Source organism: Krasilnikoviella flava (assembly GCF_900167525.1).
Taxonomy (GTDB): Bacteria; Actinomycetota; Actinomycetes; order Actinomycetales; family Cellulomonadaceae; genus Isoptericola; species Isoptericola flavus.
Genome location: NZ_FUZQ01000001.1, coordinates 744,907 through 800,257, shown reverse-complemented (window position 1 = coordinate 800,257; position 55,351 = coordinate 744,907). Strand labels below are relative to the sequence as shown.

Here is a 55,351-nt window from a genome sequence, read left to right as displayed (position 1 = left end):
ACCCGTGCACGCGCTGCCCGACGACGCGGCCGCGGTCGCGCGTCCCGCCGCCCGCCCGGCGTCGCGGCCCGCGTCGCGCATGTCCGACCTCGTGCGGCGCATCCGGCGCTGACGTGGTCTCGACAGAGTCGACCGCCAGGAACGAGAACGGAGCAGGATGGCCCTCGTCTACTTCGACGCCAGCGCGCTGGTGAAGCTGTGCGTGCACGAGCCCGGGTCCGGGCTCGCGAGCGCGTTGTGGAACCGCGCCGACGTCGCGGTCACGTCGCGCATCTCCGACGCCGAGGTGCGGGCGGCGCTCGCGGCCGGCGAGCGGGCCGGGGTGCTCGACCCGCTCGCGCGACGCCGCGGTACGGCGCTGTGGGAGGAGCTGAGCGCCGGGCTGCACACCCTCGAGGTGTCGCCCGACGTCTCCGAGCGCGCGGCCGAGCTGCTGGCGTCCTGCCCCGTGCCGCTGCGCGGCGCGGACGCCCTGCACGTGGCGAGCGCGCTCGCCGTCGCGCACGAGGACACGGTGGTCGCCGCCTGGGACGAGCACGTCGCCGGCGCCGCGCGCTCCCGCCGCATGCGCGTGCTCCCGTAGGCTCGGGCGAGTGATCTCCGCCGCCTTCGGGTCCCTCCAGTACTACCTGCTCGTCGCGCTCGCGGTCGTGGTGTTCGTGGTGCAGCTCGTCGCGTTCCTCGACGCCGTGCGCCGCCCCGCCCGCGCCTACGTGTCCGAGGGGAAGCTGAAGAAGAACATCTGGCTGCTGATCCTCGGCATCGCCGCGCTGATCGGGTTGTTCGGGCTGCCGCCGATGCTCATGACGGCGGGATCGTTCTTCAACGTCATCGCCGTGACGCCAGCGATCATCTACTGGGTGGACGTGCGGCCCCGGATCCAGCCGTACGGTACGGGCGGAGGGCGCCGCCCGCAGGGCCCGACGGGCGGCTGGTGACGTGGCGGGCGAGGTGACGGCGCAGGGCGCACGCGTGCCCGTCGCGCCCGTGGCGCAGGGCGCGGTGCCGTTGGCCGAGGTGGTGCGCGGGGATCTCGTCGAGTCGGTGCACCTGGGGCACCTGGTGGTGCTCGGTCCCGACGGCGACGTGCAGCTCGCCCTGGGCGACCCGGCGACGACGATCTGGCCGCGCTCCTCGGTGAAGCCGCTGCAGGCCCTCGCGATGCTGCGCTCGGGCCTCGACCTGCCGGCCCCGTTGCTCGCGCTCGCCGCCGCCAGCCACAGCGGTGCTCCCGAGCACCTGGCCGGGGTGCGTGAGATCCTCGCCGGTGCCGGGCTCGACGAGTCCGCGCTGCGCAACACGCCCGACCTGCCGCTCGGCCGGGCCGAGGCGCGCACCTGGCAGGAGGCCGGGCACGGGCCCGCACGGATCGCGCAGAACTGCTCCGGCAAGCACGCCGCGATGCTCGCCACCTGCGTCGCGGCCGGGTGGGACACGGCCACCTACCTCGACCCCGCGCACCCGCTGCAGGGGGCGGTGCGGGCCGCCGTCGTCGCGCTGACGGGCGACGACGACCCGCACATGACCGTGGACGGTTGCGGCGCGCCGCTGTTCTCCACGTCGGTGCTCGGCCTGGCACGGTCGTTCGGCCGGCTCGCCGGCGCGGGTTCGCGCTCGACGCCGGGTGCGGACGCCGACGCCGCACGCGTGGCGCGCGCGATGGCCGCCCACCCCGAGATGGTCGCCGGCCGTGGGCGGGAGGACACGCTGGTCATGACCGCGGTGCCGGGCGCGATCGCGAAGATCGGGGCTGACGGCGTGTGCGCGGCGGGCCTGCCCGACGGGTCGGCGGTGGCGTTCAAGATCCTCGACGGCGGCGACCGGCCGCGGCCGGCCATCCTCGCGGCGGCCCTGCGCGCGGCGGGGGCGGCGGAGGTCGCCGGGGCGGACCTCGCGGCCCTCGACGCCGTCGGCGTCACCTCCGTGCTGGGCGGCGGGGTGCCGGTGGGCGCGGTGCGCCCGGCGTTCCCGGTGGCCGCCGCGTGAGGGCGGTCGTGCAGCGGGTCACCCGCGCCAGCGTCACGGTGGACGGCGAGGTGGTCGGTGCGATCGACCGGCCCGGCCTGGTCGCGCTCGTCGGGGTGACGCACGACGACGGCCCGGCCGACGTGGCGACCGTCGCGCGCAAGATCGCGGAGCTGCGCATCCTGCGCGACGAGCGGTCGGCGGCGGACGAGGGCGCCCCGGTGCTGGTGGTCAGCCAGTTCACGCTGTACGGCGACGCGCGCAAGGGGCGCCGCCCCACTTGGAACGCGGCCGCGCCCGGCCCGGTGGCGGAGCCGTTGGTGGACGCGGTCGTGGCCGACCTGCGCGGGCGCGGGCTCGAGGTCGCGACCGGGAGGTTCGGGGCGGACATGGCCGTCGAGCTGGTGAACGACGGCCCGGTGACCATCGTGGTGGAGACCTGACGCGTCGCCGACCTGCGCAATCGCGCTCGATCGTGCTCAGTGCTCAGTGCTCAGTGCTCAGTGCTCAGTGCTCAGTGCTCAGTGCTCAGTGGTCGGTGCGGCGGCGTCGCGCGACGGTGACGGCGACACTGCCCGCGGCCACCAGTGCGGCGGACGCGGCGACGAGCCCGGCGACGCCCGCACCCGTCTGCGGCAGGAAGCCCGCCGCGGGCGTGGCGGGCGGGGCGCCGTCCGCGGGCGGCGCGCCGTCGGCGGGCGCCGCGGCGGGGACGGTCGTGCCGGGGGTCGGGTCGCCCTCCTCGGGCGGGGTCGTCCCGGGAGGATCCGTCGCGCAGCCCGGGGAGGACGGCGGGTAGGCGGCGGTCATGGTGAGCTCGGGGTTCACCTCGAGCTTCACGTCCACGGACGGGCGCACCCAGTCGAACTCGTCGCCCTCCACCCACACCCCGCCCTCGAGGCGCCAGCCGGGCCAGTCGAGCGGGGCGCCCGACGCGTCCACGACGGCCCCGGGCCACAGCACCCGGCCGCTCATCGGCAGTCCGGCCTGGACGACGTCGTCGCCCGAGGGGTTGATCCACGTGATCGTCACCGTGGTGTTCTCGGTGCCCGTGGCGATGACGGCGTAGCGCAGGTAGGGCACGTCGCCGTCGCACTCGGGCTGGAAGATCTGCGCGGTGAGCGTCGGCTCCTCGGGCGGCGGGTAGTCCGTGGTGCTCGGGCTGCTGCTCGGGTTCGGGCCGACGCTCGGGTCGGTGCCCGCGGTCGCGGGCATGGCGGCCGCGAGCACGGCGGCGCCGCTCAGGAGCAGACCGGCGGCGACGCCGGCGGCGGTGCGTGCGTGGGCCATCTCGACTCCTCGGGGCGGTGCTCGCGGGGCGACCTCGGGCGCTCACGCTATCGGCGCGCAGGCCGCCGCGGCCCCGTCTCACCCGGGTGAAACCGCAGGCGGAGCGCGCATTCACCCGCACACGGGCGCCTCGACGTCGAGCAGCCCGCCGGCCGTCGTCGTCGGCGTCGACCAGACCTCGAGCCGGCCGGACGGCGTCCCGCCGGCCCCCGGCCCCGAGCCCGGGCCGGCCGGGACGGTGAGCCGCAGCGTGGTGTCCTCGCCGGGGCGGAGCACCACCGTGACCGACTGCGTGGCGCGCCCGTGCGTGGTGCGGGCCTCGCCGCCCACCGCCGTCCCGTCCCGCTCGACGCGCGGTGTCGCGCCGTCGCGCGGACCGGACACGGTGACGCCGAGCCGGAGCGTGCCGGGCGGGCTCGCGCCCCCGGGCACCCCCGCGACGTACGACGGGAGCGCGGTCGCCGCGTCGGCGGGCGCCGTGGAGGCCAGGGTCAGCTCCAGCGTGGCCACCCGGCCGGCGTCGGTGCACTCCGTGCCGACGACGCGCAGCGACGAGTCCAGGTAGGCCGACATCTTTCCCGCCACGTGGTCGGTGAGGAACACGCCGAGCGCGTCCGCGGCACGCGGCGCGGCGAACGACCCGGCGATCAGCGTGCCGGTCAGCCGCGCCTGCTCCGCCGGGTCGGCCGACCAGACGCGCACCCGATGCTCCCCGGCCCCGTGCTGCAACCCGGCGAGCAGCACGGCCGGCGAGACGTCGTCGGCCGTGGCCCGGGCGAGGACGGCGGCGGCGGCCTCGGCGAAGAACACGTCGGCGGTGTCGGGGTCGAGGACGTCGTAGACGCGCCGCAGCAGCACGTCGACGGCGTTCTCGGCCGTCAGCTCCACCGTGTCGCGACCGAGGGCGCGCGCGACCTGCGGCGACACGGGCACCTGCACCGGGCCGGTCGCGGCGAGGAGGCCGCCGAGCGCGACGGGGTCGGTGGCCAGGACGCCGTCGACCTCCTCGCCCTGGGCGCGCGCCCACATCGCGGCGGCCAGCGCCGCCGACGTCGGGAAGTCCGGGGTGGCGGTGACGTCCTGCACGAACATGCCGAGCCGGCCCGTGTACGCGGCCTCGTCGTCGGCGGACAGGGGGAGCACGGGGGCGCGGAACGGCCCGACCTCGGACGCCGCGACCTGGCGCACCACCTCGACGCGGCCGCCGTCGACGCGCAGCAGGATGATGGCGCCCGGGATGCCGCCGCCCTGGCGCAGCTCCGCCGTGCTCATGCTCAGCATCAGGTAGGTGCGCGGCCCGTCCGCGCCGAGCATCGCGGGCCCGAGGGCGGCCGCGCGGTCGCCGGTCGCGACGGCGCCGGCGAGCTCGTCGACCCGGTCGCGCAGCGTCGCCACGGGCTGTGCCAGCTGGGGCACGAGGGCGTCCGGGTCGACGGCGTCGAGCCGGGCCCGCGAGGCGGTGATCGACTGCTGCGCCGCGGCCATGCCCGGTGCGGCCGCGCGCAGGGGGGCGAGGTCGAGGCCGCCGTCCGGCGCGCGGCTCGTGGCGGCCACGGCGTCGGCGAGGTCGGCGAGGGCGGGCAGCACGTCGTCGGTCACGTCGTCGAGCACGACGGCGACGTCGGCCGCAGCGCCCGCCGAGGGACCGATGACAGGGGTGCGCGCGGCGAGCCACCACAGCGGCCCGTCGGTCGACTCGCGGGCGATCGTGGTCTGGAGGCGCAGCTCGGCCAGGGCGGGAGACGCGGCCAGGCGCGCCGGTGCCGACCCGTCGGCCTCGGGCCGGACGCCGGCGCGCAGCTCCTCCGACACGGCGGGGACCTGCGCAGCGGCCCGGGTCAGCGCGGTGCGCGCGGCGAGCGCGTCGCGGACGAGCAGCACGCCGCAGACGGCGGCGACCAGCACCACCCCGAGCACGCCGAGCAGCACCCACCGCGAGGCGCGCCGCCGGCGGACCGTCGGCGTGGTGGGGTCCGTCCCGGGGGGCGCCGTGCCCGTGTCGACGGTCATCCCCGCACCGTAGGTCCGCCCGTCGACGGCGGAGGGATGAATCTGCGGGTGATCTCGGCGCGCGCGGGTGCAAGTCCCCGGGGTACGGCGACACAGTCGCGTCGAAGGGTGGCGCGCGTGCCCGCGCGCCCAGGACCGCAGGAGGCCCGGTGGACCCGGACGTGACCGTCCCCGACGACGTCGACGACGCGACGTGGTTCGACGAGCTCTTCGCCGCGCACGCCGTGGCGGTGCACCGCTACCTCGTGCGCCGGCTCCCGGCGGGGGGCGCGGACGCGGAGGACCTCGCCGCCGACGTGCTGGCCACCGCGTGGCGTCGGCGCGCGGACGTGCCGCGTGGGGCCGAGCTGCCGTGGCTCTACCGGACGGCGGGCTTCGTCCTGGCCAACCACCGGCGCAAGGCCCGGCCGACGCCCGTCGCCGTGGTGCCCGAGGTGCCCGACGACGTCGACCCGGCCGGGCTCGCCGTCGACGACGACCAGGTGCGCGCCGTCCTCGCCCGGCTCACGCCGCGGGACCGGCGCATCCTCCTGCTCGTCGCATGGGAGGGGCTGGGTGGCGCCGAGCTGGCGCAGGTGCTCGGCGTCTCGCGCGGGGGAGCCGACGCCGCGCTGTCCCGCGCGAGGGCACGGCTGCGCTCGGCGTGGGACGCCCACGACGCGCAAGTCGACGCGGGCTGAGCACACAGACGAGGACGAGGGCGCCCGCCGCGACGGCGGGGCCGCAGGGCCGGGGAGGCGCGATGAACGACGACGAGCGAGCAGGCGACGGGGCGGCGCCGGACGACGAGCCGCTGGCGCGCCTGCGTGCGGCGGACCCGGCGGCCGGGGTCGGGTCGTCGCCGGGCGTGCTGCGGGCGAAGGTCGACGCGCGCCTGGCGGAGGACGGCGACCCGCTCGTCGCGCAGGTCGAGACCGCTCCGGACGGCGACGAGCTGGCCGCTCGCCGACGCCGTCGGACACCGTGGCTGGCGGTCGCGGGGGTCGCCGCGCTCGCCGTCGTCGGCGGGGGCGGGTACCTGCTGGGCGGGGCGTCGGCGCAAGGAGCCGGGAGCGCCGACGCCGCCGGGGGTGCCGCCGCGCCGATCGTGCTGAACGGTGGCCCGCAGGGCGACCGCGCGGCCGCCGGGGCGGAGGGCTCCGCAGCCGCGGGGGCGGCGGAGGACCGCGCCGCAGGGGGCGACGACGCCGCCGCGTCGACGGCGGCGGGCGACGCGACCCTGCCGAGCTGGTACTCGTCGGGGCGCGCGCTGTTCCACGCGGACGGACTGTCCACGGAAGGCGGCACGGCCGCGGCTTATGCCTTCGACGCGACCGACGCCGCCACCCGCGAGGGCGCAGCCCGGGTCGCGAAGGCGCTCGACGTCGACGGCGAGCCGCGCTGGGACTACGGCTGGTCCGTGGGTCCGCGGGACGGCGACGGCCCGACGCTCTGGCTGTCCGCCGACGGCAGCGCGACGTTCGGCTACAGCGACCCCGGCGCCGACCCGTGGCGGTGCGAGGGCGCCGTCGCCCGCGACGCCGAGGAGGGGGCCGAGCCCGACTGCGAGCAGCCGGCCACCTCCACGGTCGGCGACCGGGAGGCGCGCGACGCGCTCGCCGACGCCATGCGGAGCCTCGGCGTCGACCCCGACGGCTTCGAGATCGAGGTGGGTGAGAAGGCCGAGGGCGAGCCAGGCCGCTGGGTCACCGCCTACCAGGTGGTGGACGGCACCCGCACCGGTGCGCAGTGGAGCGCGACGGTGGGGGAGAAGGGCGTCGCCTGGCTGGACGGCTTCCTCGCCGCGACCGTCGATCTCGGGGAGTACCCGGTGATCAGCCCGGCCGAAGCCGTCGAGCGGCTCGGCGACCCGCGGTTCTCCGGCTCCGCCTGGCCGGTCGCGTACGCCGACGAGGAGGGGATGTGGGCGGAGGCCGAGACCGAGGGCGGGCTGGACGAGCCGTCCCCCGCGCCCGCCCCGCCCGCGGCCGGCGACCCGGTCGACTGGCCGGTCTCCGACGTCGAGATCACCGACGCCCGGCTCGGCCTGGCGCAGCAGACGCAGGACGACGGCTCGGTGGTCCTCGTTCCCGCCTACGAGCTGTCCGACGCCGACGGCAACGCCTGGTCCGTCGTCGCCGTCGCCGACGACGGCATGGACTTCTCGGCGCCCCGGTGAGCCGGGCGGTGGGCGGGCCCGTCGCTGCCGTCCTGCTGGCGGCGACGCTCGCCGCGTGCGCGTCGCCGACCGACGTCGCGTCGCCCGGTGGCGTGGTGATCGCCATGGCGGAGGAGAGCTTTCCGAGCACGACGGCCGCGGACTGGGTGACGTACGCCGACCATGTGGTCGTCGTGACGGCCGTGGACGAGGACGAGGTGCTGATGGCACGGGAGGACGACGACGGGAACCCGCCGGGCGAGCGCTCGTTCCGGCGTGACATGACCCTGCAGGTCGACGACCTGGTCTGGTCGGCCCCCGAGCCACGGCACCGGGCTCCCTCCGGGAGCTTCGTGACGGGGGCGCCGTGGACGACGGTCCGGGCCGGGGTCCGCACGCGCGTCGCGATCGAGGACACGCCGCGGATCGAGGTGGGGCACACGTATGTGGTGGCGCTGGTCTGGCGTCCCGCCGTCGAGGACCCGACCGCGCCCAGCGCCGCGCACTGGGCCTGGCTCGGCATGGACGCCCTGCTGCCGTACGACGACGCGATCGGCGTCGGCGAGCTCGAGGGCACGGTGCGCACGGAACCGTTGCGCGTGGCCGAGGACGACCCCCAGTACTCGTTCGAGGACGCCATGGCCGGCCGGTCGGTGGCCGACCTCGTCGCCGTGCTCACGGGGACGAACCCGGTGGAGCGCGAGGAGTACGGGTGACACCGCCGCCCGCCGCCCGGACGTGACCGCCACCACCTGGAAGGTCGCTGTCGCCCGGTGCGGGTGCGGGTTACGGTCGTCGTGACCTGTCCCGGAGCACGAAGGAGAACTCCCTATGTCCACCCGTACCGCACGCACCGCCTGGAACGGCGACATCCAGAGCGGCGCCGGCAAGGTCGAGCTCGCCAGCTCCGGCGTCGGGGCGTTCGACGTCTCGTTCCCCCGCCGCACGGCGGACGCCGCGGAGGGCGTCACCAGCCCGGAGGAGCTCATCGCGGCCGCGCACTCGTCGTGCTACGCGATGGCGTTCTCGCTCGAGGTCGCGAACGCGGGCGGCACGCCCGGCGCGACGGACGTGACCGCCGACGTCACGCTGACCCCGGCGGCCGGCGGTGGCCTCGAGATCTCGAAGATCCACCTCACCGTGGTGGGCTCGGCGTCCGGCATCGACGCGGACGCCTACCGCACCGCCGCCGAGGCCGCGAAGGCCGGCTGCCCGGTCTCGAAGGCGCTCGCGGGCGTCGGCGAGATCACGCTCGACGTCACCTTCAACGGCTGAGCGCGAGGTAGTTCGCAACTCGCCGAGGTAGTTCAGAGCCCCGCGAGGTAGTTCGCGCAGCGGCGAGGTAGTCCGTACGACGGCGAGGTAGTCCGTGTGCGGACTACCTCGCCGTCCGTCTGAACTACCTCGGCGAGGTCAGCGGGCCGCGAGGGCCCTGCCGGCGGCGACGGCGTCCTCCTCGGCCTGCTTGGCCATGACGGCGGCGGCGTCGGCGAACTGGTCCAGGGCGGGGTTCACGCCCACCAGGGTGAACTCGCGCTCGACGACGGTGAGGTCGGCCCGCCACAGGTCCTCGAGGATGCGCCGCAGGTAGTCGGTGTTGTGGTCCCAGCCGGCGCGCGGGCTGCCCTCGCCGTACGAGCCGCCGCGCGTGGTGACGAGCACGGTGGGCTTGCCCTCCAGCACGGGGACTCCGGTGCCCGCCCCGGTGGTGACGAGGTCGATCCAGGCCTTGGCGTGCTGCGAGACGCCGTAGTTGTACAGCGGCAGGGCGAGGACGAGGGCGTCCGCGGCCCGGACCTCGTCGGTCAGGACGGCGGCGAGGTCGAGGGCGGCACGCTGCTCGGGGGTGCGCTCCTCCTCCGCGACGAACCCGGCCATGGTCGCCTGCGCCCAGGCGTCGGCGGGCAGCGGGTCCCGGCCCAGGTGCCGGATGACGACGGTCGTGCCCGGGCGGGCGGCCGTGGCCTCGGCGACGACGGTGTCCGCGAGGGCGGAGCTCGCGGACAGGTCGCCCTGGATGCTGGCGTCGAGACGAAGAAGCGTCATGGGTGGTCCTCCGGTGCGGGGAGTCGAGGTCCTGGTGCGGACGCGCGATCTTGAATGTTCAAGACGGACCGTACCCACAGCCGTGTTGATCGTTCAAGTCGCTTTAGGATGAGGTATGCCGTCCGCATCGACCGACGCCCCGGCGCGGCTCAGCGAGGACCAGCAGCGGAGCTGGTCGTCGGTGGCCACGCTCCTCATGACCCTGCCCGCCACGCTCGACGCGCAGCTGCGCACCGACGCCGGGCTCAACCTGTTCGAGTACCACGTGCTGGTCGCCCTCGGCGAGGCCCCCGACCGCACCCTCGGCATGTCCGACCTGGCCGCGCTGTCCCGCGGGTCCCTGTCGCGCCTGTCGCACGCCGTCGGGCGGCTCGAGCGCGCGGGGCTGGTCGAGCGCAGCGCGTGCTCGAGCGGCCGGCGGCGCATGGAGGCCCGGCTCACCGGCGCGGGCTGGGACAAGCTCGTCGCGACCGCCCCGGGGCACGTCCGGGAGGTGCGGCGGCTGGTGGTGGACGCGCTCGACGACCGCCAGCTCGAGGCGCTCGGCGTCGCGGCCGACGTCGTGGTCCGGGCGATCGACCCGGCGCTCGCGTGCGGTGAGCGCGTCAGCGGCTGCGGACCGCTGGCCGCGTCGGGGGCGTCGGGCGCGGTGGAGTCAGCCCAGCAGGGGCGGTGAGCCGGCGCCGGTGCCGGCGATGACGCCCTCCACGGTCTCGCGCAGCACGTCGCGCGGGTCGTGGGTGGGCGCCCAGTGCAGCAGCTCGCGGGCGCGCGAGGCGTCGAGGACGACGTCGGCGCGCGCCATGTCGAACCAGCCCACGTCGATCGGGGCGAGCCGCAGCCGGGAGGCGACCGACAGGCCGGTCCGCGCGAGGCCGGGGGAGGCGGCGACGGCGCGGCCCCCGGAGAGCACGTCGGCGAGGTCGGCCGAGGTCAGCCAGCCCTCGGGGGCGAGGTTGAACGCCCCGGGGTGGCGGCCGACGACGACGGCGCGGTAGGCGTCGGCGGCGTCGTCGGTGTGCATCACCTGCAGGCGGAGCCCGTCGAGCGCGGGCACGGCGGGCAGCAGCGCGCCCTCCGGGGCGCGTCTGGCGGCGAGCCGCAGCGCGCGGGTGCCGAGCGGCCCGAGGAAGTAGCGTCCGAGCTCGGCGCCCGCCTCCCGCTGCAGCATGAGCGCGGGGCGCACCCGCGTCACGACGAGCCGCGGGTGGGTCTCGGCCACCTCGTCGAGCATCCGCTCGACGGCGGCCTTCTGTACCGAGTAGGACGAGGTGCGCACGCCGCGGCGCGGCCAGTCCTCCCGCACGAGCCCGCCGTCCAAAGGGCCGGGGGAGTACACGCCCGAGGTGGAGCCGAGCACCAGGTGGCGCACGCCGTTGCGCACGACGGCGTCGGCGACGGCGCGCGAGCCGTCGAGGTTGAGGCGGCGTGCCCGCCCGGAGTCGCGGGCCGAGGGCGCCGCCCAGGCGAGGTGGACGACGGCGTCGGCGCCGAGGAAGGCCTCGTCGAGACCGCGCACCACGGCGTCCGCGGTGTCGGTGAGGTCGACGCGGACCCACTCCGCGGCGGAGTGGGGGAATGCCACGGTGCTGCTGCCGTCGGCGCGCGGCACCCTCCGGGCGACCCCGACGATCGAGGTCACCGCGGGCTCGCGGGCCAGTGCTCGCAGCACGGCCGTCCCGACGTTCCCGCTGGCTCCCACGACGACGACGCGCACGGTCCGACCGTATCCGGGGCTGCGCCGTGGCGCGCGTGCAGCGCGGGCGTGTATCCGAGACACGGTGTGTATAGCCAACACGACGTGTATGCCGTACGCTCGTGTATGCCATACACAGACCGACCAGAGGGGAACGGCCATGAACGACCCGATGATCGCGGTACGGGGGCTGCGCAAGTCCTACGGACGCACCGCCGTGCTGCGCGGCGTCGACCTCACCGTCCGACGCGGCGAGATCTTCGCGCTGCTCGGGCCGAACGGTGCGGGCAAGACCACCACCGTCAACATCCTCACCACGCTCGTCCGGCCGGACGGCGGGACGGCGACCATCGCCGGCGCGGACGTCGTCAGGCAGTCCGCGGCCGTGCGCCGCAGCATCGCGCTGACCGGCCAGTACGCGAGCGTCGACGAGTTCCAGACCGGCGAGGAGAACCTCGTCATGATGGCCGACCTCGCGCACCTGCCGAAGCGGGCCGTGCGCCGCCGCGCGCACGAGCTCCTCGAGCGCTTCGGTCTCACCGAGGCCGCGGGCCGCAAGGTGGCCACCTACTCGGGCGGCATGCGCCGCCGCCTCGACCTCGCCATCAGCCTCGTCGCCGACCCGGCCGTGCTGGTGCTCGACGAGCCCACCACCGGCCTCGACCCGGCGTCGCGCTCCCAGCTGTGGGAGGTCGTGCGCGGGCTCGCGGCCGACGGCACCACGATCCTGCTCACGACGCAGTACCTCGAGGAGGCGGACCGGCTCGCTGACACGATCGCCGTCCTCGCCGAGGGCGCCATCGCCGCCCGCGGCACCGCCGAGGAGCTCAAGGCCCTCGTCTCGGGCGACCACGTGCGTGTCACCTTCGACGACGCCGCGAGCCTCGCCACCGCGCGCGAGCTCGGCGTCGCCGGCCTCGACGCCGCGGAGGAGGACCTGAAGGCCCTCGCCCTGACCTTCCCGAGCGCGGAGCCCGTGCGCGCGATCCGCGACGTGCTGGACCGGGCGGAGTCGAGCGGTCTCGCCGTCGCGGGCGTCAGCGTGGTCAAGCCGACCCTCGGCGACGTCTTCCTGGCGCTCACCGGCAGCCCGGCCGCCGACCGCGCGACCTCCATCACCGACAGCCCCGCCCCCGAGGAGGCCCTGCGATGACCACCACCCTGGCCCCGGCCGCGCGCACCGCGTCCGGACCGGTCCGCTCGGCGGCCGTGCGCGCGCCGCTGCGCGACATCGCCACCATGACCCGGCGCGAGGCCCGCCGCTCCATGCGCTCGATCGACGGGCTCATCACCGCGTTCGCGCTGCCCGTCCTCATCATGTCGGCGTTCGTGATCGTCTTCGGCGGGGCCATCTCCGGTGGCACCGGGGGCGACTACATCGACTACGTCGTGCCCGGCGTGCTCGTCATGTGCCTGGGCATGAACTCGGCCACGGCCGCCACGGGCGTCGCCCAGGACATGACCACGGGCACGATCGACCGGTTCAAGACGCTGCCGATCTTCTCCTCGTCGGCGCTGTGGGGCCACGTCATCGCGAGCGTCGTCCGCAACCTGGCGTCGGTGGTCGTGGTGATGCTCGTGTCGGTCGCGTACGGGTTCCGGCCCGACGCGGACCTCGGCCAGTGGCTGGGCTTCGTGGGGTTCGCGGTGCTCGCCGTCGTGACGTTCACCTGGCTCTGCGTCGTGTTCGGGCTGGTGATGAGCGTCGAGGCGTCGATGTCCGTGAGCATGATCTTCCTCTTCGTCCCGTACCTCAGCTCCGGCTTCGTGCCGGTCGACACCATGCCGGACTGGCTGCACGGCTTCGCCGAGAACCAGCCGTTCACCCCGATCATCGAGACGGTGCGCGGCCTGCTGGCCGGCACGCCCGACGCCGGCACGATCGTCACGGCGTGCGTCTGGCTGGTGGGCTTCCTTGCGGCGAGCGTCGTCGTCGGGAGCGTCCTGTACCGCCGTCGGACGGCACGCTGAGCGGCGCACCGTCGGTCGAGCCCGTCGAGACCCCCGGTGGTCGAGCCTGTCGAGACCCCGGCATGGTCTCGACAGGCTCGACCCGCGGGAGGTTCGGGGATGATGAACCCATGACGGACACGCCGGAGACGGACCTGCCGGAGACCGACCTGCCCGGGACGGACGTGCCCGACCTCCCGCCGCGCCTGGCGCTCGCGTGGGGCGTGGCCGAGCGGCCGGAACGGGTGCCGCGCCGCGAGCTCAGCATCGAGCGCATCGTCGAGGCCGCCGTCGAGATCGCCGATGCGGAGGGGCTCGCGGGCGTCTCCATGGCGCGCGTGGCCAAGAGCCTCGGCTTCACGACGATGTCGCTGTACCGGTACGTCACCAGCAAGGACGACCTGCTGCTGCTCATGCAGGAGGTCGTGCTCGACCTGGAGTTCCCGCCCCTGCACGACCCGGCGGACTGGCGCGCCGAGCTGCGCGAGTGGGCGCTGTTCACCTTCGAGCTGTTCCGCCGCCACTCGTGGGTGCTCGACGTCCCCGTCACGGGCGCCCCGGTCACCCCTGCGAGCCTGCGCGCCCTCGACGCCGGGCTGCGCGCCCTGCGCTCCACCGCGCTCGACGACGGCGAGAAGATCGCGACGATCCTGCTGCTCAACGGCTATACGCGGAACGCCGCGATCCTCGACCGCGACCTGGAGCGGGCCAACACCGCCGGCACCGACACGGCCGCGTCGGTCGGCCCCGGGCTCGCGGACACGCTCCGCGTCCTCGTCGACGAGGTCCGTTTCCCGTACCTGCGGCCCATCGTGGAGCGCGGCACGTATGCCGCGTACGGGACGAGCACCTTCGACGACGAGGAGGACGTCGGGTGGGGGCTCGAGCGCACGCTCGACGGCGTGGCCGTCTACGTCGCCGCGCGCGAGCAGGCGCGCGACGCCGAGCCCGAGGAGCAGCCCGGGAGCGTGCCGGAGGACGCGGGCGTGGCCGAGGCGCTCGCCCTCGCGCAGCGCTACACCTCCGACCCGAAGGTCAAGAAGGCCGCCGCCAGGCGCAAGGACGTCGAGCGGCGGCTGCGCGAGGAGCAGAAGAAGGTCCGTGAGCGCGGGAAGGCGCTGCGTGAGGCACGCAAGGCCGAGGCAGAGGCCGTGCGGGCGGCGCAGGAGAAGGCCGAGCGCAGCTGACCCGGTGGTCGACCCTGTCAACCACCGGGGGTTTTCGCCCCGGTGGCGTGGACGCGTCGGCGTCCCGCGGGCACCGATGGCAGAATCGGCGCGTGCCAGCCGAGACCCCGACGACCCCGACCCCGGACGGCGGCGCGGAGGTCGCGCCCACCCGTGACGAGGTGGAGAGCGCGGCCCGACGGGCGGCCGACGATGCCCGCGAGGCCGTCGTCTCCGCGCTGCGGACCGTCATCGCCGGCGACGTCGACGCCGGCTCCCGGCGGCGGGCCGAGTACTCCACGGACGCGTCGAACTACCGCGTGGTTCCCGACGTCGTCGCCTTCCCGCGCAGCTCGCGCGACGTGGTGCGCGGCCTCGAGGTGCTGCGGGAGCTCTCCATCCCGGTGACGGCGCGCGGCGCGGGCACCTCGGTGGCCGGCAACGCCGTCGGCACGGGCGCGGTGCTCGACTTCTCCCGGCACCTGGACCAGGTGGTCTCCGTGGACCCGGAGGCGGGCACGGCCGTCGTCGAGCCGGGCACGGTGATGTCGACCCTGCAGCGTGCCGGCGCCGCCCACGGCCTGCGGTTCGGCCCGGACCCGTCCACGCAGAACCGCGCGACCCTCGGCGGGATGATCGGCAACAACGCGTGCGGCCCGCACGCCGTGGCCTACGGCCGCACGGCCGACAACGTGGTGGAGCTCGACGTCGTCGACGGGCGCGGGCGGCGCTTCACCGCGGGGCGGGGCGACGCGACGTTCGCCCAGGTGCCGGGGCTGGCGGAGCTGGTGCGCGAGAACCTCGCGCTCATCCGCACGCAGTTCGGCCGGTTCGGCAGGCAGGTCTCGGGGTACTCCCTGGAGCACCTGCTGCCGGAGAACGGCTCCGACCTCGCCAAGGCGCTGGTGGGCACCGAGGGCACGCTGGTCACGGTGCTCGGCGCCACGCTGCGGATGGTGCCCGTGCCGACCGCGCCTACGCTCGTCGTGCTCGGCTATCCCGACATGCCGTCGGCCGCGGACGACGTGCCGCACCTGCTGGGCCACAAGCCGCTGGCGATCGAAGGGCTCGACGCGCGGCTGGTCGACGTCGTGCGACGGGCCAAGGGCGAGGCGTCCGTGCCGGCCCTGCCCGAGGGCGCGGGCTGGCTGATGATCGAGGTCGGCGGCGCGAGCCAGGAGGACGCCAGCGCCCGGGCCGCGGCCGTCGTGACGTCGTCGTCCGCCCTGTCGTCCCTGGTGCTGCCCGCCGGCCCCGACGCCACCAAGATGTGGCAGATCCGCGCCGACGGCGCCGGCCTCGCGGGCCGCACGCCCGCGGGCGAGCAGGCGTGGCCGGGCTGGGAGGACTCCGCCGTCCCGCCCGAGCGCCTGGGGGCCTACCTGCGCGACCTCGAGGCGCTCATGGAGCGGTACGGCGTCGACGGGCTGCCGTACGGGCACTTCGGCGACGGCTGCGTGCACCTGCGCATCGACATCCCGATGGAGAAGTCCGGCTCGGTGCTGCGCACGTTCATGACCGACGCCGCGCGGCTCGTCGCCTACCACGGGGGCTCGCTGTCCGGTGAGCACGGCGACGGCCGCGCTCGTTCCGAGCTGCTGCCGCTGATGTACTCGACCGACGCGATCCGGCTCATGGAGCGGTTCAAGGCGTTGTTCGACCCGGACGACCTGCTCAACCCGGGCGTCGTCGTGCGTCCCGCCGCGGTCGACGCCGACCTGCGCCGCCCGGCGGCGAAGCCGGTGCTCTCGACGGTGCCCGTGGGGGAGCGGGGCCTCGCCGGCTCGGGACCGCTGCACGGCATCGCGAAGAAGACCGGGCACATCGGCTTCTCCTTCGCGCACGACCACCACGACCTCACGACGGCGGTGCACCGCTGCGTCGGCGTGGGCAAGTGCCGGGCCGACAACCACGCCTCCGGCGGGTTCATGTGCCCCAGCTACCAGGCGACCAAGGACGAGAAGGACGTCACCCGCGGGCGGGCGCGGGTGCTGCAGGAGGCGGTCAACGGCACGCTCGTGGGCGGGCTGACCGCGCCGGAGGTGCGCGAGTCGCTCGACCTGTGCCTGAGCTGCAAGGCCTGCTCGTCGGACTGCCCCGCGGGCGTCGACATGGCGCAGTACAAGTCCGAGGTGCTGCACCGGACGTACAAGGGGAAGCTGCGCCCCGTGGACCACTACGCGCTCGGCTGGCTGCCGCGCTGGGCGCGGCTCGCCGGCGGGATGCCGCGGTTCGTCAACGCGGTGCTCGGCGTCCCGTGGATCGCCAAGGCCGTGCTCTGGGCGGGCGGTATGGACACGCGGCGCCAGGTGCCGCAGTTCGCCGAGATCCCGTTCCGCACCTGGTGGAAGCGGGGCTGGGCGTCGCACGGCGTGCCGGGCCTGGGCGCCGGCCAGACGCCGCACGACCGGCCCGCCGGGGCGCGGCCCAAGGTGGTGCTCTGGGCGGACTCGTTCAGCGACGCCCTCGCGCCGTCCGTGCCGCAGGCCGCGGTGAAGGTGCTCACCGAGGCGGGGTACGACGTCGTCGTGCCCGACCAGCAGGCGTGCTGCGGCCTCACGTGGATCTCGACGGGCCAGCTGGACGGCGCCCGGCGCCGGCTCTCGCAGCTGCTGTCCGTGCTCGGCCCGTACGCCGTCAACGGCATCCCCATCCTCGGGCTGGAGCCGTCGTGCACCGCGGTGCTGCGCTCCGACCTGCTGGACCTGTTCCCGGACGACCCGCGCGCCCAGGCCGTCGCGGACGCCACCCGCACCCTCGCGGAGCTGCTCACCTCGCCGGAGACCGCTCCGCCCGCCGGGTCGGGCTGGGAGATGCCTGACCTGTCCGACCTCACCGCGGTCGTGCAGCCGCACTGCCACCAGCACTCGGTGATGGGCTTCGACGCCGACGAGGCGCTGCTGCGCGCCGCGGGCGCCGAGATCACCGTGCTGGCCGGCTGCTGCGGCCTGGCCGGCAACTTCGGCATGCAGAAGGGCCACTACGACGTGTCCGTCGCGGTCGCCGAGAACGCGCTGCTGCCGGCCCTGCGCGACGCCGCGCCGGGGACCGAGTACGTGGCCGACGGGTTCTCCTGCCGCACCCAGGCCGTCCAGCTCGAGGGCACGCAGGGCAAGGCCCTGGTGGAAGTCATCGCCGAGCGGCTCTGACGCCGTCCGCTGGTTGAGCCTGTTGACGACCGGGACCGGGTTTCGACAGGGTCAACCAGCGGTGGGGGTGCTGCGCACGATGGCGAGGACGCCGGAGCGCGCGGGCTCGGGAAGCTCCGGGACGAGGACGACGAGGGACTGGAGCAGCAGGCGCTCGAGCTCGTCGCGCGTGATGCCGCTGCCGCCCAGCCAGGCGGCGGTGACGTTCTCGACCAGCGCGACCCACCCCTGCGCGAGGAGCTGCAGCCGCCCGCTGGGCGTGAAGCCGATGACGCCCGCCGTCGTCGTCATGCGTGCGACGAGCGCCGTCCGCACGCGCTGCAGCGCGTCCTCGGTGACGTCGTCGCCGGACAGCGCGCCGCGCCAGATGTCCTCCCAGACGCGCCGGTGCGCCGTGACGGAGCCGAGGAACAGCGTCATCGCGTGCGCCGGGCGGTCGGCGAGGGGACGATCGTCGGGTGCCAGCAGCGTCTGCTCCAGGTCGGACACCGCCTCGAGCGCGACCGCGCGCCGCAACCCCGCCGTCGACCCGAAGTAGTGGAACACCAGCGCCTTCGACGCCCCCGCGCGGGAGCCGACCGTCGCCGGGGTCAGGGCGTCCAGGCCGTCGTCCGCGGCCGTCGCGGTGGCCGCGGCGAGCAGCTGACGACGGCGGTCCGAGGGCTCGTGGCGCGTCCGGGCGCGCGGGGCGGCGGGGGTCATGGCCACAGTTGTACGACGTTATTGACCTCCAGTCAACACCGGCCGTACAGTTGTTGATCGCAAGTCAACAGTGGGTCGGGGGACGGGGAGCAGGGTGCAGATCACGCTGAGCGGGGTGCGGGTCGAAGGGCGTCGCGAGCCGATGCTGGAGGCCACGGACCTCGACTGGTCGACGGGGGAGTGCCTGCTCGTCGCCGGCGAGCCGGGGCACGGGCACACCGCCCTCGCCCTCGTCGCGACCGGGCGGTTCGTCCCGTCGTCCGGCACCGTGCGCCTCGACGGCGCCGCCGTCTCCCCGTCCGCGCTGCGCGCCCGCACCGCCGTGGTCGACGTGCCGGGCATCAGCGAGCCCGACGACGCGCTGTCCCTGGCCGACGTCGTCGCCGAGGGCCTCGCCCTCGCGGGGCGCCGGTCCCTGCCGCGGGACGTGTCGCGGTGGCTCGACGAGCGCGCGCTCACCGAGGAGCGGGGGCGCCGGGTGGACCAGCTGCCCGGCGTCGTGCGGACCGCCGTGCTCGCGGCGCTGGCCGCCGAGAACCCGGACGTGCGGTTCGTCGTGCTGACGCTGCCCGACCGGCACGGCGGTGAGCCGTCCGGCTGGTGGGAGACGGCGCGCACGCTCGCCGCGTCCGGCCTCGGCGTGCTCGTGCAGTGCACGAGGTCGTCCGCCCGCGACCTGGGCGTCGACCTGCCGCCCGCGCGCGGCGCGACGCTGCACGAGCCGCCGCAGGTCGTGCTGCGCGAGACGCCGGTCCTCCCGGTCGAGCCTGTCCCGTCGGTCGAGCCTGCCCAGGCGACGGACGAGGTTTCGACAGGCTCAACCGGCGACGTCGAGCCTCCGGAGCCCGAGGAACCGTCCGACGAGCTGGAGCCGTCCGCCGATCCGGACCCGCGCGCGGAGGAGGAGATCGACGACCCGCTCGACACCCCGATCCACGACACCTTGGTCGCAGCGCCGGCCGACGACACGCAGGAGGAGGTCCGATGACCGCGGTCCGGCTCGCCCTGTCCGAGCTGCGCCGGCTCGCCGCCGGGCGCCTCCCGAAGCTGGCCATCGTCGCGATGGCGCTGATCCCCACGCTGTACGCGGGGCTGTACCTGTTCGCCAACCACGACCCGTACGGGCAGCTCGAGCAGGTGCCGGCGGCCGTCGTCGTGCAGGACGAAGGCACGACGACCACGGACGCGGAGACGGGGGAGGAGACCGAGCGCGACTTCGGTCGCGACGTCGCCGACCAGCTGCTCGACGACGGCGGGTTCGGCTGGGTCGAGACGTCCCAGGCGGACGCGGAGGCGGGCGTGCGCTCCGGCCGCTACGACGCCGCGCTGATCATCGGCCCGACGTTCTCCGCCGACCTCGCGTCGGCGGGCGAGTTCGAGCCGCAGCAGGCCAGCCTGACGCTGATCACGAACGACGCGAACAACTACCTCGCGGGCACGATCTCCGACACGATCGTCGGGAAGGTGCGCGACTCCATCGCGGAGGAGGTCGGCACGGAGGCGGCCGACACGTTCCTGCGCGGGTTCGCGTCGATCCACACGAACCTGGCGGACGCGGTGGACGGCGCGAACCAGCTGTTGAAGGGGGCGACGAGCCTGGACGACGGTCTCGCCGACGCGGACGAGGGTGCGCACACGCTCGCCGACGGCGCGGCGCAGGCGGCTGACGGCGCCGCGACCCTGGACGGCAAGGTCGGCACGCTCGCGTCGGCGGTCGGTCAGCTCGACGACGGTGCGGGGCAGCTCGCGTCCGGGCTCGGGGAGCTGCGGTCGAAGACGGCGGACCTGCCCGCCCAGACGAAGCAGCTCGCCGACGGCGCGGCCCAGGTGGCCGACGGCAACGCGCAGGTGGCGCAGTACGGCCGGGAGGCCGCGGACGCGGCGGGGCAGGTGCTGCCGACGCTCGACGGCGCGCGCTCCGACGCAGCGGACGCCCTCGACCAGGGCCGGTCGGACCTCGACCAACAGCTCTCCGACCTCTGCGCGCAGGTGCCGGACGACGCCACCGACCTCGCGGCGCAGTGCGAAGACCTGCGGGCCCAGGCGCTCGACCGGCTCGACACGACGCGCGCCGACGTCGACGGTGCCCTCGACGCCCAGCGCACCGACGTGCAGCAGGCCGTGACGACCGTCGAGGGTGCGTCGACGAAGCTCGACCAGCTCGCCGACGGGTCCCGCCAGGTGGCCGACGGCGCGTCCACGCTGGCCGGCGCGACGCCGCAGCTCACCGCCGGCATCGCGTCCGCGGCGGACGGCGCGGACCGGCTGGCCGACGGCACCGGGCAGCTCGCCGATGCCACGCCCGCGCTCGTCGACGGCGTGCACCGGCTGGCCGACGGCACCGGCCAGGTGTCCGACGGGGCCGCCGAGCTCGCCGCCGGCACCACGAAGCTCGCGGACGGGTCCGGGGAGCTGAAGAGCGGCACCCAGGACCTGCGCGACGGGCTGGCCGAGGGGCTGGGCCAGATCCCCGACCTCGACGACCAGACGCGTGAGGACACGGCGTCGACCATCGGCAACCCGCTGGAGGTGCGCAACGACTCCCTGTCGTCGGCGGGCACGTACGGCGCCGGCCTCGCCCCGTTCTTCCTGTCGCTCGCCACGTGGATCGGCGCGTACGTGTTGTTCCTGCTGGTGCGGCCGCTGTCGACGCGGGCGCTCGCGGCGGGCCGGTCGGCGCTCGCCACCGCGCTGGGCGGCTGGGCCACCCCGGCCGCGATCGGCGTCGTGCAGGTGGCGGCGATGTTCGCGGTGACGAAGTTCGCGCTCGACATCCAGCCGTCCTACGGGCTGCTCACGGCGCTGTTCCTGGTGCTCGTCTCGGGCACGTTCGTCGCGGTGCTGCAGGCGCTCAACGTGTGGCTCGGCGCGGCCGGGCAGTTCCTGGGGCTGGTGCTCATGCTGGTGCAGCTCGTCACCGCGGGCGGCACGTTCCCGTGGCAGACCATCCCGCAGCCGCTCAAGGCGATGCACCAGTTCATGCCCATGACGTACGCCGTCGAGGGCCTGCGCCAGCTGCTGTACGGCGGCAACCTCGCGACCGTCACGCGCGACGTCGTCGTGCTGCTCGGCGTGCTCGTCGTCGCGCTGGGGCTGACGACGCTCGCCGCCCGCCGCCAGCGCGTGTGGACGGTGACCAAGCTGCAGCCCGAGCTCGTGCTCTGACCGCCCCGGAGCCCGGTTCCCACATCGAGCGTGCTGAATTGATCCTCAAACGGCCACTTTGAGGATCAATCCAGCACGCACGATGCCGAGCACGGCGGCGGCGGGCGGCAGGATGGGCGCGTGGAGTTCCAGGACGTGGTGCGCAGACGGCGGATGGTGCGGCGGTTCACGGACGAGCCCGTGACGCCCGAGACGGTGGACCGGCTGGTGCACAACGCGGTACGCGCGCCCAGCGCGGGGTTCTCGCAGGGCTGGTCGTTCCTCGTGCTCACCGAGCCGGAGGACCGCGAGCGGTTCTGGACGGCGGCGACGCCCGGCTCGTCGCAGCGCGACATGTCCGCGTGGCTGGCGGGCATGCGCACCGCCCCGGTGCTCGTCGTCGCGCTGTGCTCGAAGGACGCGTACCTCGGCCGGTACGCCGAGGCCGACAAGGGCTGGACCGACCGCGACGAGGCGCGCTGGCCGGTGCCGTACTGGCACGTGGACGCCGGGATGGCGTCGCTGCTCATGCTGCAGACGGCGGTCGACGAGGGCCTCGGGGCGTGCTTCTTCGGCATCGGCGCGGGCGAGATGCCGGCGTTCCGGGAGGCGTTCGGCGTCCCCGACGCGTGGGTCCAGACCGGCGTCGTCGCGGTCGGCCACCCCGCCGACGGCGGTGCGAAGGGCTCGCCCGCGCGGCGCCGGCGCAAACCGCTGGAGGATGTCGTGCACCGCGGGCGGTGGTGACTCAGATCCCGACGGACCGCAGGGTCGCGGCGAGCCCTGCCACGGCCTCGCCCACGCGCGCGTCGGCGAGGTTGCCGTACCCGACGACGAGCGCCTCGTCGGGTGTACCGGGGAGGGGCGCCGCGGCGACGCGGTAGCGCCGCAGGTCGGCGACGGCGACGTCGCGCGCGGCGGCCGCGCGGACGACGGCGGCGGCCGCGACGCCGTCGGGCAGGCCGAGCACGACGTGCAGGCCCGCCGCCAGACCGGTCACCGGCAGGCCGGGCAGGGTGGCCGCGAGAGCGTCGAGCAGCCCGGCGCGGCGCCGGCGGAACCGGCCGCGCGCGGCCCGCAGGTGCCGCTCGTAGCCCCCGTCGGTGAGGAACCGGGCGAGCGCGAGCTGGTCGAGCGTCGACGGCGCCGGCCCGCCCGCCTGTGGTCCGAGGCGCTCCCGCCAGCGCGGGGGCAGCACGAGCCAGCCGAGCCCGAAGGCGGGGGAGACCGTCTTGCTGAGCGACCCGAGCAGCGCCACGCGGCCGGGGTCGTGCCCCTGCAGCGCCGCGACCGGTCGTCGGTCGTAGCGGAACTCGGCGTCGTAGTCGTCCTCGATCACCAGGCCGTCGGAGGCGCGCGCCCACGACACGAGCGCGTCCCGGCGCTCGGGCGCGAGGGCCACGCCGGTGGGGAACTGGTGCGCGGGCGCGACCAGCGCGGCCCGGGCCCCGGTGCGCGCGGCGGCCGCGACGAGGGCGTCCACGTCGACCCCGCGGGCGTCGACGGGCACGGGCACGGGGACCAGGCCGGCGTCCCGTGCGACGTCGCGCAGCCGCGCCCAGCTCGGGTCCTCGACCAGGAGGGCCCGGTGCCCGGCCGACCGCAGCGCGCGGGAGAGCCGCGCCATCCCGTCGGTGGCGCCGTGCGTCACCAGCAGGTCGTCGGGGCTCGCGCAGGTCGAGCGGGCGCGCGCCAGGTACTCGACGACGGCGGCGCGCGCCGCCAGGTGCCCGGCCGGGTCGGGGGCGCCCAGGTCGGCGTCGGGGGCATCGGCCAGGGCGTCGCGCAGCGCCCGCAGCCACGCCGCCCGCGGCACGTGCCGCAGGTCCGGCACGCCGGGGGCCAGGTCGAGCCGCGCACGGCCCGCGGGGCCGGGGGACGTCGACGTCGCGCGCTTCGGCGCGGCGTGCGCGGCGGCGCCCGCCGCGATCCGCGTGCCCGAGCCGATGCGCGCCTCGCAGAACCCCTCCGCGACGAGCTGTCCGTAGACCTCCGTCACGACCCACCGCGACACGCCCAGCGTCTCCGCGAGCGCGCGTGACGGCGGCAGCGCCGCCCCGGCGGGAACGCGGCCGGCGTGCACGGCGTCGCGCACGGCGCGCTCGAGGCGCGCGACCAGGGGCGCGTCGTCGGTCCCGAGGTCGAGCACCGTGTCCCACGCGAGCCGCGGATCGGCCGGGCGGACGGAATTGGTCTGGCTGAGGGCCATGGGATTGGACGGTACACCCGGGCCGATCTGCTCCTAGCGTCGGGGGTATCGGCCGGCGGGCTGTCCGCCGGCCCCACGGACAGGAGCACCCATGCGCTACCGCACGATCGGCGACGGCACCACCTCCTTCGACGTCAGCACCCTGTGCCTCGGCACCATGTGGTTCGGCACCCGGACCGACGAGGAGACGTCCTTCGCGATCCTCGACCGCTTCGTCGAGGCGGGCGGCACGTTCCTCGACACCGCGAACAACTACAACGGGTGGGGTGGCGGGCACGGCCGCGACAGCGAGGACGTCCTCGGCCGCTGGCTGGCCGACCGGGGCCTGCGCGACCAGCTGCGCATCGCCACCAAGGTGGGCGCCGCCAAGAAGGACCCGAACCTGCCGTTGCAGCAGGTGCCGCCCACGAACTACCAGGGCCTCGGCGCCGAGACCGTCGCCTGGGAGGCGCGCGAGAGCCTGCGGCACCTCGGCATCGACCACATCGACGCGTACTACGGGCACGTCGACGACTACGACACCCCGCTCGCCGAGACCATCGGCGCGTTCGGCAAGCTCCAGGCCGAGGGGCTCGTCGGGATCGGCGGCATCTCCAACGTCGCGCTGCACCGCGTGGTCGAGGCACGGGAGGAGGCCCGCCGCCAGGGCGTCGCGCCCTACGGCCTGGTGCAGCAGCAGCTCACCTACCCCTACCCGCGGCCCGACGTCGGCCGCCACAACTGGGCGTCGTACGAGCTGCTCGACTACGCCCGCGCGTCGTCCGAGGCGGGCAGCCCGCTCGCCGTCGTCGCGTACTCCCCGCTCATGCAGGGTGCACTGGTGCGCGACGACAAGCCGCTGTGGGACAGCTTCGACCACCCGACGACGCACGAGCGGCTGCGCGTGCTGCGCGAGGTGGCCGCCGAGATCGGAGCCACGCCGAACCAGGTGGTGCTCGCCTGGCTCCTGGGCGGCGACGTGCCGGTCGTGCCGGTCATCGGGGCGAGCAGCGTCGCGCAGCTCGACGAGCTGCTCGGTGCCGCCGAGCTCGACCTCGACCCCGGGCTGCGGGCGCGCCTCGACACGGTCTGAGCAGGTGTGAGCCGGCCTACTCCAGCCACTCCGTGACGAACCGGTCGTTGGCGTGCACGTGCAGCGCCTCGTAGACCTCGGGGCCGATCACGGTGAACTTGTGCGGCGTCCCGGCGGGGGCGACGAGGATCTGGCCTCCCACGGCGACCACCTCGTCGTCCCCCACCCGGAACAGCGCCCGCCCCGAGCGGAGGACGAACGTCTCCGTGTAGGGGTGGCGGTGCAGGCGGGGTCCGACGCCGTCGCGGTCGAACCGCTCGAACATCACCGACACGGTGGACCCGTGCAGGTAACCCTCGAAGTCCGCGCCCGGCAGCGTGTCCTGCTCGATCAGCTCGATGCTCGACTCGGTGCTCATGCCGGGATGGACCGAGGCCGGGCGCGGAACTGAGCGGTGCGGGCGGCGCCGCCGAGACCGCCGCCCTCGACCCTGACACCGACGTCAGGTCCGACGACGTCCCGGGCGCGACGCCGCTTCCACCGTGATCGCCGGGAGCCCGAACCCTCACGGGAGGGGGAGGTCGAGCCCGTGCCGCAGCCGGTCGCGGACGGCGCGGGGCAGCTCGCCCCAGTCGTCCACGGTGTCGAGGTCGACGGCGGTGCCCGGGCGGCGCACGACGACGGGCCGGAGCCCGGCGCGCTCGGCCTCGGCGACGTGCGCCGCCCGCGACCCCTCGCCGAAGCGGAAGGCGAAAGGTGCGTCCCCGGGCGGGCGGGTCGGCAGCACGAGCAGGTTCGTGCCCGCGAGGTGCCGGTCGGTGGCGACGACGACCGGCGCCGGAGCGTCGCCCGCCGCCCCCGCGGCGAGCAGTGCCACGACGTCGTCGGGCGCGAGCAGCGGCAGGTCGGCGTGGGCGACGAGCAGGCGCGCGGCCCCGCGCTCGAGCGCGGCCTCCCGTCCGACGTCGAGCGCCGCGTTCAGGCCCGGCCGGTCCGGCGGCTGCTGGACCACCTCGACGCGCGCACTGCCGCCTCGAGCGCGCAGACCGAGGGTGTCGACGGCGAAGGGCACGTCGGCCGTGACGACGAGCACGCCGTCGACGCCGTCCGAGGCCAGCAGGACGGCGACGACGTGCCGCGCCAGCGCCGCGACGAGCCGCCGCCGGGCGGCCGGGTCGAGCGCGGCCGCGAGCCTCGACTTGCCCGAGACGCCGCCGCGCAGGGGCACCACCGCGACGGTGCCTGGCCCGTCGCCGGGGGGCGGTGCGCTCATCCCAGGGCGAGCAGGTCGCGGGCCAGGCGCTCGCGGCCGGCGGGGCCGCCCATGATCGTGTCCGTGACGACGACGTCGAACCCGAGGTCCCGGATGGGTCCGGCGAGGGCGGCGTCGGCGTCGTCCACGACCATGACGTCCACGAGGTCCGCGTACAGCCGGGCCACGCCCAGCGCCGACACCTCGTGCCCCAGCGTCTCCAGGATCTGCGCCGCGGGGCCCTTGATCGCCTGCCCGCCCACGATCGGGCTCACCGCCACGCGCCGCGCCGGCGACGCGAGCACGGCGTCGCGCACACCGGGCACCGCCAGCACGGGCTCCACCGACAGGAACGGGTTGGACGGCGCGACGACGAGCAGGTCCGCGCCCGAGACGGCGTCGAGCACGCCGGGAGCCGGTCGGGCGGCGTCGGCACCGTCGAGCTCGATGCCGAGCACCGCGTCGGCGTGCTGCCGGTGCACGAAGTACTCCTGGAACGCGACCCGGCCGGACGGCGTGTCGACGAGCGTGCGCAGCCGGTCGTCCGTGACCGGCAGCAGCCGTGCCCGCACGCCCAGCGCCTCCGTGAGCCGCGCCGTCACCGCGTGGAGCGGGCGCCCCTCGCGCAGGGCCGCGGTCCGCACGACGTGCGTCGCGAGGTCCCGGTCGCCCAGCGTGAACCACGTGTCCTCGCCGAGGCGGGCCAGCTGGTCGAGGGTCGTGTACGTCTCGTCGGTCAGCCCCCAGCCCCGGGTCTCGTCGTTCAGCCCGGCGAGCGTGTACATGACGGTGTCGAGGTCGGGGGAGACCAGCAGCCCGTGCCGCTCGGTGTCGTCGCCGACGTTGACGACGACGGTCAGGCCGCCGTCCGGCGTCGGGGCGCCGCCGTCGGGCAGGGCGAGGGTCAGGCCGTGCGCCAGGCGGGCGCCGCCGACCCCGCCGGCGAGAAGGGTGACGCGTGTGCTCACCCGACGAGCCTACGGTTTCTCCTCCGCTGGTTGAGCCTGTCGAAACCACGGACCGGGTTTCGACAGGCTCCACCAGCGAGAGAGGATGCGGGCAGAATGAGCCGCATGGCCGTCTTCGCTTTCTCCGTCGCCCCGCTCGGCGCGGGCGAGTCCGTGGCGGACTCCGTCGCCGCCGCCGTCCGCATCGTCCGCGAGTCGGGGCTCCCGACCCGTACGACCGCGATGTTCACCGAGATCGAGGGGGACTGGGACGAGGTGATGCCGGTGATCCAGCGCGCCACGGAGGCCGTCGGCGCAGGCGGGCACCGCGTGTCGCTGGTGATCAAGGCGGACATCCGGCCCGGGTACACGGGGCAGCTCGACGCGAAGGTCGCGCGCGTCGAGGAGCGGCTCGCGGACGACGGCGGCGCCGGGCACGCGTAGCCCGTCGGGCGGAGTCGGACCGCCGGCAGGGCTCGCGCGCGCCGACGCGCGCCTGGAAGGTTGCTGTGGTACACGCCACCCCACGGGGGCCTTAGGCTTGGCCCGGGATCCGGCCGCCGGGGTCGGGTCCGAGCCAGGAGTGGTGTGCAATGCCCCTGTTCGAGGTCGATGCCCAGAGGCCCCTCCTCGTCCAGCCCGACCGATCGCCCGCAGCAAGCGCCCAGGGCGTCGGGACCACCGCCCACCGGGTGGTGGACAGTCACATCGACGGCCTGCTCGGTGAGCAGATCTTCCCGGTCAGCCCGGGCGTCGGCCCCGACGAGCCGCACCTTCTCGCCCTCGACGCCACCGGGTCGCCCGTCGTCGTCGAGCTCGTCGCCGACCTCGACCGCGCCGCCCTGACCCGCGCCCTCGACCATGCCGGTGCCGCCGGCCGGCTGACCCGCGGCGCCCTGGCCGAGCGGTACCACGGGGGGCCGTCGGCCTTCCACCGCGACGTGGCGGCGTTCTACGACAGCGTGCCGATCACCCGCTCGCAGCCGGGGCGCAGCAGCGCGCGGCTCATCGTCATCTGCCAGGAGGCGAGCGAGGAGATCCTCAACGCCGTCGACTTCCTGCGCCAGCCCACCATGCCCGTCGAGGTGCTCAAGATGGGCGTGGTGCACAGCGCGGACGGGCGCCGCTTCGTGGACGTCTCGCCCCTGGTGATCCACCCTGCGTCCGCACCGTCGGCCCCGAGCCTGTCCGCCCCCGCGAGCGGCGCCGTGCCCGCGCTCGGCGTCCCGGCGACCGACGACGTCGCGCCCGTGCCGCGCGCCGCCGAGCCGCCCGCGGGGGTCGACCCCGAGACCTTCGCGGAGGGCGTCGCCGTCGGCCTCGCGCTGGGCGGCAAGGTGCCCGCCACGGTCCAGCCGCCGCGCGACCGGGCCGACGGGGCCGTGCCGCCCACCCGGACCCGGCGCCGCGCGGCACGGCCGCGCTCGGCAGAGGCCGGCCCGTCCGCCGACGCACTCCCGGGTGGGCCGCTGCCCGTCCCGGCGACGCCGGCCCCCGTGCCTCCGGCGCCCGTGGCGCCGATGCCGGTCCCCGTGCCCCCGGCGCCCGTGCCGGCTCCGCGGCCCGGCACGGGCCTCGACGACGACCTCGACGCGACGCTCGAGCGGCTGCCGCGTCCCGCGGCCGGCCCTCGCGCCGGAGGGCCGGCGGCCCCGCGTCGCCGCTCCCGCTCGGACCGCTTCTCGTCGCGGCCGGAGCTCGACGAGGCCGGCTCGTCGACCGACCGCGCCGACCTCGGCCAGGCCTTCGCCGAGGTCGCCGCCCCGGCGTTCGAGCTGCCGGTGCCGGAGCCGCGCTGGTCCGGCGTCGAGGACGACCTGCCCCGCCTGCAGGTGCCGCCGCTCGAGCCGCCGCGCCTGCGCACCCCGCCGGCGGACCCCCTCGAGCCCGGCTGGTCGCCGGCGCCGCACCACCACGGCTACGACCCGCTGACGTCGCCTGTGCCGCCGGAGCCGGAGCCCGCGCCGTGGGCGCCGCCGCCCGCAGCGGGCGACGACGAGGTGGACTCCGACCTCGTCGCCCTGGCGCGCACGTTGGTGCACCCGACGACGATCGTGTGGTCGCGCCCGCGCCGCCGCCAGTACTTCGAGGCCGTGCTGCACCAGGACGGCGCGATCCAGCTCGCCGACGGCTCCCGGTACTGGCACCCGGACCACGCGGCGTCCGCCGCCTCGGGGTCGCCCACCGCCGACGGGTGGAGCGTGTGGCGCCTCGGCGCCGAGGGGCCCACGCTCCTGGACGCGTACCGGCACCGCTTCGCCTGACCCGGCCGGTCGGTCGAGTTTGTCGAGACCCAACCGTCGGTCGAGCCTGTCGAGACCACGAATCGGGTTTCGACAGGCTCGCCCAGCGACGGAGGTCGCGACCGGCGCGAGGGTCAGGGCAGGACGACGATCTTGCCCGTCTGCTCGCCGGCGGCCAGACGGGCCACGCCGTCGCGCACGCGCGCGAGCGGCACTGCGGAGTCGATGACGGGCCGCACGCCGGTACGGGCGACGAACCGCACGAGCGCGGCCAGGTCGTCCCGCGACCCCATCGTGACGCCCTGCACGCGGATCTCGTTGAAGAAGACGCGGGACAGCTCCGCCGGCGGCGCGTCGCCCGACGTCGCCCCGCACACCACGACGGTGCCGCCGGGCCGCACGGACCGCACCGAGTGCGCCCACGTGGCCTGGCCGACGGACTCGATCACCGCGTCCACGCGGTCGGGCACGCGGGCGCCCGTCTCCACCGCGTGCGCGGCGCCCAGCGCCAGGGCGCGTTCCCGGCGCTCCGCCGAGCGGGACGTCACCGTCACCTCGAGGCCGGCCGCGGCGCCCAGCACGATCGCGGCGGTCGCGACGCCGCCGCCCGCGCCCTGCACCAGCACGCGGTCGCCCGGGGCCAGGCCGGCGGCGCCGAACAGCATCCGGTAGGCGGTGAGCCAGGCCGTGGGCAGGCAGGCGGCCTCCTCGAACGGCAGGTCGTCGGGGAGCGGCACCAGGTTGTGGATCGGCACCGCCACGAGCTCCGCGAGCGTGCCCGGGTACTTCTCCGACAGCAGCGTGCGGCGCTCGTCCGGACCGACGCCGTGCCCGTCGGCGCCGATCACGCCGTGCACCAGCACGGGCGCCCCGTCGGCGGCGACCCCGGCGGCGTCGGTGCCGAGGATCATCGGGAGCTGCTCGGCCCGCAGGCCGACCCCACGGAGCGACCAGAGGTCGTGGTGGTTGAGGCTCGCGGCCCGCACCCGGACGGTGGTCCAGTTCTCCCGGGGCTCCGGTTCGGGCCGTTCGCCCACCTCCAGGCCGTCGAGCGGGGAGTCGGGCGAGAACCGGGCGACGGTGGCGGCGAGCATGCGTCCAACCTACTGTCCGGGACCTGCCGGGTCCGGCCAGGTTGTCCGCCATGCCTGCCGGCGGGGTCGGGGAGGAGCTGACGGCCGCGCGCCTGGAGTCGTTGAGCCTCGCGCGGGTGCGGGCGGGCCTGCGGGGCGACCGCGCGCCGCGGCACGACGCCGGGCTGGCCGCGCTCGGCGACGTGCCGGCGCGGTGGCACGCCGCGCTCGCGGCGATGTCCGCCCGGCGGGAGACCCTGCTCGTCGGCTGACCGTGCGGGTCAGCCGACGGTCAGGGCGCGCCGACGTCGAACATCCAGGTGATGCCGTACCGGTCGGTCACCTGGCCGTAGAAGTCGCCCCAGGGCGCCTTGTCGAACGGCATCGCGTCGGTGCCGCCCTCGGCGAGCTTCGCGTACGCGCTCGCGACGTAGTCGTAGTCCTCGTGGCCGCCGGTCAGCGCGACGGTGACGCCGCTGGTGGGAGCGACGTACGGCATCATCGAGCCGGTGTCGGCGGCCATGAGGGTGAGGCCGGACGGCGTGTCGAGCTGGCCGTGCATCAGGAGGTCCTTGTCGGCGTCCTCGATCGGCATGCCCGAGTCCGCCGGCATGTCGCCGAACCGGCTGAGGTCGAGCTCGCCGCCGAGCACCGACCGGTAGAACTCCAGGGCCTCGGCGGCCTGGTTCTTGAAGCTGAGATACGGGGTGAGCCGGACCATGGGGCGCCTCCTGCGACGCTGCGGGGTGGCTGGCCGCACGGGTCGGCGGCCGCGCACCACGCTAGGCACGGCCTCCGACACCCGCACCGCGATGGCCCCGGCCAGGCCGAGGTTCACCCGTCACCCGAGCCCGTCAGCCGAGCTCGTCCTCCTCGACGCTCGCGCCCGCGAGGAAGTCGGCGACGATCGGCCCGAGCTGGTCGAACTCGATGAGGAAGCCGTCGTGGCCGAAGTCGGACGTGACGATCCGCAGCGGCTCCGCACCGGGCAGCCATGCCGCGATGCGGCTCGCCTGCTCGGGCGGGAACAGCCGGTCGGAGTCCACCGCCACCACCAGCGCGCGGGCGGTGACCTGCGACAGCGCCGACTCGACGCCGCCGCGGTCGCGGCCCAGGTCGTGGCTCAGCATCGACTCCGTGAGCACCAGGTAGGAGTTGGCGTCGAACCGGCGGGCCAGCTTGTCCCCGTGATGGTCGAGGTACGACTGGACGGCGTACCGGCCGTCCCCCAGCGGGTCCTCGCCGCCCTGCGGCAGGCGCCCGAACCGCACGTCGAGCTCGGCGGCCGTCCGGTAGGTGGTGTGCGCGATCTGCCGCGCGATGGCGAGGCCGGCGTCCGGCCCGTCGCCGTCGGCCGCGTCGTAGTAGTCGCCTCCCCGCCAGCGGGGGTCGGCGCGGATCGCGCCGAGCTGCGGGTGCGCCCAGGCGATCTGGTCGCCCGACGTCTGCGCCGTCGTCGCGATCGCGGCGATGCCGTCCACCGCGATCCCCGCGTCGGGGCCGAGCAGCGCCCACTCCAGCACCCGCAGCCCGCCCATCGACGCCCCGACGACGAGCGACCAGCGCTCGACGCCGAGCTGCCGGGCGAGCTCGATCTCCGCGGCCACCTGGTCGCGCGTGGTGATGCGGGGGAACCGGCCGCCCCACGGGTGACCGTCGGGGGCGGTGGACGCCGGCCCGGTGGTGCCCTGACAGCCGCCCAGCACGTTGGGCGCGACGACGAAGTACCGGTCGGTGTCGATCGGCGCGCCGGGGCCGATCATGTCGGTCCACCAGCCCGCGGTCGGCTGGCCCGGCCCGGCGTCGCCGGTCACGTGGGCGTCGCCGGTGAGGGCGTGCAGCACGAGGACGGCGTTGGAGCCGTCCGCGTCCAGCTCGCCCCATGTCTCGTAGGCGACCCGCACGTCGGGCAGCACGCCGCCCGCCTCCAGCTCGACGGCCCCGACGTCGGCGAACCGGCGGGCGCCCGCGGGGTCGCCCTCCCGCCAGGCGCCGGTGGCGGGCACGGCCGGCTTGACCTGCGCCCGGGAGACGGGCGTCGGACGGACCGACGGGGCGGTGCCGGCGTTGCGCCCGCCCACCGACCGCACGGTAGGGGCGACGCCCCCGCCGTGCCGCGTCGTGTGGTGGCCGGGCACGGTCACGCCGCCGCCTCGCCGTCGTCCGTGGAGCCCGTCGTCGAGGCCGCGACGACGCGGGCGGCCTCCGCGAAGCCGAGGTCGAGGTCGGCCAGGATGTCCTCGATCCCCTCGAGCCCGACCGCGAGCCGCACCAGCGCCGGCGTCACGCCGGACCGGGCCTGCTCGGCCGCGGTGAGCTGCGAGTGCGTGGTCGACGCCGGGTGGATGACGAGCGAGCGCACGTCGCCGATGTTGGCCACGTGCGAGTGCAGCTCCAGCGCCGAGACGAAGGCGCGGCCCGCGGCGGACGCCAGCTCCGGGTCGTCGACGGCGAGCTCGAACGCGACGACGGCGCCGGCGCCCTTCGGCGCGTACGTCCGGGCGTTCTCGTGCCACGGCGACGACGGGAGCCCGGCGTAGTGCACCAGGCGGACGTCGTCGCGCTCCTCGAGCCGCTCGGCCACCTGCTGCGCGTTCGCGACGTGCCGCTCCACCCGCAGCGACAGCGTCTCGAGGCCCTGCGCGAGCAGGAAGGCGTTGAACGGCGCGATGGCGGGGCCCAGGTCGCGCAGCAGCTGGACGCGCGCCTTGAGCACGAAGGCGAGGTTGGCGCCGAGCGCGGATCCGACGCCGAGGTCGCGGGCGTAGACGAGGCCGTGGTAGCTGGCGTCCGGCTCGTTGAAGCCGGGGAAGCGCTCCGGGTCCGCGGCGTAGTCGAACCTGCCGCCGTCCACGATGACGCCGCCGATCGCCGCGCCGTGGCCGCCGAGGTACTTGGTGGCCGAGTGCACGACGACGTCCGCGCCGTGCTCGATCGGCCGCACCAGGTACGGCGTCGCCACGGTGTTGTCCACGATGAGCGGCACCCCGACCTCGTGCGCGACCGACGCGACGCCGGCGATGTCGAGCACGTCGGCGCGGGGGTTGGGGATGGTCTCGCCGAAGAACGCCTTGGTGTTCGGCCGGGCGGCAGCGCGCCAGGAGTCGAGGTCGTGCGGGTCGTCGACGAACGTCGTGGTGATGCCGAGCCGGGGCAGCGTGTGGTGCAGCAGGTTGTACGTGCCGCCGTAGAGGCTCGGGCTGGCCACGATGTGGTCGCCGGCCTGCGCGACGTTGAGGATGGCGAGCGTCTCCGCTGCCTGGCCGGACGCGACGAGGAGCGCGCCGACGCCGCCCTCGAGGTCGGCGATCCGCGCTTCGACGGCCTCCTGCGTGGGGTTGCCGATGCGCGTGTAGATGGGGCCGAGGTCGGCGAGCGCGAAGCGGTCGGCGGCGACGTCGGCGCTGGGGAACTCGAACGAGGTGGTCTGGTAGATCGGCAGCGCGCGGGCCCCGGTCACGGGGTCGGGGCTCTGGCCGGCGTGGATCTGGCGGGTCTCGAAGGTCCAGCTGGAGGTCATGACGTGCTCCTGGGGGCTCGGAGAGGGCTCGGTCGGCGGTGATCGGGCCGCGGCGGGAGCCAGGAGGCCTGCGCGTCTGGGGCGGGCCGCGGCGGTCGGCTGCGCACGCGGAGCGGATGGCTGGGTCGACGAGCGGCCGCAGGCAGGCGAACGTGCGCGGTGGTCAGCGGCACATTCGACGGGTCATGCGGACGACGGTAGCCCGGCGGCGTAGCGGGCGACACCCGTGTCTCGTCATTCGGGACCAGAATATGGACGGCGTGTCGCCTTGCTCCGCGCGTCGAGATCGCACTCTCGGGTGGCGGTCCTGTTCGCCCGGGGTGAGTCTGGGCGAGGTTGCCCGGAGCGCGTCTGCCCAAGGGGAGGAGCAGAACATGCCTCGCACCCACCGCACCAGCAGGGTCATGTCGTGGCTCGCCGTCGCGCTGCTCGGCGGCGCGCCCGTCGTCACCGGGGGCGTCGCGTGGGCGGAGCCGCCGTCCGACGACGACGTCGCCGCCGCGCACGCCGCGGCGGACGCCGCCGCCCTCGACGTCGACGGCGCCCAGTCGCGGCTGGACGCGATCCGCGCCGAGCTCGCCCGCGCCGAGGCCGCCGTCCAGACCGCCGCCGAGGACTACGCGGAGGCGCGCGAGGCGCTCGCCGCGGCGCAGGAGGAGACGCAGAAGGCGCGCGACCGCGCCGACCGCGCCCAGGACGCCGAGGCGCGGGCGCGCTCCTCGCTCGCGGAGGCGTACCGCACCACGGCGCGCGCGAACGAGAACGGCCTCGGGCCGCTCGACGTCGTCACCGGGGCGCGCGACGTCGGTGACGTCGTGTCGACCGAGGCCGCGCAGCGCGCCGTCGACCGGAAGATCGCGGGGGCGCTCGCACGGCAGGCCGACCTGCGCTCGTCGGCGCGCAACGCCGACGCCCGCTGGCAGGCGGCCCGCACCGCGCAGCAGGAGGCCAGCGAGGCGGCCGAGTCCGCGTTCGCCACCGCGCGGCGCACCGCCGACGACCTCGCCGCCCGCACCGCCGCGGCCGAGCACGAGCGCGACCGCCTGTTCGCGCGCCTCGCCGACCTGCGCAGCACCAGCGTGGCGCTCGAGCGCCAGCGCGAGGCCGACCGCCAGGAGAGGGTCGCCGCCGCGCGCGAGGCCGACGCGCGGGAACGCGCCGAGGACGCCGCGGCGTCGAGCGCCACGTCGTCGGGTGCCACGGAGCCCCGTGGCGCGCCGGGCTCGTCCGCCGAGCCGCAGGCCGACCGACCTGACGGCGCGACGGCCGACGGGGACCGGGCCGACGACACCGCGTCGGGCAGCGAGGAACAGGCGGCCGCGCCGGACCCGCAGCCGACGCGGACGCGAGAGCCCGCGCCGGACCCGGCGCCGCGGCCCGACCCGAAGCCCGACCCGAAGCCGGACCCGCCGCCGGTGAGCGGCGTCGGCCAGGGCACCGCCGCCCAGGGCCGCGAGGCGCTGGCGTGGGCGCGGTCCAAGATCGGCGTCGCCTACCAGTGGGGCGGCGACGGCGACCCGGGCTACGACTGCTCGGGCCTGACCGCGGGGGCGTGGAACGCGGCGGGCGTGTGGATCACCCGCACGTCGCGGTCGCAGTACCTCACCGTCGGCAAGGTCTCCTACGGCGCGATGCGTCCGGGCGACCTCATCTTCTACGCCAACGACACGTCCGACCCGTCGACCATCCGGCACGTCGCGATCTACGCCGGCGGCGGGATGATGGTCGAGGCCCCGCGCCCGGGGATCGACGTCCGCGAGGCCCCGGTCCGCTGGGACGAGGTCATGCCGTACGCCGGCCGCCCCTGAATCGCGCTCACAGCTCGTCGATGGACGACCTGGGTCGTGAGGACCGACGACCTGCGGGCGACGCGGCCGGCCCGCGCTGCCCACGACGCTGACGGGCATGACCTCACGCACCCGTCTCGTCCTGGCCCTCGCTTCCTGCACCGCGGCGCTGCTCGCCGGCCTGCTGCACCTGCGCGGGGCGCCGCCCACCGGCTATTCGGCGATCTTCGCCCCGCGCGGGGTGGTGCCCGTCGCCGCGGCGCTGGCCCTGGTCGCGCTCGGGCTGTGCGCCCGGCGGTCGCGGGCCGGCGTGGCGCTCGGGTGGCCGGCGGTCGTGCTCCTGTTCTGGGGGTCGGGCGGTCTGGCGCTCGAGGGCTTCCGGGCGTTCTTCGCCGTCACGGGCATCCCCGCGGGCGAGTTCGCGGAGGTCGACGTGCCCGGCATGGTCACCCGGGCGCTGGCCGCGCTCGCCGCCGTGACGACCGTCCTGACCACCTGGGACGCCGCGCGGGCGGCCCGCCCGGTCGCCGCGCCGGGGCGGCGGTGGCCGCGGTACGTTGCCCTGGCGATGTGCGTCCCGTACCCGTCGCTCAAGCTCTACTGGTGGCTCGGCGGCACGTTCGGGCGCCCCGGTGGCCACGCGGAGGGAGTGCCCTGGATGGAGGTCGCGCTGTTCGCCACCGGGGCGCTGGTCGTGCTCGGCCTGACGGGCCCGTGGGCCACCGGCCGACTGCGTCCCCTGCTGCTCGCGGCGGGCTGGCTGGGCTCGACGGCTGCGCTGACGATGGGTGCGCTCATGCTGTTCGGCACCCTCGGCCAGCTCCTCGGGCTGACCGCGGGGCCGGTGGACCTGGACGCCGGCGCCATCACCGGGCTCGTGGCCCTGACGTACGGCAGCTGGCTCCTCGTCGGCGTGGCGCTGCTCGCGGCGACCCTGCAGGCGCAGGACGCGCGCCGACCGGTCGGCCCGGCCCGGCTCGCGGTGGTAGGAGCCGGATGACGCCCGTGCCCGCCCGCGGCGACGTCGTCCTCGCCGCGGTCGCCGCCGTGGCGCTCCTGCCGGCCACAGCCGTGATCGTGTACCGGTCCCTGCCCGCGGGGACGGCGACGGCGCTGGTGGCGCTGGCCGCGGTGGCGCACCTCGCGACCGCCTGGCGCCGCGCGGCCCCGGTCACCTCGCACCTGCTGGTGCTCGCGGCGCTCGCGGGCCAGCTCGCGCTGACCGGGCTGTTCCTGCTGCTGCCGTCGGCGCTGCTCGTCTGGCTGTCGGTGGCCGCGTGCGCGGCGTGGTCGGCACGGCCGTGGCTGCCCGCGGCGACGGGCGTCGTCGGGGTGGCCGCGGCCGTGCTGCGGTACGCGGGCGACCCCGCGGTCCGCGACTCCGGCTTCGGCCCGGCCCCGTGGCTCCTCGGCCTGCTGCTGCTCGCGCTGCTCGCGGCGTCCTGGACGGCGGGCCTGCTGCGTCGTGCGCAGGACGCCGCGCGGCGGGCGACGGAGGAGCGGCACGCCGCGGCGGTCGCCGAGCAGGACGTCCGGGCCGAGCGCGCCGCCCTCGCCGAGCGGGCGCGCATCGCCCGCGAGATGCACGACGTCGTCGCGCACTCCCTGGCGGTCGTGGTCGCGCAGGCGCGGCTCGGGCAGGCGGCGCCGGCACGCGCGCAGGAGGCGCTGGCGGCGGTCGAGGAGGCGGGGAGGTCGGCGTCCAGGGAGCTGCGTAGCCTGCTGCACGTGCTGCGCACCGGGCCCGACGCCGACGCCGGGGGCGACCGCCCGGCGCCCGGCCTGGACGACCTGCCCGCCCTCGTGGCGCGGGTGCGCGCGGCCGGCCGGGCGGTCGACCTCGACGTCGCGGGGGAGTCCCGGCCCCTGGGGCCCGCCGCGCAGCTCGCCGTGTACCGCGTGGTGCAGGAATCGCTCACCAACACCGCGCGGCACGCCGGCGCGGGCGCGGCGTCGCGGGTGGCACTGACCTGGGGAGACGACGGGCTGGAGGTCGTGGTGGCGGACGACGGCGGCACGCCCGCGCCGAGCACGGCCCACGAGGGAGCGGGGACGGGGCTGCACGGCATGCGCGAGCGCGTGGAGTCGGTGGGTGGGCGGCTCGACGTGCGGCGCGACGGCGGATGGGCGGTCGTGGCGACCCTGCCGGCCGGCCCGGAGCCCGTCAGCGGGGAGGCGTCGTGATCCGCGTGCTGGTGGCCGACGACCAGGACCTCGTGCGCGCGGGGGCCGTGGCGGTGGTGGATGCCGCCCCGGACCTGGAGGTCGTGGCGGAGGCCGCCGACGGCGCCGCCGCGGTCGAGGCCCAGCGCCGGCACCACGCCGACGTCGTGCTCATGGACGTGCGCATGCCCGTGCTCGACGGCATCGAGGCGACCCGGCGGCTCGTCGTGGGCGCCGCGGACGGGTCCCTGCCGCCGTGCCGCGTCGTCGTCCTCACGACGTTCGACCTGGACGAGTACGTCTACGGCGCCCTGCGGGCCGGGGCCAGCGGGTTCCTGCTCAAGGACGCGCCCACGCACGACCTGCTCGCCGCCGTCCGCACCGCGCACCGGGGTGACGCCGTCGTCGCGCCGTCCGCCACCCGGCGCTTGCTGGCGCAGGTCGTGCCGCGCCTGCCCGACGTCGCCGCTCGCGAGGCCGCGGCCGCCGCGCTGTCGGAGCGGGAGCGCGCCGTCGTGCGGCTGCTGGCCGAGGGGCTGTCGAACGCAGAGATCGGCGCGCGGATCTTCGTCTCCGAGGCGACGGTCAAGACGTACGTCGGCCGGATCCTCGCCAAGCTGGACCTGCGTGACCGCGTCCAGGTGGTGGTCTGGGCGTTCCGCATCGGCCTCGCAGAGGCGTGACCGGTCAGTCCTGGTCCGGGGCCGGCCAGACCATCGTCAGCTGGTGCGCCCGCCCGCCGTCCGCGAGCCGCAGCCCCGGCACGGCGGGAGCCTCCCCGTACGGCACGAAGCCGGACCGGGCGAAGAACGTCGCGGCCCGCTCGTTCTCGACCAGCGTCTGGAGGTAGGCGCCCGGCACGCCGGAGTCGCGCACGTGCTCCTGGAAGGCGGCCATCAGACCCTGGGCGAGCCCGGTGCCGCGCGCCTCGGGCGCCACGTTGACGTGCAGGTGGGCGGGCCACCGCGCGTCCTCGATCTCGCCCGCCGCGGGCTCGCCGGCCCGCTTGTCGCGGACGCCGTCCACGATGCTGCGGGCGAAGAACGGCATCGAGCGGGGGCGCAGCACCACCAGGTACCGCGAGATCGCCCGCACCATGCGGTCCTCCTCGCTCGGCACCGCCCCGCTCCCGAGCGACCCCGCGAGGTAGCCGACCAGCGCGCCGTCGGCAATGGCGACGAAGACCGACCCCGGCTCGTGGTCGAGGTACGGCGTGAGGTAGATCGCGGCCTCGGACGGCGTGTGCCGCCACAGCGTGCCGGTGGGGGAGCCGTCGCCGGCGCGGGCGAACAGCGTCAGCAGCTCGTCGCGGTCGGCGGGCGTGTACCGGCGGACGGCGCCCCCGGACGTCACGGCCGGACCAGCACCTTGGTGGCGCGGCGCTCGTCCATCGCGGCGTACGCCTCGGCGACGTCGGCGAGCGGCAGCTCCAGGTCGAAGACCTTGCCGGGCACGATCGCGCCGGACAGGACGTCGGGCAGCAGCGTCTCCATGTAGCGCCGGGCGGACGCCATGCCGCCACCGATGGTGATGTTGCGGTCGAACAGGCGCCGCACGCTCAGGTCGGGGCCGTGCGGCACCCCGACGAACCCGACGCGCCCGCCGCCGCGCACCACGCTCAGGGCGGTGTCCATCGACTGCTCGGTGCCGACGCACTCCAGCGCGGCGTCGGCGAGGTCGCCGTCGAGCAGGTCGCGCACGGCGGCGAGGCCCTCCTCGCCGCGCTCGGCGACGACGTCCGTGGCGCCGAACTCGCGGGCCAGCGCCGCGCGGTCGTCGTGGCGGCTCATCGCGATCACGCGATCGGCGCCGAGCAGGCGGGCGCCGAGGACGCCGGACAGCCCGACGGCGCCGTCCCCGACCACGACCACGGTGTCGCCGGCGGACACCCCGGCCGAGAACGCCGCGTGGTACCCGGTCGACATGACGTCGGCGAGGGATAGCAGGTGCGGCACCAGGCCCGCGGCCTCGAGCTCGGCCTCCGAGCGCCCCACCGGGAACAAGGAGTGCTGCGCGAGCGGGATGCGGACGCGCTCGCCCTGCGCGCCGTCGACGGGGTTCCCCCAGCGGTCCGTGGAGCCGAAGCCCGTGACGAGGTCGCACGCCGCGGGGTAGCCGGCCCGGCACGCCTGGCACTCGCCGCAGCTCATGGTGAACGGGAGGATCACGAAGTCGCCCACCCGCGTCGACGTCACGTCGGCGCCCAGCGCCTCGACCACGCCCACCAGCTCGTGCCCGATGGGGCGCGGCTTCTTCACGGCGGACACGCCGCGGTAGGGCCACAGGTCGGAGCCGCAGACGCAGGCGGCGACGACGCGGACCACCGCGTCGCCCGGGGTGAGGATCTTGGGGTCCGGACGGTCCTCGACGCGCACGTCGCGGGGTCCGTGGATGACGGCAGCTCGCATGCGCCCACGGTAGACGGCTCTGACGTCCCTCGGCTGCCCGGCGACGTTCATCCACAGGTCGCTGGTCCCCGAGCCCGCGTGCCGCTACCTTTCAGCCAACAACGAGAGAACGGGCTGCTCATGCACGGTGCACGACGTCGGGCGGTCGCGACGGTCACGACGTGGCTCGTCGCCCTGGGACTGGTCGTGACGGGTGCGCTGGCACCCGCGGCGGCCGTCGCGGAGGGGGAGTCGTCCACGACGGTCTCGGTGCCGCACGCGCGGTGGTGGCTGGGCGAGGAGGTCACGGCCGACGTCGTCGTCCTCCACGACGGGGCGGACGCCGAGGGCTACCTCGTCGCGAGGGTCGACGGCCACCTGGCGGGCGACGCGGTGGCCCTCGCAGGGGGACACGGGACCGTGACCCTCCCGGTGCGGGGCATCGAGGTCGGCGAGCACCTGCTGGAGGTCACGCACCGCCAGCTCGGCAACCCGGAGCCACTGTCCGTGGGCTCCGTCGCCTTTCGCGTGGACCCGCCCGCGCGTCCGGTGATCCCGGGGTCGCGCGTCTACGGAGACCCGGCGGACGTCCGGGTAGACCTGACCGGGACGGACCGGCCCCGGTCGGGCGAGATCACGCTGGCCTCCGAGACAGGGCTGGTCCTCGGGGCGGCGGCTCTGGTCGACGGCGTCGCGGACGTCCGCGTCCCCGGCACGGGGCTCGCGCCGGGGCGCACGTACCGGATGACCCACCGTGACGCACCGGGCGGGACGGTGGTCGGGACCTGGGTCGTCGACGCGAACGTCACGAAGCGGCCTGCGACGCTCACCGTCCAGACGTCGTCGACGTGGCGGGTCGGTCAGACCGCGACCGTGACGGTGAAGGCGACCACAGACCTCGGGCCGGCCACCGGGAGGGTCGACGTCCGACGGTGGATGGCGGGCGGCAGCACGGGCTCCCTCGGAGCGGTGACGCTGCGGGACGACGGTACGGCGACGGTGAAGGTCGACCCCGACCGCCTGGGCATCGGCACCGACCGGCCGGTCTTCGTCGTCCTCGACAGCGCGGGGTGGACGGCACCGACGGTGCGGCGTGACGTGTCGGTGAAGCCGCGCTACCAGACGTGGATCGACGTCGACACCCGGGAATACATCGTCCCGTGGCGGTATGGGACGGCCCGGCGGGTGTACTTCTCGGTGGCCTCGGAGACCGGCGCGCGGCTCGACGGGAAGGTCACGCTCGCCAAGGGCGCCCGGCTGCTCGGCACGGCGCAGGTCGTGGACGGCAAGGGCTCGGTCCTGGTGGGAAGCACCGTGCTTCCTCCGGGCCGGCACAGCCTGGACGCCGACTTCACGCCCACGTCCACCAAGTACGACACGAGTTGGTACGGCACGAGCGTCCGCGTGGACAAGGCGAAGCCGAGCGTTCGGCTGTCGATGGACCACACGTGGTACCGGGTGAAGGCGGACCTGGGGTCGTACGAGGCGGGGACGGTGCGGGTCTCGACGGCGGGGATGCCGGAGCGGGGGCGGCTGGTGCTGGAGACCCGCAGCCCGCGGGCGTCGATCTCCGGCTGGCGCACCCGGTGGAGCACGGACTGGGCGCTGACCAGCGGTGACAAGGGGGTGCAGCGGGTGCGGGTGCCCGCGAAGTACCTGAGGACGGCAGACGGGCGGCCGGGCAAGGTCTACCTGCGGTTCCGGTACGTGCCGTCGGACCCGGCGCACGTGTCCACGGCCCTGTCCCCGGCGGTGACGATCACCCGCTACTGACGTCGGGGTGAAACGGTCCGTCCCGGTGTCGTGCGGTGCGCGGGCGGCGTAGCGTCGGCAGTTCGGTGGGACAGGACCGACCTGCGCGGCGCCGATGCCGGCGCGCTCCGCCATGGCCTCGAGGGGGCGGCATGGACACGACCGCGCGTGCCCGACGGCGGACGGGCAGCCTCCTGCTGGCCGTGGCCGCGGTGGTCGGCGGGGGCATCGTCGCGGCACCGGCGGCGGTCGCCGAGCCGGAGTGCCTGGGCCCGAGCTACGACTTCGACGGCGACCGTGTGCCGGACGCCGTGGTCGGCGCCCCGGGGGGCTCGGGGCGTGCGGGCACGGTCGAGGTGCGCCTCACCGGCGACGGCGAGCCGCGCACGGTGGTGCTCCGCGGACCGGTCGGGTTCGGCACGGCCGTGGCCCAGCTGCGCTCGTACGAGCAGGAGGGCGACGACCGGTTCTGCAGCCAGCTCGTCGTGGGCAGCCCGGAGGAGACGGTGTTCGGCATGCCGCGCGCGGGGGCCGTCTACCTCTACGAGTACGACCCCGTGGCGGCGACGTTCGTGCGGCGCGAGCGGATCACGGCCGACTCGGAGAGCGTGCTCGGCACGCCCCAGGCGGGTGCCCGGTTCGGGGCGGCGCTCGCCTCCGCCTCGGCGCCGGAGGAGACCATCGACCCGAAGCCGCAGCTGCTGTGGGTGGGGTCGCCCGGGCACGACGCCACGAGCGCGCCCGACTCCGGCCGCGTGACGTCGTTCGTCGTCGGCGCGACCGACACGACGACGCGCGGGGGCGAGGTGTTCGACCTCGCGGACCTCGGCGTGCGCGGTACCGCCGCCGCCGGCGCGGCGCTGGGGTCGTCGCTGAGCGTGCGCGGACAGGTCATGGCAGCCGGTGCGCCCGGCCTGCGGGTCGGTGGCCTGGCCGGGGCCGGCGGTACGGCGCTCTGGTTCGCGCCGCCCGGCGACCCGGGCGGTCTGCCCCCGGAGCCTGGCACGCAGCACCCGCCCGTGCTTGTGCACCAGGGCCTCACGCGCGTGCAGGGAGAGGCGGAGGCGGGCGACCGTTTCGGCGCCGCCGTGCACCTGTTCCCCGTGGTCGGCGACCCGCAGGTGGTGGACCTCGCCGTGGGGTCGCCCGGCGAGGACCTGGGGGGCGACGTCGACGCCGGCATGGTGTCGATCGGCCGGGTGCACCCGGGGCTGACGCAGCCGCTGCTCGACTTCCGCAGTCGGCACCAGGACTCGTCCGGCGCGGCGGGTACGGCGGAGGACGGCGACCGGTTCGGCAGCGCCGTCTCGGGGGCGTTCCTGCGCGGGGCGTGGCGGGTGGTCGTGGGCACGCCCGGGGAGGACGTCGGGACTGTGCGCGACGCGGGGATGGTCCAGGCGCTCGGCACCTGGCAGGGCTGGTCGCAGGACTCGCCCGCGGTGCCCGGCGGTGCCGAGACCGGCGACCTCATGGGCGCGACGCTCGGCGCGGACCCGGAGATCGTGCCCGGCCGCGCCCCGGACGTCGGCGTCCCGGGCGAGAACGGCGGCACCGGGGCGGTGCTGACCGGGCTCCTGGCCGAGGGATCGGTGGTGCGGCTCGACCTCGGCGCGGCGCCCGGCGCGCGCTACGGGCGCGCGATCGCGCCCTGACGTCCCCGGCCCGGCGCCACCTCGTCCGAGGACGACGACGGCGCCGCACCCGGTGGGGTGCGGCGCCGTCGTCGTGGTGCGGGCGGCTCAGTGGCCGTCGTAGTAGCCGGTGTCCTTCGCCCGCTGGAACGAGCGCTCGATCTCGGCCTCGGCGTCGGAGCGGCCCACCCAGTGAGCGCCCTCGACGGACTTGCCGGGCTCGAGGTCCTTGTAGACCTCGAAGAAGTGCTGGATCTCCAGGCGGTGGAAGTCGGAGACGTCGTCGATGTCCTGGCGCCACGCGGCGCGCTGGTCGCCCAGGGGGACGCACAGCACCTTGTCGTCGCCGCCCGCCTCGTCGCGCATGCGGAACATGCCGAGGGCGCGGCAGCGGATCAGGCAGCCGGGGAACGTCGGCTCCTCGAGCAGCACGAGCGCGTCCAGCGGGTCGCCGTCCTCGCCGAGGGTGCCCTCGATGAACCCGTAGTCGTCCGGGTAGCGCGTCGAGGTGAAGAGCATGCGGTCGAGGCGGATGCGACCGGTCTCGTGGTCGACCTCGTACTTGTTGCGCTGGCCCTTCGGGATCTCGATCGTGACGTCGAACTCCACTGTTCCTCCATGCTTCAGGACCTGCTTCGAGAGATGCTTCGGACATGCTCGGTGCGGGCATGCTCGGTGCGGACGCCCTGTCAAAGTGTGCCATGTGCTCCCGCGCCCTCCTGGTGCGGTGCGGCGGCACGGACCCGCCGGCGGACGTGGGAAGATACGCACGGAGCGCGCCACGGGATCCGGGCTGTGACGATGCTCACGGACCGGGGAGGACGAGATGGGGTGGCGGGCCAGCGTCGGCGCCACCGTCACGACCGTGGTCGTGCTCTTCGGCGGCTACCTCGTGGCGGACGCCTACGACGTGGTCCCGGGCATGCTCACCACCGCACCGCCGCCCGCCCCGGCGGCCCCCTTCCCGACGGCGCCCGGCGCCACCGCGGGACCCACGCCCGAGCGGTCGCTGCCCGACCTGCCGTCCGACGCGCCCGAGCCGGCGGCCTCCGCCGTCGGCAAGCTCGTGACCGGGCTGGCCAAGGACGACCGGCTGGGCAAGCGCGTCGGCGCACTTGTGGTCGACGGCGCGACGGGGGAGACGCTCGGCTCGGCCGCTCCCGACCGGCCGATGGTGCCGGCCTCCACCCAGAAGCTGTTCACGGCCGTGGCCGCGCTGGCCGGACCGGGCGGCGACACGACGCTCCCCACGACGGCGGTGCTCGACGGCGACGCGCACGTCGTGCTCGTGGGCGGCGGCGACATGATGCTCGCGGCCGGCGGCGGCGACCCCGACGCCGTGAACGGGCGCGCGGGCCTCGGCGACCTCGCGGACCAGGTGGCCGGGCAGGTCGGGCTCACGGGGGCCACGGTGACGCTCAGCGTGGACGACACGCTGTTCGCGGGGCCGGCGGTGCCTGCCGATGTGCCCGCCGCCGACGTCAAGGACGGCTACACGGCCCCGGTGGCCGCGCTCGCCGTCGACGTCGCCCGCACCACGGACGAGGAGTACGCGCCCCGGGAGAAGGACCCGGCGATGGCCGCCGCCCGCACGTTCGCGAAGGCCCTCGAGGAGCGCGGCGTCACCGTGCGGGGCGAGGTCTCCCGTGCCACGGCGCCGTCGTCGGCGCGCGAGGTCGCCCGCGTCGAGTCCGCGCCGCTGCGCGACGTCGTCGGCGACCTGCTGCGCCGGTCCGACAACACGATCACGGAGGTCGTGGGCCGCATCGTGGCGATCGACGCCGGCCTGCCCGGCACCGGGGAGGACGCGATCCGGGCCGTGACGGCGCAGGTCGAGGACCTCGGCGTGGACATGGACGGCGCGACGCTCGTGGACCTGTCGGGGCTCGGCCGCGGCTCGAAGGCCACGCCGCGACAGCTGGGCGACCTGCTGACCCTCGCCGTCGACCCCGACCACCCGGAGCTGCGCGACGTCGCCGACGGCCTCGCGGTCGCGGGGCTGAACGGCACCTTGCACGACCGCTACCCGAAGCCGAACCCCGGACGGGGGTACGTCAACGGCAAGACCGGCAGCCTCCCGAAGGTCACCGGTCTGGCCGGCACCGTGGTCACGGCCGACGACCGGCTCCTCGTCTTCGTCACGATCGCGGACAAGGTGCCCGACGGCGGCGGTTACGGCGCGCGGGTCATCTTCGACAACTTCGCGGGCCGCCTCGCCGACTGCGGCTGCCGGCCCGCTGGTTGAGCCTGCCCGAGCCCGGGTCCGTGGCCACGACGAGCTCGGCCGACGGCGGTCGTGGTTACCGTGGTCCCGTGACCACGCCAGCTCCCGCCGCCGAGCCCTTGCTGGACTGGACGGCGGCGGCGCAGATCGCCGCACGGCTCGCGCGTCCCGGAGCCACGGCCCCCCGCGACGAGCTCGACGCGCTCGTCGCCGGGCTGCGCGCCGCGGCCGGGGACGCCGTCGGGCACGTGCTGGAGGTCACGGGCATGGAGCCCGCCGCCGCGCGCGCGGCGGGCGGCGGGTTCGGGGACGTGCACGTGGTGGACCGGGCCGGCTGGACCCGCGCCAACGCCCAGTCGATGCGGGCGATGACCGACCCGGTGATGACGGCGATCGCGACGGACGTGCCCGCCACCTCGGCGGCCGCGCGGCTGGCCGGCGCGGCGGAGGTCGGGGGGCTGCTGGCGCTGCTCTCGGGACGGGTGCTCGGCCAGTTCGACCCGTACGGTGCCGACCACGCGCCCGGCTACGGCCGGCTGCTGCTCGTGGCGCCCAACGTGCTGCAGGTGGAGCGGGCCCTCGGGCTGCGACCCCGCGACTTCCGGCTGTGGGTCTGCCTGCACGAGCAGACGCACGCCCTGCAGTTCGCCACCGCGCCGTGGCTCGCCGACCACCTGGTGGGGCGCATCGGCGACCTCCTGCACGGCGTGACGGCGAGCGCGACGGCGATGACGCGGGCACCGCTGCGGCAGAAGGTCGCGGTGGTCGGCCGCACCGTGCTGCGCGCCGCTCGCGGCGAGCTCGTCACGCCGCTCGACGGCGTCCTCGGGCCCGAGCAGCGCCGTGAGCTCGAGGAGGTCACCGCCGTCATGGCCCTGCTCGAGGGGCACGCCGACGTGATGATGGACGCCGTCGGGCCGCGCGTCGTGCGCTCCGTGCGCACGATCCGCGCGCGCTTCGAGAAGCGGCGCGACGGCGAGGGCGCGCCCGCGCTGGACGTCGTGCTGCGCCGGGTGCTCGGCATGGACGCCAAGCTTGCGCAGTACCGCGACGGGGCGGCGTTCGTGCGCGCCGTGGAGGAGCGGGTGGGCCGCGACGGGCTGAACGCCGTCTGGTCCGCGCCCGGGCACCTGCCGTCCGCCCGCGAGATCGCCGACCCGCGCGCCTGGGTGCGCCGCGTGCACGGCTGAGGTCGGCACCGTGGCCCGCGTGGACCCGGCGCTCGCGGCGGCCCGCGCGGCCGTCCGGGCCGAGCTCGCGGACCTCGCCCGCGGAGCGCCCTCGAGGCTCGAGGGGCTGACGGCGGGCGGGCTCGTGCTGGTCGCCTGCTCGGGCGGCGCGGACAGCCTCGCGCTGGCGGCGGCGACCGCCCTCGAGGCGCCGCGCGTGGGCCGGTCGGTGCGCTCGCCGGGGTTCGCGGTGCGGGCCGGGGCGGTCGTCGTGGACCACGGCATGCAGGCGGGATCGGCGGACGTGGCGGCGACGGCGGCCGCGCGGTGCCGCGACCTCGGTCTCGATCCGGTGCTGGTGCTGCGGGTGCGGGTGGACGACGCCCCCGGCGCGGGCGGTCCGGAGGGCGCGGCCCGCGACGCCCGGTACACCGCGCTCGAGGGGGCCGCCGCGCAGGCGGGCGCCGCGGCCGTGCTGCTCGGGCACACCCTCGACGACCAGGCGGAGTCCGTGCTGCTCGGACTGGCGCGGGGGAGCGGGGCCCGCTCCCTGGCGGGCATGCCGCGTCGTCGCGGGCTCTACCGGCGGCCGTTCCTCGGCCTGCGTCGCGCGCAGACCGAGGCTGCGTGCGCCGCCGTCGGCGTCGACTTCTGGACCGACCCGACGAACCTCCTGCCAGACGAGCGTCGTACTTCGTCGCCGTCCGACGAAGGGAAGGCGACGATGTACGACGCTCGCGACGCGCCGGTGCCGGCCCGGACCCGTGTGCGGGGGGCCGTCGTGCCCGTGCTGGAGGACGCGCTCGGGCCGGGCGTCGTCGAGGCGCTCGCGCGCACCGCCGATCAGCTGCGCGACGACGCCGACGCACTGGACGCCCTGGCCGCCGACCTGCTCGCGGCCGCCAAAATCCCGCCGGCCGAGCCCGGTCCCGGGGTTGAGCCTGTCGAAACCTGTCCCTCGGTCTCGACAGGCTCGACCGGCGGGGAAGGGGTCCCGACAGGCTCGACCGGCGAGGTCGTGCTGGACGCCGAGCCGCTCGCGGCAGCCCCCGCCGCGCTGCGACGTCGTGCCCTGCGGGCGGCGGCGCTCGCGGTCGGCTGCTCGCCCGGGGCGACGACGACCCGCCACGTCGATGCCCTCGACGCGCTCGTCGTCTCGTGGCATGGGCAGGGAAGCGTCCACCTGCCGGGCGACGCTCGCGCGCTCCGCGCGTGTGGCAGGCTCTACCTGCGACCCCCCGTGCCCCGCCCGGCCCGGCCCGCGAACCTCCAGCCCCAACCCCGTTCCCTCGAGGAGTGACCGTGGACCAGTCGGACGTCTCAGGCGACCTCGCCAACATCCTGCTCACCGAGGAGCAGATCGGCACCAAGCTCGACGAGATCGCCACGCAGATCGACGCCGACTACGCGGGCAAGGACCTGCTCCTGGTCGGGGTGCTCAAGGGCGCCGTCATGGTCATGGCGGACCTCGCGCGCCGGCTGCACCACCCGGTGCAGATGGACTGGATGGCCGTGTCCTCGTACGGCTCGGGCACCAAGTCGTCCGGCGTCGTGCGCATCCTCAAGGACCTGGACGCCGACCTCACCGGACGCAACGTCCTGATCGTCGAGGACGTCATCGACTCCGGTCTCACGCTCTCGTGGCTCGTCGCGAACCTGCGGTCCCGCGGCCCCGAGTCGGTGGAGATCGCGACGATGCTGCGCAAGCCCGACGCCGCGAAGGTGGACGTGGACGTGCGCTACGTCGGCTTCGACATCCCCAACGAGTTCGTGGTCGGCTACGGCCTCGACTACGCCGAGAAGTACCGCAACCTGCCGTTCGTCGGCACGCTCGCGCCCCACGTCTACTCCTGACCAGCGCCGTCGCGCCCTGGGCGAACACCCACGGTTCGTCCACACTCGGCGTGTAGCGTCGTGAACCACACGTTGCCCGACGGAAGGGAAGCGGGGAGCCGTCCCCGTCGCCGATGAACATCAAGAAGATCCTGAGCGGCCCGATCATCTGGATCGTGGTCGGCCTGCTGCTCGTCTCGCTGGCCTTCAGCGCGTTCAACACCGACCGAGTGTCGCGGATCGAGACCTCGCAGGGTCTCGAGCTGCTCTCCGGCGACACCGTCGACCATGCCCTGATCGTGGACGGGGAGCAGCGCGTCGAGCTGGAGCTGAGCGAGAAGTACGTCACGGGCGAGGGCACCGAGAGCGAGCAGGACCACGGCACGAAGGTCGAGTTCTTCTACGTCGAGCCCCAGGGCGACGCAGTGGCGACGGCCGTCGACGGTGCCGACCTGAAGGACGGCTTCAACTCCGAGGTGCCGCAGCCGAGCTTCTGGAGCTCGATGCTGGGCTTCCTCATCCCGTTCCTCATCATCGGCGTCGTCTTCTGGTTCATCCTGTCGCGCATGCAGGGCGGCGGGCGCAACGGCGTCATGGGCTTCGGCAAGTCCAAGGCCAAGCTCATCAGCAAGGACATGCCGCAGGTGACGTTCGTCGACGTCGCGGGCGTGGACGAGGCGGTCGAGGAGCTCCAGGAGATCAAGGAGTTCCTGGAGGATCCGGCCAAGTTCCAGGCCGTCGGCGCCAAGATCCCCAAGGGCGTGCTGCTGTACGGCCCGCCCGGTACCGGCAAGACCCTCCTCGCGCGCGCCGTCGCGGGCGAGGCGGGGGTGCCGTTCTACTCGATCTCCGGCTCGGACTTCGTCGAGATGTTCGTCGGCGTCGGCGCGTCCCGCGTGCGGGACCTGTTCGAGCAGGCCAAGAACAACTCGCCCGCGATCATCTTCGTCGACGAGATCGACGCCGTCGGCCGCCACCGCGGCGCCGGCATGGGCGGCGGGCACGACGAGCGCGAGCAGACGCTGAACCAGATGCTCGTCGAGATGGACGGCTTCGACGTCAAGACGAACGTCATCCTCATCGCGGCCACCAACCGGCCCGACATCCTCGACCCCGCGTTGCTGCGCCCGGGCCGCTTCGACCGACAGGTCGCCGTCGAGGCCCCGGACCTCAAGGGCCGCGAGCACATCCTCCAGGTGCACGCGCAGGGCAAGCCGATGGTGGAGAGCATCGACCTGGCCGTCGTCGCCCGCCGCACGCCCGGCTTCACCGGTGCGGACCTGGCCAACGTGCTCAACGAGGCGGCGCTGCTCACCGCCCGCAGCGGGGCCCAGCTCATCGACGACCGCGCGCTGGACGAGGCCATCGACCGCGTCATCGCCGGCCCGCAGAAGCGCACCCGCGTGATGCAGGTCAAGGAGCAGAAGATCACCGCGTACCACGAGGGCGGTCACGCCCTGGTGGCGGCGGCGATGCGCTACACGGACCCCGTCACCAAGGTGACGATCCTGCCGCGCGGCCGGGCCCTCGGCTACACGATGGTCATGCCGATGGAGGACAAGTACTCCACCACCCGCAACGAGCTGCTCGACCAGCTCGCGTACGCGATGGGCGGCCGCGTGGCCGAGGAGATCGTCTTCCACGACCCGACCACGGGCGCCAGCAACGACATCGAGAAGGCCACGTCGACCGCCCGCAAGATGGTCACCGAGTTCGGCATGAGCGAGAAGGTCGGCGCGATCAAGCTCGGCAACGGCTCGGGCGAGCCGTTCCTGGGCCGCGACATGGGCCACCAGCGGGACTACTCGGAGGCCGTCGCCGGCACCGTGGACCACGAGGTGCGCAAGCTCATCGAGTCGGCGCACGACGAGGCCTGGGAGGTGCTCACCCAGTACCGCGACGTGCTCGACGACCTGGTGCTGCGTCTGCTCGAGAAGGAGACGCTCAACCAGGCCGAGCTGGCCGAGATCTTCGCCCCCGTGGTGAAGCGGGAGCCCCGCGACGTGTGGCTGTCGAGCGAGCAGCGCACCGTGCACACGCGGGGTCCGATCATGACCGACGGCGAGCGCGCCGCCTTCGACGGCAACGGGCAGTCGGTCGTGCCGCAGGACGAGGCGGCCATCGTGGGCAACGAGAACGACCTGCAGGAGGCCGGCCCCGGTGTCGGCACCGACACCGAACCGCCGGCGGCGGGGGAGCACCGGTGACCGATCCGGTGACGGACCTGGGCATGCGCGCTGCCGCGGACGTGCCGCCGTACGACTCGGCCCGCGCCGAGGCGGCCGTCCGCGAGCTGCTGCTCGCGGTCGGGGAGGACCCCGAGCGCGAGGGTCTCAAGGAGACGCCTGCCCGCGTGGCGCGCGCCTACCAGGAGATCTTCGCGGGGCTCCGCCAGGAGCCCGAGGACGTGCTCACCACCACCTTCGACCTCGGCCACGAGGAGATGGTGCTGGTGCGCGACATCGAGGTGTACTCGACGTGCGAGCACCACCTGGTGCCCTTCCACGGCGTGGCGCACGTCGGCTACATCCCGAGCACGGACGGGCGCATCACGGGCCTGTCCAAGATCGCGCGGCTCGTCGAGGTGTACGCGCGGCGCCCGCAGGTGCAGGAGCGGCTGACCACGCAGATCGCCGACGCGATGGTGCGCATCCTCGAGCCGCGCGGCGTCCTCGTCGTCGTGGAGTGCGAACACCTGTGCATGTCGATGCGCGGGGTCCGCAAGCCGGGGTCGCGCACCGTGACGTCGGCCGTGCGCGGCATTATGCAGAGCGCGACGACCCGCGCCGAGGCCATGAGTCTCGTCATGGGGCGGTGACCTGGGCATGACCGCGCACCCGCGCGACGCGGTGGTCGCCGGGCTGCCGGAGCTGTCCGGCGTCGGCCGCTGCCTCGTCATGGGCGTCGTGAACATCACGCCCGACTCGTTCTCGGACGGCGGCCGGTGGTTCGACGCCGACGCGGGCGTGCAGCACGGCCTCGACCTGATGGGCGAGGGCGCGGAGATCCTCGACGTCGGCGGCGAGTCGACCCGCCCGGGCTCGGCGCGCGTCGACGAGGCGGAGGAGCTGCGCCGGGTGGTGCCCGTCATCGAGCGGCTCGCGGCGCACGGCGCGGTGGTGTCGGTCGACACGACCCGGGCCTCGGTCGCCGAGGCGGCGGTCGCGGCGGGCGCGCGGATCGTCAACGACGTCTCGGGCAGCTACGCCGACCCGCGCATGGGGCACGTCGTGGCGGAGACCGGCGTGGCGTACGTCGCGATGCACTGGCGCGGGCACGCCGACGTCATGGACAGCCTCGAGGTGTACGACGACGTCGTGACGGAGGTGCGCGACGAGCTCGCGGCCCGCATGGACGCGCTCGTCGCGGTCGGCGTGAGCCCGGACCAGATCGTGCTCGACCCGGGCCTCGGGTTCTCGAAGGCCGGTGCGCTGAACTGGCCGATCCTCGCGCACCTGGACGCCCTGCACTCGCTCGGCCGTCCGGTCCTCGTGGGCGCCTCCCGCAAGCGATTCCTGGGCCACCTGCTCGAGGGCACGCGCGGGCTGTCCGCCGACGAGCCCGCGCCGCCGCTGGAGCGCGACGACGCCACTGCCGCGGTCTCCGCGCTGTCCGCCGCCGCCGGGGCGTGGGCGGTGCGGGTGCACGCCGTGCGTGCCAGCGCCGACGCCGTCCGCGTCGCGGACGCCTGGACGGCGGCGTCCCGCGACGTGGAGGATGCCGGGATGACCGCACCGGCGCACCGCACCGAAGCCGTGGGCAGGGCAGGAACCGCCGCCAGCAAGGAGGGCCTCTCGTGACGTTCGCTGCAGCCGTACCGGGACCGGACGGACAGCCGCTCGACCAGATCCGCCTCGCCGGCGTCTCGGCGACGGGCCACCACGGGGTGCTCGCGCACGAGCGCGCCGACGGGCAGGTCTTCAGCGCCGACGTGGTGCTGCACCTGGACACCCGGGCCGCGGCGTCGTCCGACGACCTCGGGCAGACGGTGAGCTACGCCGATGTCGCGCAGGACGTGCACGACGTCCTGGCCGGCTCCCCGGCCGACCTCGTGGAGACCGTCGCCGAGCGGATCGCCGCCGTGGTGCTGGACCACCCCGCGGTGCAGGCCGTCGACGTGCGCGTGCACAAGCCGCAGGCGCCCATCCCGGTGCCTTTCGACGACGTCGAGATCGTGGTGCGCCGCGACCGCGCGCACCCGCCGGTCGTGCCGGTGCCGGGCGTCGTCGAGGAGCCGGTGGCCGAGTCCTACGCCGAGCCCCACGCCGCGGCGCAGGCTGCCGCCGCGGCCCTGATCGACGCGGCCCCGGCCGTGGCCGCCGTGCCCGTCCCGCCGGCACCCGTCGCGGTGCCCGTCCCGCCGACGCCCGACGTGGACGCCGAGCCCGAGCCTGCGCCGGCCGGCGACCCGCTCGACGCGACGCCCGCGGAGCCGGTCGAGGCCGTGCTGGCGCTCGGCGCGAATCTCGGCGACGCGCAGGTCACGCTGCGCCAGGCCGTGACCGACGTCGACCGGCAGCCGGGCGTGCAGGTCATGGAGGTCTCGCCGCTCGCGCGCACGGCCGCGGTCGGCGGGCCCGAGCAGCCGGACTACCTCAACGCGGTGCTCGTCGTGCGGACCACGCTGTCGCCGCGCGACCTGCTGCGCAGCACACAGCAGGTGGAGGCGCAGCACGGCCGGGTCCGCGAGGAGCGGTGGGGGCCGCGCACCCTCGACGTCGACATCGTGCAGTACGGGTCGCTCGTCGCGACGGCGCCCGACCTGGAGCTGCCGCACCCGCGCGCGCAGGAGCGGGCCTTCGTGCTCGTGCCGTGGGCGGAGGTGGCGCCGGACGCGCTGCTCGGCGGTCCCGGCGGCGGCCCCGTCGGGCAGCTCGCGGTGACGGCCCCCGACCGGGGCGGCATCCGCTGGCTCGCGCTCGACTGGCTGACCGGGCCCACGCAGAGCACCGGGCAGGTGTCCGTCGGCGCGTCCGACCCGGCGCCGTCCACGCCGGTGCCGCAGTCCGCCGTCGCGGCCGAGCCCGCCGCCGACGACCCGGAGCCGGCCTCTCCGGGCGAGGCTTACGCACCTGAGGCGTACGCACCCGAGGCGTACGCGCCCGAGACCTACTCGCCCGAGACCTACTCGCCCGAAGCCTTCGCGCCCGAGGCCTACGCCCCGGAGGTCGCCGCAGCCGAGCCGCCCACGGTCGAGCCTCGTGCCGCCGAGCCTCGTGCCGTCGAACCGTCGTCCGACGACGGCCCGGTCGCGGACCCGTACGCGCCGGTGCCGCCGGTCGCCGAGCAGCCCGTCGCCGAGCCGCCGGTCGCCGAGCCGCGCCGCGAGGACCCGCCCGCCGCGGAGCCGCGCGCCGTCGCGCCCGACCCGTTCGGCCCGGACCCGGACCAGCCCGTCATGCCGCGGCCGTTCGCGCCCGTCGGGCCGCCCGCGCCGGCGCCCGCGGATCCCCTGAGCGGTGCGCCGGAGCACTCCCACGCGCCGGTGCCCCCGGCACCGTCGAGCCCGGTGCCGTCCGCCCCCGTGCCGTCGAGCCCGGCGATGCCTCCCGCTGCGCCGTCGTCGTTCGCCCCGGCGACGTCGGCCCCCGGGGCCTACACGCCCGAGCAGTTCTCCCCGCAGCCGCTGGTCGCGGGGCCCGTGCGGCACGAACCGGTGCCGCCGGCCCCCGCGCCGGCCCCGGCGGCCGATCTCCCCACCGCCGACGCGCCGGCCTTCCCCGACCCGTTCGCCCCGCTGCCGGAGGTGCACCCCGGTCAGGCCCGCCCGCAGGAGCGGTACGGGGAGGACGAGCGCTGAGATGCGCCGCACCTCGGTCCGCCTGCTCGCCCTCGTCGCCGCCGTGGTGGCGGTCGGCGGTGCCGGGCTGCTCCGGCTGCTCGAGTCGCGCGGCATCTACCTGCCCTCGGTCGCATGGGTGGAGGACGTCGCGATCCTCGCGCTCGCCGGCGTCATCTTCTGGATGGGCTGGGCGGTGCGCGCCTACCAGAAGGGCGACCGCCCCGGCCTCGACCCTCTGCGCGCGGCCCGCACGTTCGTGCTGGCCAAGGCGGGGGCGCTGACCGGGGCGCTGCTCGCGGGCCGGTACGTCGCGAGCGTGCTGGTGGTGCTGGGACAGCTGCAGATCGAGGCGCGCCGCGACCAGGCGGTCGCGGCCGGCATCGCGGCGGCGTGCGCGGTGGTGCTGTGCGTGGTGGGCCTCGTCGTGGAGCGGTTCTGCCAGCTCCCGCCCTCCGACGACGCCGACGGCGGCGACACCGAGGAGCACGCGGACCCGCTGCCGTCGTGAGCGCGGTCGCCCCGGATGGAAGGATGGGTCCCATGACCAGCATCCCCGCGGGCGCCGACCCGTCGACCACGCGGCAGACCGGTCCCTTCGACCCGCCGGACGTCGCTTGGCAGCGCGTGTCGCCACGGCTCGTGCCGGCGCGCCTGATCTCGACGTCCGCCACCCTGGCCGTGCCGATCGTCACAGGCGTGGTGCTCGCCGTCCTCGTCTCCCCGTGGTTCTGGCTCCTGGCCGGCATCCCGGCTGCGCTGCTGGTGTGGGCGCTGCTGCTCGTGCCGCGCCAGGTGCGCGCGATCGGGTACGCGGAGCGCGACGACGACCTGCTGATCCGCAAGGGCATCATGTTCCGCACGCTCGTCGTCGTCCCGTACGGCCGCATGCAGTACGTGGACGTGGAGGCGGGTCCGTTGGACCGCAAGCTCGGCATCGCGAAGGTGCAGCTGCACACCGCGTCGGCGGGCACCGACGCCGACATCCCCGGCCTCGTGCCCGACGAGGCCGAGCGGCTGCGCGACCGTCTCACCGCGCGCGGTGAGGCGAGGCTGGCCGGCCTGTGAGCGCCTCGACCCCGGAGCCGACCCCGCTGCCGACGCCCGAACCGACG

The 55,351-nt window shown here is 75.7% G+C and carries 54 protein-coding genes (2 of these 54 running past the window's edge); 38 read left to right on the top strand and 16 right to left on the bottom strand.

The features are described 5' to 3' along the window. The 5 genes in view from B5Y66_RS03415 to dtd are tightly spaced (at most 45 nt apart) and all read left to right on the top strand, a layout consistent with a single transcriptional unit that may run on beyond the window. Nucleotides 1–112, top strand: the end of a protein-coding gene (locus B5Y66_RS03415; RefSeq protein ID WP_079570945.1) for a type II toxin-antitoxin system Phd/YefM family antitoxin. 185 nt of this gene lie to the left of the window's left edge; the window shows 112 of its 297 coding nt (coding positions 186–297); its start codon lies off the left edge, out of view; it ends in the stop codon at nucleotides 110–112. 45 nt (nucleotides 113–157) lie between these two features. Then, nucleotides 158–583: a type II toxin-antitoxin system VapC family toxin gene (locus B5Y66_RS03410; RefSeq protein ID WP_079570942.1), complete on the top strand. Its 426-nt coding sequence runs from the start codon at nucleotides 158–160 to the stop codon at nucleotides 581–583. Between the two features lie 10 nt (nucleotides 584–593). Beyond that, a complete protein-coding gene (locus B5Y66_RS03405; RefSeq protein WP_245806893.1) occupies nucleotides 594–938 on the top strand; it encodes a DUF2516 family protein in 345 nt (114 codons plus the stop codon). A gap of 1 nt (nucleotide 939) precedes the next feature. Beyond that, nucleotides 940–1,986 (top strand): asparaginase, encoded by a 1,047-nt coding sequence (locus tag B5Y66_RS03400; protein WP_245806892.1) that lies wholly within the window; start codon nucleotides 940–942, stop codon nucleotides 1,984–1,986. After that, nucleotides 1,983–2,408 carry a D-aminoacyl-tRNA deacylase gene (dtd, locus tag B5Y66_RS03395; protein WP_079570939.1) on the top strand — a complete coding sequence of 142 codons (426 nt, stop codon included), beginning with the start codon at nucleotides 1,983–1,985 and terminating at the stop codon, nucleotides 2,406–2,408. Before B5Y66_RS03400 ends, dtd begins: the two co-directional genes overlap by 4 nt. 85 nt (nucleotides 2,409–2,493) lie before the next feature. On the opposite strand, the gene B5Y66_RS22455 is transcribed toward dtd, so the two are convergent. Continuing rightward, entirely contained in the window at nucleotides 2,494–3,255 is a 762-nt protein-coding gene (locus B5Y66_RS22455; RefSeq protein WP_079570936.1) for a hypothetical protein, read from the bottom strand. A 111-nt stretch (nucleotides 3,256–3,366) separates the two neighbouring features. Further along, nucleotides 3,367–5,265: a DUF4012 domain-containing protein gene (locus B5Y66_RS03385; RefSeq protein ID WP_079570934.1), complete on the bottom strand. Its 1,899-nt coding sequence runs from the start codon at nucleotides 5,263–5,265 to the stop codon at nucleotides 3,367–3,369. Nucleotides 5,266–5,414: 149 nt separating this feature from the next. Here B5Y66_RS03385 and B5Y66_RS03380 point away from each other — a divergent pair, with 149 nt between their 5' ends. The 4 genes from B5Y66_RS03380 (at nucleotide 5,415) to B5Y66_RS03365 (ending at nucleotide 8,677) form a co-directional block, all read left to right on the top strand. Continuing rightward, entirely contained in the window at nucleotides 5,415–5,945 is a 531-nt protein-coding gene (locus B5Y66_RS03380) for an RNA polymerase sigma factor (protein WP_079570933.1), read from the top strand. A gap of 62 nt (nucleotides 5,946–6,007) precedes the next feature. Continuing rightward, nucleotides 6,008–7,423 carry a hypothetical protein gene (locus B5Y66_RS03375; protein ID WP_079570931.1) on the top strand — a complete coding sequence of 472 codons (1,416 nt, stop codon included), beginning with the start codon at nucleotides 6,008–6,010 and terminating at the stop codon, nucleotides 7,421–7,423. Continuing rightward, nucleotides 7,420–8,118, top strand: a complete 699-nt coding sequence (locus tag B5Y66_RS03370; protein ID WP_079570928.1) for a hypothetical protein — start codon at nucleotides 7,420–7,422, stop codon at nucleotides 8,116–8,118. The genes B5Y66_RS03375 and B5Y66_RS03370 overlap by 4 nt, the downstream gene beginning before the upstream one ends. Nucleotides 8,119–8,233: 115 nt before the next feature. After that, nucleotides 8,234–8,677 carry an OsmC family peroxiredoxin gene (locus B5Y66_RS03365; protein WP_079570925.1) on the top strand — a complete coding sequence of 148 codons (444 nt, stop codon included), beginning with the start codon at nucleotides 8,234–8,236 and terminating at the stop codon, nucleotides 8,675–8,677. Between the two features lie 138 nt (nucleotides 8,678–8,815). On the opposite strand, the gene B5Y66_RS03360 is transcribed toward B5Y66_RS03365, so the two are convergent. After that, complete coding sequence (locus B5Y66_RS03360) at nucleotides 8,816–9,448, bottom strand: FMN-dependent NADH-azoreductase (RefSeq protein WP_079570923.1); 633 nt, start codon at nucleotides 9,446–9,448, stop codon at nucleotides 8,816–8,818. 115 nt (nucleotides 9,449–9,563) lie between these two features. On the opposite strand from B5Y66_RS03360, the gene B5Y66_RS03355 reads away from it, so the two are divergent. Continuing rightward, nucleotides 9,564–10,124, top strand: coding sequence for a MarR family winged helix-turn-helix transcriptional regulator (locus B5Y66_RS03355; RefSeq protein ID WP_079570920.1), 561 nt, complete (start codon nucleotides 9,564–9,566; stop codon nucleotides 10,122–10,124). Here the strand turns inward: B5Y66_RS03355 and B5Y66_RS03350 are convergent. After that, nucleotides 10,104–11,165, bottom strand: a complete 1,062-nt coding sequence (locus tag B5Y66_RS03350) for an NAD-dependent epimerase/dehydratase family protein (protein ID WP_176168761.1) — start codon at nucleotides 11,163–11,165, stop codon at nucleotides 10,104–10,106. The two genes, B5Y66_RS03355 and B5Y66_RS03350, sit on opposite strands and share 21 nt — an antisense overlap. Nucleotides 11,166–11,304: 139 nt before the next feature. Between B5Y66_RS03350 and B5Y66_RS03345 the strand changes: the two genes are divergently transcribed. The 4 genes from B5Y66_RS03345 (at nucleotide 11,305) to B5Y66_RS03330 (ending at nucleotide 17,409) form a co-directional block, all read left to right on the top strand. Then, nucleotides 11,305–12,297, top strand: a complete 993-nt coding sequence (locus B5Y66_RS03345; RefSeq protein ID WP_079570915.1) for an ATP-binding cassette domain-containing protein — start codon at nucleotides 11,305–11,307, stop codon at nucleotides 12,295–12,297. Beyond that, nucleotides 12,294–13,115: an ABC transporter permease gene (locus B5Y66_RS03340; protein ID WP_079570912.1), complete on the top strand. Its 822-nt coding sequence runs from the start codon at nucleotides 12,294–12,296 to the stop codon at nucleotides 13,113–13,115. Before B5Y66_RS03345 ends, B5Y66_RS03340 begins: the two co-directional genes overlap by 4 nt. Nucleotides 13,116–13,225: 110 nt before the next feature. After that, nucleotides 13,226–14,281 carry a TetR/AcrR family transcriptional regulator gene (locus B5Y66_RS03335; protein WP_079570910.1) on the top strand — a complete coding sequence of 352 codons (1,056 nt, stop codon included), beginning with the start codon at nucleotides 13,226–13,228 and terminating at the stop codon, nucleotides 14,279–14,281. Nucleotides 14,282–14,442: 161 nt separating this feature from the next. Then, the gene (locus B5Y66_RS03330) at nucleotides 14,443–17,409 is read left to right on the top strand and encodes an FAD-binding and (Fe-S)-binding domain-containing protein (protein ID WP_245806933.1); all 2,967 of its coding nucleotides are present in this window, start codon (nucleotides 14,443–14,445) and stop codon (nucleotides 17,407–17,409) included. A 51-nt stretch (nucleotides 17,410–17,460) separates the two neighbouring features. On the opposite strand, the gene B5Y66_RS03325 is transcribed toward B5Y66_RS03330, so the two are convergent. After that, a complete protein-coding gene (locus tag B5Y66_RS03325) occupies nucleotides 17,461–18,111 on the bottom strand; it encodes a TetR/AcrR family transcriptional regulator (protein WP_079570907.1) in 651 nt (216 codons plus the stop codon). Nucleotides 18,112–18,205: 94 nt separating this feature from the next. Here B5Y66_RS03325 and B5Y66_RS03320 point away from each other — a divergent pair, with 94 nt between their 5' ends. The 3 genes from B5Y66_RS03320 to B5Y66_RS03310 all read left to right on the top strand — a co-directional run bounded on the left by B5Y66_RS03320 (nucleotide 18,206) and on the right by B5Y66_RS03310 (nucleotide 22,002). After that, nucleotides 18,206–19,099 carry a P-loop NTPase family protein gene (locus tag B5Y66_RS03320; RefSeq protein ID WP_079570904.1) on the top strand — a complete coding sequence of 298 codons (894 nt, stop codon included), beginning with the start codon at nucleotides 18,206–18,208 and terminating at the stop codon, nucleotides 19,097–19,099. Next, nucleotides 19,096–21,276, top strand: coding sequence for a YhgE/Pip domain-containing protein (locus tag B5Y66_RS03315; RefSeq protein WP_079570901.1), 2,181 nt, complete (start codon nucleotides 19,096–19,098; stop codon nucleotides 21,274–21,276). The genes B5Y66_RS03320 and B5Y66_RS03315 overlap by 4 nt, the downstream gene beginning before the upstream one ends. Before the next feature lie 120 nt (nucleotides 21,277–21,396). Further along, nucleotides 21,397–22,002 carry a nitroreductase family protein gene (locus B5Y66_RS03310; protein WP_079570898.1) on the top strand — a complete coding sequence of 202 codons (606 nt, stop codon included), beginning with the start codon at nucleotides 21,397–21,399 and terminating at the stop codon, nucleotides 22,000–22,002. A 1-nt stretch (nucleotide 22,003) separates the two neighbouring features. Here B5Y66_RS03310 and pdxR read toward each other — a convergent pair whose 3' ends face one another. Beyond that, a complete protein-coding gene (pdxR, locus tag B5Y66_RS03305; protein ID WP_079570895.1) occupies nucleotides 22,004–23,464 on the bottom strand; it encodes a MocR-like pyridoxine biosynthesis transcription factor PdxR in 1,461 nt (486 codons plus the stop codon). A 91-nt stretch (nucleotides 23,465–23,555) separates the two neighbouring features. Here pdxR and B5Y66_RS03300 point away from each other — a divergent pair, with 91 nt between their 5' ends. Beyond that, nucleotides 23,556–24,536, top strand: coding sequence for an aldo/keto reductase (locus B5Y66_RS03300; protein WP_079570893.1), 981 nt, complete (start codon nucleotides 23,556–23,558; stop codon nucleotides 24,534–24,536). 16 nt (nucleotides 24,537–24,552) lie between these two features. On the opposite strand, the gene B5Y66_RS03295 is transcribed toward B5Y66_RS03300, so the two are convergent. From B5Y66_RS03295 to cofD, 3 genes are all read right to left on the bottom strand, one after another. Continuing rightward, a complete protein-coding gene (locus B5Y66_RS03295; RefSeq protein WP_079570890.1) occupies nucleotides 24,553–24,894 on the bottom strand; it encodes a cupin domain-containing protein in 342 nt (113 codons plus the stop codon). Nucleotides 24,895–25,041: 147 nt separating this feature from the next. Continuing rightward, nucleotides 25,042–25,749: a 2-phospho-L-lactate guanylyltransferase gene (gene cofC, locus B5Y66_RS03290; protein ID WP_079570887.1), complete on the bottom strand. Its 708-nt coding sequence runs from the start codon at nucleotides 25,747–25,749 to the stop codon at nucleotides 25,042–25,044. Then, a complete protein-coding gene (gene cofD / locus B5Y66_RS03285; RefSeq protein WP_079570884.1) occupies nucleotides 25,746–26,696 on the bottom strand; it encodes a 2-phospho-L-lactate transferase in 951 nt (316 codons plus the stop codon). Before cofD ends, cofC begins: the two co-directional genes overlap by 4 nt. A 105-nt stretch (nucleotides 26,697–26,801) precedes the next feature. Between cofD and B5Y66_RS03280 the strand changes: the two genes are divergently transcribed. Continuing rightward, nucleotides 26,802–27,119, top strand: a complete 318-nt coding sequence (locus B5Y66_RS03280) for an MTH1187 family thiamine-binding protein (protein WP_079571762.1) — start codon at nucleotides 26,802–26,804, stop codon at nucleotides 27,117–27,119. A gap of 149 nt (nucleotides 27,120–27,268) precedes the next feature. Further along, nucleotides 27,269–28,939, top strand: coding sequence for a restriction system modified-DNA reader domain-containing protein (locus B5Y66_RS22450; protein ID WP_079570881.1), 1,671 nt, complete (start codon nucleotides 27,269–27,271; stop codon nucleotides 28,937–28,939). 113 nt (nucleotides 28,940–29,052) lie between these two features. Here B5Y66_RS22450 and B5Y66_RS03270 read toward each other — a convergent pair whose 3' ends face one another. Further along, entirely contained in the window at nucleotides 29,053–30,012 is a 960-nt protein-coding gene (locus B5Y66_RS03270) for a zinc-binding dehydrogenase (protein WP_079570878.1), read from the bottom strand. Between the two features lie 50 nt (nucleotides 30,013–30,062). Between B5Y66_RS03270 and B5Y66_RS03265 the strand changes: the two genes are divergently transcribed. Beyond that, complete coding sequence (locus B5Y66_RS03265) at nucleotides 30,063–30,263, top strand: hypothetical protein (RefSeq protein WP_079570876.1); 201 nt, start codon at nucleotides 30,063–30,065, stop codon at nucleotides 30,261–30,263. Between the two features lie 20 nt (nucleotides 30,264–30,283). Here the strand turns inward: B5Y66_RS03265 and B5Y66_RS03260 are convergent, their stop codons facing one another. The 3 genes from B5Y66_RS03260 to B5Y66_RS03250 form a co-directional block, all read right to left on the bottom strand. Then, nucleotides 30,284–30,712 (bottom strand): VOC family protein, encoded by a 429-nt coding sequence (locus tag B5Y66_RS03260; protein ID WP_079570873.1) that lies wholly within the window; start codon nucleotides 30,710–30,712, stop codon nucleotides 30,284–30,286. Between the two features lie 133 nt (nucleotides 30,713–30,845). Then, complete coding sequence (metX, locus tag B5Y66_RS03255; RefSeq protein WP_139820732.1) at nucleotides 30,846–32,081, bottom strand: homoserine O-acetyltransferase MetX; 1,236 nt, start codon at nucleotides 32,079–32,081, stop codon at nucleotides 30,846–30,848. Nucleotides 32,082–32,131: 50 nt separating this feature from the next. After that, complete coding sequence (locus B5Y66_RS03250) at nucleotides 32,132–33,511, bottom strand: bifunctional o-acetylhomoserine/o-acetylserine sulfhydrylase (RefSeq protein WP_079570870.1); 1,380 nt, start codon at nucleotides 33,509–33,511, stop codon at nucleotides 32,132–32,134. Between the two features lie 374 nt (nucleotides 33,512–33,885). On the opposite strand from B5Y66_RS03250, the gene B5Y66_RS03245 reads away from it, so the two are divergent. From B5Y66_RS03245 to B5Y66_RS03230, 4 genes are all read left to right on the top strand, one after another. Beyond that, the gene (locus B5Y66_RS03245; protein ID WP_079570866.1) at nucleotides 33,886–35,319 is read left to right on the top strand and encodes a C40 family peptidase; all 1,434 of its coding nucleotides are present in this window, start codon (nucleotides 33,886–33,888) and stop codon (nucleotides 35,317–35,319) included. Nucleotides 35,320–35,416: 97 nt separating this feature from the next. Further along, complete coding sequence (locus B5Y66_RS03240; protein WP_079570863.1) at nucleotides 35,417–36,298, top strand: hypothetical protein; 882 nt, start codon at nucleotides 35,417–35,419, stop codon at nucleotides 36,296–36,298. Next, nucleotides 36,295–37,482, top strand: coding sequence for a sensor histidine kinase (locus B5Y66_RS03235; protein WP_079570860.1), 1,188 nt, complete (start codon nucleotides 36,295–36,297; stop codon nucleotides 37,480–37,482). Before B5Y66_RS03240 ends, B5Y66_RS03235 begins: the two co-directional genes overlap by 4 nt. Beyond that, entirely contained in the window at nucleotides 37,422–38,144 is a 723-nt protein-coding gene (locus B5Y66_RS03230) for a response regulator (protein WP_079570855.1), read from the top strand. Before B5Y66_RS03235 ends, B5Y66_RS03230 begins: the two co-directional genes overlap by 61 nt. Nucleotides 38,145–38,148: 4 nt before the next feature. Here B5Y66_RS03230 and B5Y66_RS03225 read toward each other — a convergent pair whose 3' ends face one another. Both B5Y66_RS03225 and B5Y66_RS03220 read right to left on the bottom strand, forming a co-directional pair. Further along, nucleotides 38,149–38,814, bottom strand: a complete 666-nt coding sequence (locus B5Y66_RS03225; RefSeq protein ID WP_079570852.1) for a GNAT family N-acetyltransferase — start codon at nucleotides 38,812–38,814, stop codon at nucleotides 38,149–38,151. Then, nucleotides 38,811–39,869 carry a zinc-binding dehydrogenase gene (locus B5Y66_RS03220; RefSeq protein ID WP_079570849.1) on the bottom strand — a complete coding sequence of 353 codons (1,059 nt, stop codon included), beginning with the start codon at nucleotides 39,867–39,869 and terminating at the stop codon, nucleotides 38,811–38,813. The genes B5Y66_RS03225 and B5Y66_RS03220 overlap by 4 nt, the downstream gene beginning before the upstream one ends. A 120-nt stretch (nucleotides 39,870–39,989) precedes the next feature. On the opposite strand from B5Y66_RS03220, the gene B5Y66_RS03215 reads away from it, so the two are divergent. Continuing rightward, entirely contained in the window at nucleotides 39,990–41,621 is a 1,632-nt protein-coding gene (locus B5Y66_RS03215) for an Ig-like domain-containing protein (protein ID WP_079570846.1), read from the top strand. Nucleotides 41,622–41,752: 131 nt separating this feature from the next. After that, a complete protein-coding gene (locus B5Y66_RS03210) occupies nucleotides 41,753–43,252 on the top strand; it encodes a hypothetical protein (RefSeq protein WP_079570844.1) in 1,500 nt (499 codons plus the stop codon). A gap of 87 nt (nucleotides 43,253–43,339) precedes the next feature. Here B5Y66_RS03210 and B5Y66_RS03205 read toward each other — a convergent pair whose 3' ends face one another. Beyond that, nucleotides 43,340–43,840 carry an inorganic diphosphatase gene (locus tag B5Y66_RS03205; RefSeq protein ID WP_079570841.1) on the bottom strand — a complete coding sequence of 167 codons (501 nt, stop codon included), beginning with the start codon at nucleotides 43,838–43,840 and terminating at the stop codon, nucleotides 43,340–43,342. Nucleotides 43,841–44,057: 217 nt separating this feature from the next. Here B5Y66_RS03205 and dacB point away from each other — a divergent pair, with 217 nt between their 5' ends. The 11 genes from dacB to B5Y66_RS03150 form a co-directional block, all read left to right on the top strand. Next, nucleotides 44,058–45,476 (top strand): D-alanyl-D-alanine carboxypeptidase/D-alanyl-D-alanine endopeptidase, encoded by a 1,419-nt coding sequence (gene dacB, locus B5Y66_RS03200; protein ID WP_079570838.1) that lies wholly within the window; start codon nucleotides 44,058–44,060, stop codon nucleotides 45,474–45,476. A 68-nt stretch (nucleotides 45,477–45,544) separates the two neighbouring features. After that, nucleotides 45,545–46,645, top strand: coding sequence for a zinc-dependent metalloprotease (locus B5Y66_RS03195; RefSeq protein WP_217700706.1), 1,101 nt, complete (start codon nucleotides 45,545–45,547; stop codon nucleotides 46,643–46,645). Between the two features lie 10 nt (nucleotides 46,646–46,655). Beyond that, nucleotides 46,656–47,924: a tRNA lysidine(34) synthetase TilS gene (gene tilS, locus B5Y66_RS03190; RefSeq protein ID WP_079570832.1), complete on the top strand. Its 1,269-nt coding sequence runs from the start codon at nucleotides 46,656–46,658 to the stop codon at nucleotides 47,922–47,924. Nucleotides 47,925–47,926: 2 nt separating this feature from the next. Then, complete coding sequence (gene hpt, locus B5Y66_RS03185) at nucleotides 47,927–48,478, top strand: hypoxanthine phosphoribosyltransferase (protein WP_079570829.1); 552 nt, start codon at nucleotides 47,927–47,929, stop codon at nucleotides 48,476–48,478. A 113-nt stretch (nucleotides 48,479–48,591) separates the two neighbouring features. Next, nucleotides 48,592–50,664: an ATP-dependent zinc metalloprotease FtsH gene (gene ftsH, locus B5Y66_RS03180; protein ID WP_079570826.1), complete on the top strand. Its 2,073-nt coding sequence runs from the start codon at nucleotides 48,592–48,594 to the stop codon at nucleotides 50,662–50,664. A gap of 23 nt (nucleotides 50,665–50,687) precedes the next feature. After that, nucleotides 50,688–51,275 (top strand): GTP cyclohydrolase I FolE, encoded by a 588-nt coding sequence (folE, locus tag B5Y66_RS03175; protein WP_079571756.1) that lies wholly within the window; start codon nucleotides 50,688–50,690, stop codon nucleotides 51,273–51,275. 7 nt (nucleotides 51,276–51,282) lie between these two features. After that, nucleotides 51,283–52,257 carry a dihydropteroate synthase gene (gene folP / locus B5Y66_RS03170; RefSeq protein WP_079570823.1) on the top strand — a complete coding sequence of 325 codons (975 nt, stop codon included), beginning with the start codon at nucleotides 51,283–51,285 and terminating at the stop codon, nucleotides 52,255–52,257. Further along, on the top strand, nucleotides 52,254–54,257 hold the full coding sequence (gene folK / locus B5Y66_RS03165; RefSeq protein WP_079570821.1) for a 2-amino-4-hydroxy-6-hydroxymethyldihydropteridine diphosphokinase: 2,004 nt from the start codon (nucleotides 52,254–52,256) through the stop codon (nucleotides 54,255–54,257). Before folP ends, folK begins: the two co-directional genes overlap by 4 nt. Before the next feature lies 1 nt (nucleotide 54,258). Continuing rightward, entirely contained in the window at nucleotides 54,259–54,747 is a 489-nt protein-coding gene (locus tag B5Y66_RS03160; protein WP_079570818.1) for a DUF3180 domain-containing protein, read from the top strand. Between the two features lie 32 nt (nucleotides 54,748–54,779). After that, on the top strand, nucleotides 54,780–55,304 hold the full coding sequence (locus B5Y66_RS03155) for a PH domain-containing protein (RefSeq protein ID WP_079570816.1): 525 nt from the start codon (nucleotides 54,780–54,782) through the stop codon (nucleotides 55,302–55,304). Further along, a protein-coding gene (locus tag B5Y66_RS03150; RefSeq protein ID WP_245806890.1) for a PH domain-containing protein crosses the window boundary here: on the top strand, nucleotides 55,301–55,351 show its start. It continues 1,635 nt past the right edge of the window; only the first 51 of its 1,686 coding nucleotides appear in the window; its start codon is at nucleotides 55,301–55,303; its stop codon lies beyond the right edge, outside the window. Before B5Y66_RS03155 ends, B5Y66_RS03150 begins: the two co-directional genes overlap by 4 nt.

Coding starts and splice junctions, on each gene's coding strand:
- B5Y66_RS03410 (WP_079570942.1), top strand. CDS start 158: ATGGCCCTCGTCTACTTCGACGCCAGCGCGCTGGTGAAGCTGTGCGTG.
- B5Y66_RS22455 (WP_079570936.1), bottom strand. CDS start 3,255: ATGGCCCACGCACGCACCGCCGCCGGCGTCGCCGCCGGTCTGCTCCTG.
- B5Y66_RS03385 (WP_079570934.1), bottom strand. CDS start 5,265: ATGACCGTCGACACGGGCACGGCGCCCCCCGGGACGGACCCCACCACG.
- B5Y66_RS03375 (WP_079570931.1), top strand. CDS start 6,008: ATGAACGACGACGAGCGAGCAGGCGACGGGGCGGCGCCGGACGACGAG.
- B5Y66_RS03365 (WP_079570925.1), top strand. CDS start 8,234: ATGTCCACCCGTACCGCACGCACCGCCTGGAACGGCGACATCCAGAGC.
- B5Y66_RS03360 (WP_079570923.1), bottom strand. CDS start 9,448: ATGACGCTTCTTCGTCTCGACGCCAGCATCCAGGGCGACCTGTCCGCG.
- B5Y66_RS03355 (WP_079570920.1), top strand. CDS start 9,564: ATGCCGTCCGCATCGACCGACGCCCCGGCGCGGCTCAGCGAGGACCAG.
- B5Y66_RS03345 (WP_079570915.1), top strand. CDS start 11,305: ATGAACGACCCGATGATCGCGGTACGGGGGCTGCGCAAGTCCTACGGA.
- B5Y66_RS03340 (WP_079570912.1), top strand. CDS start 12,294: ATGACCACCACCCTGGCCCCGGCCGCGCGCACCGCGTCCGGACCGGTC.
- B5Y66_RS03335 (WP_079570910.1), top strand. CDS start 13,226: ATGACGGACACGCCGGAGACGGACCTGCCGGAGACCGACCTGCCCGGG.
- B5Y66_RS03325 (WP_079570907.1), bottom strand. CDS start 18,111: ATGACCCCCGCCGCCCCGCGCGCCCGGACGCGCCACGAGCCCTCGGAC.
- B5Y66_RS03315 (WP_079570901.1), top strand. CDS start 19,096: ATGACCGCGGTCCGGCTCGCCCTGTCCGAGCTGCGCCGGCTCGCCGCC.
- pdxR (WP_079570895.1), bottom strand. CDS start 23,464: ATGGCCCTCAGCCAGACCAATTCCGTCCGCCCGGCCGATCCGCGGCTC.
- B5Y66_RS03300 (WP_079570893.1), top strand. CDS start 23,556: ATGCGCTACCGCACGATCGGCGACGGCACCACCTCCTTCGACGTCAGC.
- B5Y66_RS03295 (WP_079570890.1), bottom strand. CDS start 24,894: ATGAGCACCGAGTCGAGCATCGAGCTGATCGAGCAGGACACGCTGCCG.
- cofC (WP_079570887.1), bottom strand. CDS start 25,749: ATGAGCGCACCGCCCCCCGGCGACGGGCCAGGCACCGTCGCGGTGGTG.
- B5Y66_RS03280 (WP_079571762.1), top strand. CDS start 26,802: ATGGCCGTCTTCGCTTTCTCCGTCGCCCCGCTCGGCGCGGGCGAGTCC.
- B5Y66_RS22450 (WP_079570881.1), top strand. CDS start 27,269: ATGCCCCTGTTCGAGGTCGATGCCCAGAGGCCCCTCCTCGTCCAGCCC.
- B5Y66_RS03270 (WP_079570878.1), bottom strand. CDS start 30,012: ATGCTCGCCGCCACCGTCGCCCGGTTCTCGCCCGACTCCCCGCTCGAC.
- B5Y66_RS03265 (WP_079570876.1), top strand. CDS start 30,063: ATGCCTGCCGGCGGGGTCGGGGAGGAGCTGACGGCCGCGCGCCTGGAG.
- B5Y66_RS03260 (WP_079570873.1), bottom strand. CDS start 30,712: ATGGTCCGGCTCACCCCGTATCTCAGCTTCAAGAACCAGGCCGCCGAG.
- B5Y66_RS03250 (WP_079570870.1), bottom strand. CDS start 33,511: ATGACCTCCAGCTGGACCTTCGAGACCCGCCAGATCCACGCCGGCCAG.
- B5Y66_RS03245 (WP_079570866.1), top strand. CDS start 33,886: ATGCCTCGCACCCACCGCACCAGCAGGGTCATGTCGTGGCTCGCCGTC.
- B5Y66_RS03240 (WP_079570863.1), top strand. CDS start 35,417: ATGACCTCACGCACCCGTCTCGTCCTGGCCCTCGCTTCCTGCACCGCG.
- B5Y66_RS03235 (WP_079570860.1), top strand. CDS start 36,295: ATGACGCCCGTGCCCGCCCGCGGCGACGTCGTCCTCGCCGCGGTCGCC.
- B5Y66_RS03230 (WP_079570855.1), top strand. CDS start 37,422: ATGGGCGGTCGTGGCGACCCTGCCGGCCGGCCCGGAGCCCGTCAGCGG.
- B5Y66_RS03220 (WP_079570849.1), bottom strand. CDS start 39,869: ATGCGAGCTGCCGTCATCCACGGACCCCGCGACGTGCGCGTCGAGGAC.
- B5Y66_RS03215 (WP_079570846.1), top strand. CDS start 39,990: ATGCACGGTGCACGACGTCGGGCGGTCGCGACGGTCACGACGTGGCTC.
- B5Y66_RS03210 (WP_079570844.1), top strand. CDS start 41,753: ATGGACACGACCGCGCGTGCCCGACGGCGGACGGGCAGCCTCCTGCTG.
- dacB (WP_079570838.1), top strand. CDS start 44,058: ATGGGGTGGCGGGCCAGCGTCGGCGCCACCGTCACGACCGTGGTCGTG.
- ftsH (WP_079570826.1), top strand. CDS start 48,592: ATGAACATCAAGAAGATCCTGAGCGGCCCGATCATCTGGATCGTGGTC.
- folE (WP_079571756.1), top strand. CDS start 50,688: ATGCGCGCTGCCGCGGACGTGCCGCCGTACGACTCGGCCCGCGCCGAG.
- folP (WP_079570823.1), top strand. CDS start 51,283: ATGACCGCGCACCCGCGCGACGCGGTGGTCGCCGGGCTGCCGGAGCTG.
- B5Y66_RS03160 (WP_079570818.1), top strand. CDS start 54,259: ATGCGCCGCACCTCGGTCCGCCTGCTCGCCCTCGTCGCCGCCGTGGTG.
- B5Y66_RS03155 (WP_079570816.1), top strand. CDS start 54,780: ATGACCAGCATCCCCGCGGGCGCCGACCCGTCGACCACGCGGCAGACC.